This window comes from Bacteroides sp. 3_1_13, assembly GCF_001185845.1.
GTDB lineage: Bacteria > Bacteroidota > Bacteroidia > Bacteroidales > Bacteroidaceae > Bacteroides > Bacteroides xylanisolvens.
On record NZ_KQ236956.1, the window covers coordinates 1,283,835 to 1,341,505 of the forward strand.

Here is a 57,671-nt window from a genome sequence, read left to right on the forward strand (position 1 = left end):
GTGTTTGGAATATATTCAGAAAATGAATTTATTGGTTGTTGTAGCTTGAATCCTCAAAGCGATGTATATAGAATTAATGCAGAGGTCGGATACTGGATTGGCGAGCCATATTGGAGAAATGGATATGCAACAGCGACTGTTAAACTGTTAGTTGAAATGGCTTTTAATCAATTAGGAATACAAAGAGTATATGCAAATATTTTTGAATATAATATGGCATCAATGAAGGTATTAGAAAAAGTTGGTTTTGAGAAAGAGGCTATTATTAAATCGTCTGTGATAAAAAAAGGACAAATATTTGATGAACATATATATAGTATAAGGAAAACATGAAAGATGAAGCAATAAAACATATAATCGACAAATACAACTTAAATGAAATTGTTGATATACTGTCTAATAAATTGAGTGGTTCAGAGTTAAATTCTTTGCTTTTAGAGGTGTTTGAAAGACGAGTTATGCAAGAAACTCCCTCTTCACTATTAGGCAAATATACTAAAAACAAACTCGTTAAACCTGCACAATTAGACTTTCTAAAATTTAAAGAAGAAGAGTTAGAGTGTTGTAAAATAGTAGCAAATAGCAGTTTTGAATTAATCGAGTTATCTCCTGTTGCTCAATTAGGTACAAGTAGTATAATGGCAACTGTAAACCAAAAGAAAGTTCTTACAGCACTCCGAAATACAGAAGTTCAATCAGACCCAACAAATTCAATAGCTTTACATTACGCTTCATTGAAGAAAAACAACGAGTTGTCGGAGAAAACATATAATTTCAGCAATGTGTCGAGAGTTATACGGACTCAGGTTTTCTCTAATCCCAACTTTACACCCCATTTCCCTATTCTGTGTCTAATTTCCTGCGGTATGGATACGGGTAGTTTTGAGTTTGAGAAAACAGAGATACATAAACACTTTGTTATAACTCAAGATGTATGCAAAAGTGTTTTTGGGGTTAATAATCTGTTTTTTGAGATTATTCCTTGTAAAGAATATGACAGCAACAGTCCATTAATATCTAATAGCTTATCACATATTAAAAATAGTGGTTTTGATGTTCGTATTGCCGAATCAGATTCACAAAATAACTATTACTACGGTATGAGAATTAAAGTCAAAATTATAGCTGATGGTGTAGAATATGAAATTGGCGATGGAGGATTACTTGATTGGACTCAAAAATTATTAGCAAATAAAAAAGAACGTATGCTAACTATGGGGTTAGGAATACAGTTGTTACACTTATTCAGAAAATAATATGTTGATATCTAAAGTTATATACGAAGATGAAGTAAACGACCATGTAAGGATTAAATATCCCTGTTTTGAGTTGAGGGATATTGTTGAGTATTACTTTGAAATTACAACGGAAAACAATTTAATAACTCCATTCTCAATAGTTGCTCTTCCCAATGTAAATATTGTCGCCTCTGTGAATCTTACAGATAAAAGTCAGACGTTAAAAGTGGATAGAAAACTCGGTATCAAAGATACTACGGGAGATAAATTATGTGGTAGTCTTACAGATGCAATAACCATAATACATGCACCGGGAACACATGAATTTGCAATTAAATTCAAACCGGGTGTGTTATATCTGTTTTTGAAGGATGATATTCCTTGCTTATTGGACAGCTACAAACCATTGAGTAATTATATAGATAACACAATTATTGAAGAGCTAAAATCTAAAAAGACCTTTGATGAACGTGTTAGCTATGCAGAAAACTATCTTCTATCAAATATAGATATCTTCAAGTCTGATTATAAATTAGAGACCGTAATTAAAGCAGTTTATTACATTACTCATTGTGGTGACTTCAAATCGAATATGGTTAGTAAGATAGTAGGGGTATCAACACCTACACTAAATAGATACTTTAAAGAGGTATTAGGTATGTCACCCAAACAATGCTTTAGAGCCCTGAGGTTTAAAATTGCTTTGATGAATTACCGCTCTAAAGGCTGTAGCAATTCGTATGATGAGTTGGGATATACAGACTTCTCTCATTTTGCAAAAGAGTCTCAATGTCTAACAAATAAAAAACCATCTGAGTTATAGCAGATAAATAGAATCATTCAATAGCAAAGCAAATGCTTCAATAAATATGTAACCATTCTATTTTCCGCCTTGACATAAGTTGTTAGCCGCCATATCTTTGCGCCGTAACCTTTAACAAGAATGATTATGGCAAAAGAAAAAGTAAACTATCAGGAGGTATATGACCTCTACCAGTTATGCAGCGAGACCAAAGATCTTCGAGAGTTCTGTGCTGATTATGGTGTAAATTACGACAAGTTCATGAACTGGCAGCGTCACCAGTTGTGGAGTGAGAAGTTAGGCAAGACAGTCCAGGTTGAGCAGCCCAAGGTTGCCAAAGTCCAGATAACCGGGAAACCATGCAATAGTCCAACTGTGAAGTTGGACGTGAAACATCCTGAAGGTGAACCACCAATAAAATGGATCAAGTTACAGCTGGCGTCTGGCGCAACACTGTTCCTGAGAAACACCACCGTTCTTGATTTGAGCCTGTTGCTTAATAAAATGATAGGATGATATGCTTGGACTGAGTGCTAACCTTAACTATTACCTGTTTAACGGTAATGTTGATTTGCGGAAAGGCATTTTCCGTCTGTGTGAGAGTATAAGGGAAGAAATGTCCCTTGACCCGAGCGATGCGTCCAATGTATATATGTTCATGTCCCGGAACCGAAAGGTTGTGAAGATACTTCATTACGAACGCGGTTTTTATGTGCTTTACGAAAAACGTCCTGTTATGGGCAAATTCAAGAAACCTGTATTTGATGAAGTCTCCAGGTGCTACCGGATACAGTGGTCGGACATGGCTTATCTTACGGAAAGCATTGTAGTTGACAAGATGTACGTTAGTCCGAAAGGCTAATATTAACATACTGATTATCAACAGGATAGTATAAAAAATAAACGGTAAAAAGTTTGCGTAAGTGCCTGATTTTTCGTACCTTTATATCATGATTGATGAAAGAGCATACGAGTTACTTTGCTGCCAGCTGGGTCTGGCGAATGAGGAAAAGGCAGGTCTTCGCAAACAGAATAAAGAATTGATTGCGAGGCTTGAGTCTATTGAAGAATCCAACAGGGAGAACTCTAAAAATCTGATAGATACCATCAATGATCTCAAAGATACCATCGAAAAGCAGTCAACCACGGTTGAACATTACAGGAAAGAAATGGAACTTATGAGAAAGCAGCTTGAAGCAAAGGATGAGGTGAACAGGATGCTGGCAAACGAGATCTCCAATCTCAGACTTCAGCTTGAGGACAGCAGGAAACACCGTTTCGGCCGTACTTCCGAGCAAAGAAGGCTGTTGAACAACCGTAATCTCGACAAGTCCGCTCTGGAACAATCCGAGTATGACGGTTCTGACAGGAAGGATGATAATAATAAGACCGATGATAACGAAACCGGCAGCAATACCTCTTCCGGCAACATACCTGCCCAGAACAGCAAACCTTCAAGGAGAAAGGAAACCGCACCACGTGCCGGGAAAACAAAATTGAAAGTTGACAAGGTGGTAGTACATGAAGTGGACGAGTATTACACGCTTCCAGAAGGGGGACGGTTTATGAACCGCAACGGTATGCCTGATGTGTGGGAATACAGGGTCATAGAACATGTAAGGGCTTATAACGTGGAGCATGTTTACAAGGTGGCAAGGGTAAAGCTTGCGGACGGCACTTTCACAAGCACCATGGAACATCCGCTGAAAAACCTTGGAGGTATCTTCTCTCCTGAACTGCTTGCCCGTCTGCTTTGTCTGAAATATGACTTCAGCATGCCTGAGAACAGACAGATAAGACTGCTTGCAAGAGAGGGTATCCACATAAGCAATACCACGCTGAACAGCTATATCCATAACGGAATCGCCAAACTAAGGGAGTTCATGGAAGATGTCTTCAAGGAGTTTGTACAGAGAGCTAATTACCTTATGGTTGATGAGACTACTGAGCTTGTTGGAGTGGAAACAAAGGAAGGTAAGGCTTACAGGAGAAAGTACTTATGGGCTTTCTTTGCCAAGCATATTAAGATGGTCTATTATCACTATAATAACGGCAGCAGGTCGTCCGATGCGGCAAAATCATTCCTGGAATATTTTATGGGAACCATATCCACTGACGGATATACGGTTTACAGGATGTTTGACGGAGACGACTCAAAGGTGCTTCATATAGGATGCTGGACGCATTGTAGAAGGTTGTGGGTTGATGCCCTGCCTTCAGACAGAACAGCGATGGACATAATAGATCCTATCGGTGAGATGTTCAGAAATGAAGACCTGTTCCGTATGATGAAACTCAGCGGTGAGCAGATTAAGGAAAGAAGGCTTAAGCTAACAGGACCGATTCTTGAACGTATCCATCATAAGGTGGTCATTATGATGCAGGATGCGAAGATTATGGCTAACGAACTGATGAGAAAGGCCGTGAACTATACGATAAACCAGTGGAAATCCTTGAGAAATATCCTCAAGGACGGTTCAGCAGAAATCTCGAACAACCTCTGTGAGCAAAGGATGAAACCTGTAAAGCTGCTGCTCAAGAACTGTATGAACGTTGGCAGTGAGGATGCGGCAGAAAACTCTGCATTCACCTTCTCTCTGATAGAAAGCTGTAAGTTGAACGGCATAGACCCTCAGAATTACCTGAAACACTTGTTTGAATGTATTCTTCATGGTAAGGACTGCGACAAGAAGGCTCTTCTGCCATGTTTCTATAAACCGGAATGTTAAAACAAAAATATTTTCTTACGGGCATTTTTATTTTATCGGCTGAAAGACAGCCGATAAAATTGGCGTGGCGGAAAATAGTATGGTTACAATAAATATATTAACCTAAAAAGTTATAGTTATGAATGATTTAATGAAAATGAGGATATTCGGGCTATTGTCTGGAACCTCACAACAAGTAAGTAACGAAGAAATGCAAGAAGCCTATGGCGAATTTATCGAACAGATTAAAACCGTGAGTAATGGAAATGATTACTCTACTACTTACCGGATTCTTGTAGCTACCCGTATTGAGATAGCTTCACTTGAAACATCACCACTTTACGGGCAGGGGGAAAATGCGCTTAAAAAGCTGTTCTTACAAAAGACATTGGGTACTTTTGGAAAAAGTACCTATATTTGCAACTGAAAGAGTTATTTGACAGCATTTCAACGCAAAGCGCTGAAATGCGTAGGTTGCTAACTCGTTACCGCCACTTCTCAAATAATTCGCTAAAAATTTATTTATCAATCGGTTAAATCAAACTGACAAAAATCTAAAATAGTAATATCAAAAGAATTCTTACCTTTACAGCAATAAACAATTCAAAATAAAATTATGGCACTTTACAAATATAATACTTCAGGCGTCTTTTCTGAAATAAAGGAAAAACCTTTTAAATTGGAAAGAGATATTCAACGTATGTTTGAAACTAATATGTCCGAAATCATGGGACTTGAAATGATAAAGTCCGAATTTACGATTAAAGACCGCCGTATTGATACGCTTGCCTTTGATCCTCAATCGAAGGCTTTTGTTATCATTGAATATAAAAGGGAAAGAAACTCTAGTGTCATAGATCAAGGGTTTACTTACCTAAGCCTAATGCTGCAAAATCAGGCTGATTTTATTCTGGAATATAATGAAACACAAGCAGGGAACTTGAAACGGAATGATGTGGACTGGTCGCAGACAAAAGTCGTTTTTGTTTCACAAGGATTCACGCCTAACCAACGAGAGGCCGTCAACTTCAAAGATTTATCCATTGAGTTATGGGAAGTGAAGCGCTATGAAAATGATAGTGTATCCATCACCCCTATTCGTAAAAGTCACGCATCGGCAAGTATTAAAACAGTGATGCAGAATAGTCCGGAATTTAAAGAAGTAACAGAGAAAATTAAAGAGTATTCGGAGGAAAATTTATTAAAAGGAAAATCTGACGATGTAGTAGAATTATACGAGAGTTATAAGAATGCAATTCTTAATTTGAATACAGAAATTGAAGTTAAACCACAAAAGTGGTATATTTCATTCAAAAAGGCCAACAGCCATATTTGTGCACTTGAAATCCAGAAAAATGGAATAAAGCTTACTATAAATGTAGCCAAAGGACATTTAGAAGATAGTAAGCAATTAACAAGGGATATTTCAACTGTCGGACATTTTGGTAATGGAGATTATGAACTCAAAATCTCGGATACTAAATATTTAGAATATATCATGAGCCTTGTGAAGCAAGCGATTAAATAAATATGGCTAATTATTGTAACACAAAAGATTGTATTGATAAATTCAATCTTCACAAAAAGAATGAGATTTCCAGCCCATATACACGGGAATTAGAGTTTAAAGAACTTACCAATTCTCAAGAAAAGGTCGTTTTGGAAACAAAAAATTTGCAAGATTTATTTTCTTCCAATTTGGTTATTCCCGATTATCAGCGAACCTATTGCTGGGAAGATAAAAATGTTACAGACCTTTGGGATAATTTACTTGAAATGCCTCACAACAGTGACTATCATTTAGGTTCTATCATCTTACAAAGAAGAACTGTGAATGATTGCACTCTTTACAACATAATTGATGGACAACAACGCCTTGTCACTTTAACGCTTATTATGCGCGAATTAGGATATACAGGGCAGATGCCTTTGCTTAAACAAAAATTCATATCAAAAGATGCGCGTCTCCATGTAGCCAATAACAAAGCACTGATTAGAATTCTCAATCAGAGGAATACAGACATAGCCATGTTGGAACGTCTGTCCCATCACTTGATTTTCTCTGTACTTATTCTTAATGACAGCAATCTTGATCTGGCATATACATTCTTCTCAAATCAGAATTCAAAGGGTGTATCGCTTTCAGACTATGATTTGCTAAAAGCGCACCATCTACGCTATCTAAACATTGAAGATCAGGCAGAACATCTTGCTATGCGGTGGAATGATCTCTCATTAGAATATGACAACAATGGAGATTCTTATCTTACCCATACTTTGGGAGTACATCTTTTCAGATTAAGAAAATGGATGCGGAAGCATAATGTGGAGGAATTTCAGCCACGAAAGGTAAAAGAAGAGTTTTCGGCTGCCCGCATTATGTCCAGTATTCCTGCTTTTGGAGAGAAATTCTATTTCTATGAGAAAATCCAAGGTGGTTCGCATTTCTTCGCATACACTTCTATTTTTGTAGATAAATACAAGGAGTTTATCCGTACCAGGCAAATACAGCTACTAAGAAATCATCTTCAATGGGAGTCTCATTGGAAATATGCCGATATTATAGAAAGCCTCATGTTCGGTTATTTTATAAAATTCGGGCATCAATATTTATCTGAAGCATTGTTCTGTATTGCTGGAATCATGGCGCAGCATAGATATAGCGCCACACGCGCTATCTTTTATAAGATTCGTGAATTCGCAAAAGATTCAGAAATTATAATGATGATAGATCAGGCATCTTCGCCTACATTTTTTCTTGCCGAGGCCATTCCTTATATCAGGATTAGTGGATTGGAGCAAGAAGGTGACATCAAAGAGCGATTCTATAGGTGTTTAAGACGTATCTTCTGTGAGCTGAATGATTTTTCGGATAAAACAATAATCGAAAAGAAAAACAATGAATATGGAGAATAAATATACGCCGGAACTTATTGCTACAAGCCAGTTTAAGTTTTCGATCCCGCTTTACCAACGTTTATTTGCGTGGAAAAAGAAAGAAGTTACCAAACTTCTTTTTGATCTTAAGGAGCATTTTGCAAAGATGCCTGCCGATGAGCCATATTATCTCGGTATGCTAACTTGCATTGACATGAAAAATCATTATGACCTAATTGACGGTCAGCAACGATTTACTGTCATGACTCTTTTTGCCATCATTTTTAAGGAATATGATGATAAATGGTCCGGTTTCTTAATGGATGGTAATCGCCTTAATTTCATAGCGAGAAGCGATGATAAGGCATATATAAAGAGCAAGATCAATGGTTATCCGACTAAAACGTATGTCAATAAGAATATGGAAGAGGGACTCGCCGCTATAACTGGTTTCTTAGAATCCAATTTTAATACTCAGGAGGAACGGATTGAGTTTGTGCAACAGGTTTTCACACGATTGACATTTTTCTTTTCTTACTTGCCATCAAGCTATCTTGCAGATACCACTTCGCTGAATAAATATTTTGAAGCAATGAATGCACAAGGAAAAGGACTAGAACAGCATGAGATTCTCAAAGTGCAACTGATGCGGGGAGAAAAAGAACAGGATTACTTGACGCATATTTGGAATCTGACCTCCATGATGGATCATCCTATCATTGCGAAGGAAGAAGACCAGGACGAGGCTTGTTACCGTCAATTTTATGAAGAAGCTATAAGTCTCTGCCGTCAGAAACGGTTTCATGAAGCTTTAGAAAAGTGCAGATATACGTCTCTCGATGACGAGGAGGAGTATTCTATAGATGTGATCCAACCTGAAAAAATAGAGTTTAAACAGAATAGCTATGAAGATGGCGAAAACAGTATTATATCATTTCCGGAGTTTCTTCTTTTGGTACTTGATGTATGTACTGGCGGTGAGCAACCAGCCAGTCATTATCAGCCGGATAAACTGATAGAGAAGTTTGATGCTCTGAAAACGTACTTCACTGCAGGGGAATTTTACGAGAAAATGCTTTATTACCGGCTACTGCTTGATTATTATACGATTAGAAAAGATATCAAGGATGGGCAAGGTAATTACAGTTTAATCCTGAAAGGTCCAAAGGATGATAGTGATAAATTAAAGCAATACCAATCGATGCTTTACGTTTCAACGGAGGCTTTCTACAATTGGCTCAAACCTTATTTGAGAAAATTAGAGCAAGATGAACTCCACTCCTGTGCAGAGATGCTCGCATTCCTTAAAAAAGAAGATAATGAACGTCACAGCATATTACCTGCCAGAAAAGATCTTTCATATAAAGCATCCGGTAACATTAGGTACTGGTTTTGGCGTTTAGACTATTACCTTTGGGAACAACGCAGCACTTTCTTCAATGAAGAAGAACAGAAGATTGTAGAGCACTATGTGTTTCGGAGAAATCGTTCTATTGAACATCTGCATCCTCAAGACGAATCACACAATGAAGAATGGGAGGAAGAAGCTGTACATTCATTTGGCAATCTTGCCATGATTTCTCAAAGTTTCAATTCACAACAAAGTAATGACCATATACAAATAAAGTTTGCCCGAATCCATGAGCAAATCAGCAACAAATCACTGCAAAGCATTAAGATGTTTTTAATGTGTAAACTCGCTGACTTTAACTATCAAAATTGGACAATGAAATTGGCTAAAGAACACGAAAATGAAATGATTGAATTTTTAGAACGGTCTTTCTATATATCAGATTGAATCGTATATTGTTATATAACACATTATTTCAGTCTAAGTTCAAATACTTGATAGGTTTCCTTTAATTAGCAAAGCTATATGTTCTTCTCTATCTAATATTTACAATGAATATAGTACATATTTTAGTTTATATCAGTTAAACTGAAAATATGTACTATATATTCTTTTACCCTATAATACTTTTAATGTAATCCGTAGGACATACATGATAGAAGTCTTTGAACTTCTTTCCAAAATATTTAGCATCACAATATCCCAGCATTCCTGCAATTTCCGAAACAGTGTACTGTTGGGAGGCTAGCAGTTTAAGTGCCCTGTCCATTTTGAACGAATAGATATAATTTTCCGGAGGATTCCCGGTTATCTCTCGTATCCTGCTATAAAAAGCAGTACGGCTCATTCCTATATCGATACTTAATTTATCTATTGTATATTTATCAGTAGAGAGGTTCTTTTCCAGGATTTTATTGACTTTATCCATAAATATCTGATCCGTATTTTCTGTTTCCATTTCTTCTTTGGTGGGGACCATTGGAAAAACAGCATCTGACAAAAACAATTTGACCCGTTCACGCAAAACCATGCGGTTTTCTACAAGCATACGTATGTTTGCCCTTAGCCTGCAAATGCTTTCTGTTCGTAATTCCAGACGATCCGCCCCACTTCCTAAATGGGACAAATAACTTTCGTTATCAAAGGCCCTTATCAAAAGGACAACCGGTATATACCCTATCATTTTATCTGTTTTGATCCGGAAACTAAGTGCATCTCCATTTGTTCCGTTTACATTATCGTCAATAATGATAGCATCAGGATTTTGGCGGACTACTGTATCCTTCAGCAAATCAGGATCTTTCAAAACTGAAATCTGAAAATACCGCGATAAAGCTTTCCTTAAATAATTCCTGAATGCCCCGTCCGCCATTACCAATAAGATATGGGATGTATCTTTTGTTTTAGCATTCGGGGTATCATCTTTATCACTTTCAGAAGATTTTTTAGCCTTATTCTTCGTATTTGTTGAAGAATGTTTGATAACCGAACATTCCTGATTCCGGCAATGACAATCTGTTGGAATGACAATTTGGAAAGCAAATGATTTGCCATGTCTATATCCGTTTATTTTTCCACCATGCAGGCGAATGATTTTTCTTACAGTCCACAAATCACTATACCCATATATAGGAAATATGACCGGAATAAAAGGAAACATTTTCCCTACTCTTTTGTCTGCTATCTCACAATTAGTAATCTGCAACTGCCAGGAATCTGTTGTATGTGTTATATTGATTGATATGCAACAACCTAAATCGGAACCCAAAATTAGTTTGCTTATAAGATGCTGAAGCGCTGCCGTCATAATGTTTTCATTGATTCTGCAACTGACGCAATCCGAACATTCGCTGACAGTCAGTTGTATACGGCGCGAATCAGCATAAGGTCGACATTGATTGACAATAGAAGTAATATAAGAAGAGAGTTCCAAATTTGCCGTTGATGTCTTAGGAAGTATTTTTTTGTTTACCTTATTGAGGGTTACAATATTCTGATTGCAATATATGATGTATTCGGTATATCTCAATGCCTCTTCTACTTGTTGGGAAAGCGATTCGGGAAGATTACCGGTTTTAAGTTCTTCCAATTGATTTCGTAACAATATCAACGGGGTATACGTAGTATGGAGCATGTTCATAGCTATCTTAAGTTTTTCATGTGACAACAACTGAACATTATACTCTACCGCAAGATACGCAAACAAAACAATAAATAGCCCAATGCCGAAACTCTCTACAGGAACTGCATAACCAAGCAATGACAAATCAGGCAAAATTACGCCAATAGCTTGTTTACTGTTTACTAAATTGGCTCCACTATCTATAGAAAGTAAAGCGCGAAAGTTTAATAATAAACTCAGGTAACAATCATTCATACTTATATAGGATTTGATTAATACTTACATTTTCAGCAAAACACGTTTGATGACCTTTTAACGTGTCTAAATCCGGAACAAGTATAAACTTTTCAACGTCCACATATGAGGTGGATTCTAACAAAAACAATGGGTGTTTTCTATCAAAAGTGGTAACAATATCGTTTGTTACCGAAATATCAAAGAATAGATTCTAAAATCATCATTTTATTTGGCGAAACGTAGTGATTGTCAAATATTATGCCATACAATAACACAACCATACGATCATATAGTTCCACTTAATCATTAAAATAATGAAATAAGTAGAATTATAAAGCCGCGTATATAATTTGAAAATAATAGACTTTAGATAAGTATTGTCAGATCATGATTTACAGGAATACCTCATCATAAGACGGAATAATCTTCGCATCGTAAACGTGAGTGACCGCAAATACATCGTCTTTCTTTATTAACAGCCAGTCTTTATCCTGATCATCCATATTGGTATGTATAAGGACAAATAGCCCTTTGAGTTTATGCCCGTGTAACTTGAATTCAAGTATTCCATTTTTAATGGCAGCGGAAATGTTACGATTATTACCAACGTAAGCATAGGTTCCACTATCCCATATTTCCACCGTACCTGCTCCATAGTTACCTTCCGGTATAACTCCTTCAAAGTGCGCATAACTCAAGGGGTGGTCTTCTACTTCTATGGCCAACCTCTTATCTTTTGGATTCATGGAAGGTCCTTTAGGCACCACCCAACTTTTTAATACTCCATCTACTTCCAAACGAAAATCGAAATGAAAATGACTGGCATCATGCTTTTGAACAACAAAAACAGGCATTCGATTGGGAGTTTCCACCGTCTCCGCCATCGGTTCCGGTGTTTTACCGAATAGCCTTTTTGCCCGGTACTCTTTGAGGTTGATCATAGAGGCTTCAGCCGCCTGCTTTTCTACCATTTTGATATTTTTTCCTTCATCGGGAGAATTCTTTGCCATAATCTGTATTTTTTAGGTGAATAAAAAAACGAATGATTCAATGTACAACAATCAGTATATCTGTTTGTTTGTCGAAATTCATCTATTTTAATGGCTTTATAACTGCATTTAAGTTTGCTAACTTATTTTTATTCTTCTCCCTTTCTTACTGCCTGCATAGTGGGTACAAAAATCCCTTTCAATCGTCCTTTTATAAAAGTATAAAAGCAATTGGAAGGAAATGAATAAAAAGAGATTAATCGGATATCTGTTCGTCACGATGTCTGTTGGTTGTATTCAGGCGCAGGAACAGAAGTCTTCTGTACCCGAATACAAGCTATGGTACGACTGTCCCGCACAGGTATGGACCGAAGCATTACCCCTTGGGAATGGCCGTTTGGGGGCCATGGTATATGGAACACCAGGCACAGAACAAATACAACTAAACGAAGAAAGCATTTGGGCGGGACGTCCCAATAATAACGCCAATCCGGATGCACTGGAATATATTCCGAAAGTGCGTGAGCTGGTCTTTGCCGGAAAATATCTTGAAGCTCAGACACTGGCCACAGAAAAGGTAATGGCAAAGACTAATTCAGGAATGCCATATCAAAGTTTTGGTGACCTGCGAATCGCTTTTCCCGGTCATACACGTTATTCCAATTATTACAGGGAATTAAGTCTGGATTCCGCACGTGCAATCGTACGTTATGAAGTAGACGGAGTGCAGTATCAACGCGAAACGATCACCTCATTCACCGATCAGGTAGTAATGGTACGACTGACCGCCAATCGTCCCGGACAAATTACTTTCAATGCACAACTCACTTCGCCTCACCAGGATGTTATGATCGCTTCTGAAGAGGGAAACTGTGTGACACTCTCGGGAGTCTCTTCCTTGCATGAGGGGCTCAAAGGGAAAGTAGAATTTCAAGGCAGATTGACTGCTAAAAATAAAGGTGGGAAAATAGCTTGTGCCGATGGTGTCCTTTCCGTTGAAGGAGCTGATGAAGCTACGGTCTATGTATCTATTGCCACCAACTTCAACAATTATCAAGACATCACCGGTAATCAGACAGAGCGGGCTAAGAATTATTTGGCGAAAGCAATGGTTCATCCGTTCATTGAATCGAAGAAGAATCATGTTGATTTTTACCGACAATATCTGACACGCGTTTCTCTTGATTTGGGACGAGACCAATATGCGAATGTAACCACCGATAAGCGTGTGGAGAATTTCAAAAACACCAATGACACACATCTGGTTGCCACCTATTTTCAATTCGGACGTTATTTGTTGATCTGTTCTTCCCAACCGGGAGGACAACCCGCCAATTTACAAGGAATTTGGAATGACAAATTATTCCCTTCCTGGGATAGCAAATATACTTGTAACATCAATTTGGAAATGAATTACTGGCCTTCGGAAGTAACGAATCTAAGTGAACTGAATGAACCGTTATTCCGTCTGATAAAAGAAGTGAGTAACACAGGAAAAGAGACGGCTAAGATTATGTATGGAGCCAACGGATGGGTGTTGCATCATAACACGGATATATGGCGTATTACAGGAGCAGTTGACAAAGCTCCTTCGGGTATGTGGCCCAGTGGTGGCGCATGGCTTTGCCGACATCTTTGGGAGCGTTATCTATACACCGGAGATGTGGAATTCCTGCGTTCTGTCTATCCGATACTGAAAGAGTCCGGACGTTTCTTTGATGAAATTATGGTGAAAGAACCCGTACACAACTGGCTGGTAGTCTGCCCCAGTAATTCACCGGAGAATGTACATTCGGGAAGTAATGGAAAAGCCACCACAGCTGCCGGATGCACCATGGACAACCAATTGATTTTCGATCTTTGGACAGCAATTATATCTGCTTCTCAAATACTGGATACAGATCAGGAGTTTGCCTCTCATCTGACACAACGTCTCAAAGAAATGGCTCCCATGCAGGTGGGACATTGGGGGCAATTACAAGAGTGGATGTTCGACTGGGATGATCCGAAGGACGTACATCGTCACATTTCTCATTTGTACGGACTCTTCCCCAGCAATCAGATTTCCCCTTACCGTACTCCTGAACTATTTGATGCAGCACGTACTTCTCTGATTCATCGTGGCGACCCGTCGACCGGGTGGAGCATGGGATGGAAAGTTTGCCTTTGGGCACGCCTGCTTGATGGCGACCACGCCTACAAGCTGATAACTGACCAGCTGACTCTCGTACGCAATGAAAAGAAAAAAGGAGGCACCTACCCTAACCTGTTCGATGCGCATCCGCCATTTCAGATTGATGGAAACTTTGGTTGTGCCGCAGGCATTGCAGAGATGTTGATGCAAAGCTACGACGGTTTTATATATTTGCTTCCCGCACTGCCTACCGTTTGGAAAGAAGGTTCTATCAAAGGAATCATTGCCCGTGGAGGTTTCGAACTTGATTTGAGTTGGAAAAACGGGAAAGTCAGCCGACTGGTTGTCAAATCTCATAAGGGAGGAAATTGTCGTTTACGTTCGCTCAACCCATTAACCGGGAATGGCTTGAAGCGTGCCAAAGGTGAAAATCCGAACCCTCTTTATGCAGTCCCCACCATTCCGGAGCCATTGATTAACGAAAAGGCCAACTTGAACAAAGTGGAAATTGCAGAGACATACCTCTATGACCTACCTACCAAAGCAGGAAAAGAATATGTATTGATTGGAAAATAATAACTCGACCGATATGAACAAAAACTTATTGAAACTGATTGTCGCCTGTGGAACTGCTTGTTTCCTGGCTTGCGCAGCACCTCAAAAAACAGAAACGGAAAAATGGAGTGAACGCATGGCACGCTCCGAAATGAAACGTTTCCCCGAACCCTGGATGATTGAAAAAGCTAAAAAACCACGCTGGGGATATACCCACGGATTAGTAGTGAAATCCATGTTGGAAGAATGGAAACATACCGGGGACAGCGTATATTATGAGTATGCCAAAATATATGCAGATAGTCTGATCGATGCTGACGGACATATCAAAACCATGAAATATCTTTCATTCAATATTGATAATGTCAACGGCGGAAAGATTCTTTTCGATCTTTACGCACAGACCGGAGACGAACGTTACAAAATAGCTATGGATACTTTGCGCAAGCAAATGGCAGAGCAACCTCGTACCAGTGAGGGAGGATTCTGGCATAAATTGAGATATCCTCATCAAATGTGGCTGGACGGAATTTTTATGGCTTCTCCTTATCTGGTTCAATATGGTGCTACTTTTAATGAGCCCGCTTTATTTGACGAAGCAACAAAACAGATTCTTTTGATAAATAGCAAGACTTATGATCCTGCAACAGGACTTTATTATCACGGATGGGATGAAAGTCGCGAACAGAAATGGTCAAATCCTGAAACGGGTTGTTCTCCTAATTTTTGGAGTCGCAGTATCGGATGGTATGGAGCTGCTATTGTAGATGTACTGGACTTCCTGCCACAGGAAACAGCCGGACGCGATAGCATTATACAAATTCTGCAGGGATTGGCAAAAGCGATTGTGAAATATCAAGATCTTCAATCCGGAACCTGGTATCAGGTAACCGATCAGGGAGCACGTGAAGGTAATTATTTGGAATCATCTGCCACTGCCCTGTTTATCTATACGCTTGCCAAAGCTATCAATAAAGGATATATTGGCAACGAATATATCGAACCGACACAAAAAGCCTTTGACGGAATGGTAAAGACATTTACCCGTTTGGAAGAGGATGGCAGCTATACAATTACCAATTGCTGTGCTGTTGCAGGATTGGGCGGAGATTCAAAAAGATATCGTGACGGCTCATTTGAATATTATATCAGCGAACCGATCATAGAAAATGATCCGAAATCGGTAGGTTCATTCATCTTGGCTGCTATTGAGTATGAGAAAATGACAAAGAAATAAACTAAAAACGATAAAATACAATGAGAAAATTCAAGATTCTTCCCCTTTTGTTGCTGCTATTGACAATGGCAACTTCGGCTGCAGCACAGAAGAAAACACAAAAGACGTATATCCCCTGGGACAACGGCAAACTCGTAGTTTCCGAAGAGGGACGTTACCTGAAACACGAAAACGGTGCTCCTTTCTTTTGGTTAGGAGAAACCGGTTGGCTATTGCCTGAACGCTTGAACCGGGATGAAGCCGAATATTACCTGGAACAATGCAAACGTCGTGGATACAACGTGATTCAGGTTCAAACGTTGAATAATGTTCCGTCTATGAATATCTACGGACAATATTCGATGATTGACGGATACAACTTCAAAAACATCAATCAAAAAGGCGTATACGGTTATTGGGATCACATGGATTACATTATCCGTACAGCAGCCAAGAAAGGTCAGTATATCGGCATGGTCTGCATTTGGGGAAGCCCGGTGAACCGGGGCGAGATGACTGTAGAACAGGCAAAAGCATACGGCAAGTTTTTGGCAGAGCGTTATAAGGACGAACCGAATATTATCTGGTTTATCGGTGGAGATATCCGTGGCGACGTGAAAACTGCTGAATGGGAAGCTTTGGCAACCTCTATCAAAGCTATCGACAAAAATCACCTGATGACATTCCATCCACGTGGAAGAACAACTTCCGCAACTTGGTTCAATAACGCTCCCTGGTTGGATTTCAACATGTTTCAAAGCGGACATCGTCGCTATGGACAACGTTTCGGAGATGGTGACTACCCTATCGAAGAAAATACGGAAGAGGATAACTGGCGTTTTGTAGAACGCAGCCTGGCCATGAAACCCATGAAGCCTGTGATTGACGGTGAACCGATCTATGAAGAAATACCTCATGGTCTGCACGATGAAAACGAACTGTTGTGGAAGGATTATGACGTACGTCGTTATGCTTATTGGTCTGTATTTGCAGGTTCTTTCGGACATACTTACGGTCATAATTCCATCATGCAATTTATCAAACCGGGTGTAGGTGGTGCTTATGGTGCAAAGAAGCCTTGGTATGATGCGTTGAATGATCCGGGCTACAATCAGATGAAGTATCTGAAAAACCTGATGTTGACTTTCCCGTTCTTTGAACGCATACCCGATCAGTCTATCATCACAGGACAGAATGGAGAACGTTATGACCGCGCTATCGCTACACGTGGAAATGATTATCTGATGGTATACAACTATACCGGACGTCCGATGGAAGTTGATTTCAGCAAGATTAGCGGCGCGAAAAAGAATGCTTGGTGGTTCACCACGAAAGATGGTAAACTGGAATACATCGGAGAATTTGATAACGGAGTGCACAAATTCCAGCACGACAGTGGTTATTGCAGTGGAAACGATCATATTCTGATTGTAGTGGATAGTAGTAAGAACTATGTGGAGAAGGACTGGACAGAATTACCAAATGCACAACAAAAATGGGCTAAATAATTTTGTATTATTAGGCGCGGATTACACGGATTTCACGGCTTTCAGAATGACAGATAAGTAAAACGACAGCGTTAATCCATGCAATCCGTGCCTAAATTTATTATATAAACGAATTATGAGAACATACTTATGAATAAAAGAATAGTATCATTTTTCTTTCTTCTGCTCTTTGCAGGTTCACTATACGCAGCCATAGGTATAACTGACCTGCGAACGGAGCAGTTGAAAAATCCGGCAGGTATCGATGTGCGCCAACCCCGATTGAGTTGGCGCATCGAATCGGATGAACAGAATGTGATACAAACTGCGTATCACATTCTTGTCGCATCTTCCCCGGAGCTATTGGAACAAGGAAAAGGAGATATTTGGGATTCAGGAAAGATTGAATCTGACGCTTCCCAATGGATCACTTATCAGGGAAAAACATTAAAATGTAATGCCTCCTACTATTGGAAAGTAAAAATAGAAACCAACAAAGGCGCAACGAATTGGAGTGCTCCGGCTTTCTGGACCACCGGACTATTTAATGAAGCAGATTGGCAAGGACAATGGATCGGCTTGGACAGGGCCGCTCCCGGAGACAGCGAAACACAATGGAGCCGTTTGGCAGCCCGTTATCTCCGTAAAGAGTTTGCAGTAAAGAAAAGTGTGAAACGTGCCACAGTACATATCGCCGGAATGGGATTGTACGAGTTGTTTATCAACGGACAACGCATCGGCAATCAAGTACTGGCACCTGCTCCTACCGACTACCGGAAAACAATTCTGTACAACACATACGATGTTACTTCACTGCTTCAAACAGAAAATGCTATTGGAGTAACTCTTGGAAATGGTCGCTTCTATACGATGCGTCAGAACTATAAACCGTATAAGATACCGACTTTCGGTTATCCTAAACTCCGGTTGAATCTGATTGTGGAATATGCAGACGGCAGCAAAGAAACGATTGCTACAAACACTTCATGGAAATTGACTACTGAAGGTCCTATCCGTAGCAATAATGAATATGATGGCGAAGAATATGATGCCCGTAAAGAGCTAGGAGCCTGGACTCAAACCGGATATGATGACAAAAACTGGATGCCGGCCCAACGTGTCAGTATTCCTTCAGGAACATTGCGCGCACAAATGATGCCAGGCATGAAAGTTACAGAAACCCTGAAGCCCGTTTCTATTAAAAAGCTTGGTAACAAATATATCCTGGATATCGGTCAGAATATGGCGGGCTGGGTACGTTTCCGGATAAAAGGACAGGCTGGCGATAGCATCCGTCTCCGTTTTGCAGAAAGTCTGCAAGACAATGGCGAACTTTATACAAAAAACTTCAGGGATGCCCGTTCTACAGATGTATATGTTGTCAGTGGACGCGAAACAAAAGATGCTACCTGGGCACCTCGCTTTATTTATCATGGGTTCCGTTATGTAGAAGTCAGCGATTATCCGAATGCGAAGGCAGAAGATTTCGTTGCCGAAGTAGTAGAAGATGAAATGGAGCATATCGGTACTTTCAACTGTTCTGACGAAACTCTGAATAAGATTATCCGCAATGCATTTTGGGGAATCCGGAGCAACTATAAAGGGATGCCGGTTGACTGTCCGCAACGGAATGAACGCCAACCATGGTTGGGTGACCGTATTATGGGCTGTTGGGGAGAAAGCATGCTTTTCGATAATTACGCCATGTATACCAAATGGACGCGTGACATCCGCGAAGCACAACGGGAAGACGGCTGTATTCCTGATGTAGCCCCGGCATACTGGAACTACTACTCGGACAATGTGACCTGGCCTGCCGCTTTACCAATGGCCTGCGACATGCTTTTCACAAACTTTGGAGATAAACGTCCGATCGAAGAGAATTATCCGGCTATCAAGAAGTGGGTATCTCATATCCGGGAATACTACATGACAGAAGATTTTATCATCACCAAAGATAAATATGGTGACTGGTGCGTTCCGCCCGAATCACTGGAGTTAATTCATAGTAAGGACCCTTCCCGCAAGACTGACGGAGCTTTGATCGCAACGGCTTATTATCTAAAGGTATTACAACTGATGCACCGCTTTGCAAGCCTGCAAGGGCTGAAAGCTGACGCAGAAGAATGGGAAGATTTGGAACATCGCATGAAAGACGCATTCAATGCCCGTTTTCTACACATAAAAGAAGGTACTTCTCCCGTACCGGGACATACCTTATATCCGGACAGTATTTTCTATGGTAACAACACAGTTACTGCCAATATCTTGCCACTTGCTTTTGGTCTAGTGCCAAAGAACTACATCAATGAAGTAGCTAAAAATGCCGTAACTTCCATTATTACAACCAACAAGGGACATATAAGTACCGGAGTAATCGGTGTACAATGGCTATTGCGTGAATTGAGCCGTCGCGGTCATGCCAATGTAGCTTATCTACTGGCTACCAATAAAACATATCCTTCCTGGGGATATATGGTTGAAAAAGGTGCTACCACTATTTGGGAGTTATGGAACGGTGATACGGCAAATCCTGAAATGAATAGCGGTAATCACGTGATGCTTTTAGGTGACTTATTGCCTTGGTGCTTCAATAACTTGGCAGGTATCCGTGCGGACCGCTGGAAGTCCGGTTACAAGCATATCGTCTTCCAGCCGGCTTTTGAAATTCAGGAGTTGAGTAACGTGGATGCATCGTACATGAGTATCTACGGAAAAATAACCAGCCGATGGACAAAGACTCCCACACATTTGGAATGGGATATCGAACTTCCCGCCAATACGACGGGGGAAGTACATCTTCCGGATGGACGGAAAGAAAAAATCGGATCAGGAAAATATCATTTCAGTGTAGACATTCCCACCCGGAATGCGGCTATTCTAAGTGATGAGTTCCTATACGAAAACGCTTCTTTCCCCGAATGTCACGGAGCTACGATAGTAGAACTGAAAAATGGTGATCTTGTAGCCTCTTTCTTTGGAGGAACCAAAGAGCGCAATCCGGATTGTTGCATCTGGGTATGTCGTAAACCTAAAGGCTCTAAAGAATGGACTGCCCCCAAAGTTGCTGCCGACGGTGTGTTTTCACTTAAAGACTCACAAGCAGTATTAGCCGGAATCGATTCAACCTGTACCCCGGTGAAAGATGCAAAAGGAACACTTATTGCCCGCAGAAAAGCTTGCTGGAACCCGGTTCTTTTCCAGATTCCCGGAGGTGACCTGATTCTGTTTTATAAAATAGGTTTGAAAGTGAGCGACTGGACAGGATGGCTTGTCCGTTCACGCGACGGAGGAAAAACCTGGAGCAAACGCGAAGCGCTTCCGAAAGGTTTTCTTGGACCTATTAAGAATAAACCGGAATATATCAATGGGCGTATCATCTGTCCTTCCAGTACGGAAGGAAGTAACGGATGGCGTGTCCATTTCGAGATTTCCGATGATAAAGGCAAGACCTGGAAGATGGTCGGACCACTGGATGCCGAGTTATCTGTCCCCACCCAAAATCGTAAAAAGGGAGGTGTGAATGTGGATGACCAGGAAGGCGGAGAAGCGATCGAAGGAGAAGGAGCCAAACCTGTTTATGCAATACAACCCAGTATTTTGAAGCATAAGGATGGAAGATTACAGATACTCTGCCGTACACGTAACGCACAGGTAGCAACTGCGTGGAGCAGTGATAATGGTGACACATGGAGTAAAGTAACGCTGCTGAATGTCCCGAATAATAATTCCGGTACGGATGCCGTGACAATGAAAGACGGTAGACATATCCTTATCTACAATAATTTCTCTACATTGCCCGGAACTCCGAAAGGTCCGCGTACTCCGCTCTGTGTGGCCGTTTCAGAAGATGGTATCAATTGGCAGCCTGTTCTTACATTAGAAGATAGTCCGATCAGCCAATACTCTTACCCTAGCATTATTCAGGGGAAAGACGGGAAGCTGCATGCCATTTATACATGGCGCCGTCAACGAATTAAATATGCAGAGATAGATCCGACGAAGTTTTAAATATTGAACGATCATCTGAATGAAATCGACCGCTCCTTTGCCCGCAAAAGAGCGGTCGATTCTTGTATTTATCCATTTTATACTTTACATTTGCCAATAAATAAAAAATAACGATGGCAGATAATTACATAGAAAGACAACAGGAACAATACGAAGCCCGAAAAGCTGCTTGGAAACAAGCACAAAAATATGGTAAGAAGAAACTAACAGCAGTACGTCCGGCTGAATCGAAGTCTCACACTTCAACGGTTTCAAAACCGGAGGATTCAAAAAGAAGAGTATTTATAACAGGCGGAGCGGAAGGAATAGGCAAAGCAATAGTAGAAGCTTTTCGCCTGGCTGGAAATCAAGTTGCCTTTTGTGATATAAACGAAACATCGGGACAGGAGACTGCGAAGGCAACCGGGGCTATGTTCCATAAGGTCGACGTAAGTGATAAAAACGCACTTGAAAGTTGTATGCAAACCATTCTTGCCGAATGGAACGATATTGATATTATTGTCAACAACGTCGGTATCAGCAAATTTTCTTCTATCACAGAAACAAGTGTAGAGGATTTCGACAAAATTCTTTCTATTAACCTGCGTCCTGTATTCATCACTTCCCGGCTGCTTGCCATCCATCGTAAAAAGCAGCCCTCTCCCAACCCATACGGCCGAATTATAAATATCTGCTCTACACGTTATCTGATGAGTGAACCGGGAAGTGAAGGTTATGCAGCTTCGAAAGGTGGTATCTATTCTTTGACTCATGCATTGGCTTTGTCTTTATCCGAATGGAATATCACCGTAAATTCCATTGCTCCGGGATGGATACAGACCCATGATTATAATCAACTCCAACCGGAAGACCATTCACAGCATCCTTCACGCCGGGTAGGTAAACCGGAAGATATTGCCCGCATGTGTCTGTTTCTCTGCGAGGAAAACAATGATTTCATCAATGGAGAAAACATCACTATTGACGGGGGAATGACGAAAAAGATGATTTATATATCTTCGGACGCAACATAAACATCATTACGAATTCATGTTATATACTTCTGGATACAAAACAGATAAGGCTTTGTAAATAGCTGAATTTATTTCTATTTTTTCAGAGCCCTTTTCTAATTTTATCCCGGGTTCTTTTTGAGAAAGATAACTTCTCATACTCTGCCCATCTGTAAAATGATAAGCATCGAAAGCCATATCAATATATCCCCAATATTGATTTAATGGATGTTGTAAAGTTGCACCACGTACTCCATTTATATATGATTTCCAATTAGGATTACTAGTGCAGAACAAATCATTGGTTTTAATGGCTTCTACCATACAAATTGCTCTAAGAGCAATACTATTCATTATCTCTTTCAAATCAATATCTAAACTCATATCATAGAACTTGTCTAAACAATAAAGTTTCATTTGTTTAGTACTTGTTATATTTCCGTGCACCTGCCATTCTTGGTGGGTATGATATCTATATCCTAATTCCCATAATGAAAAAAGAAAATCCAAATTACCCACTGTTCCGGCTTCTAATCCTATTTGCAATTTGGGATGTATCTCCGAGCTGTATAAAATATCCAGAACATCAGTCCTTGCATATTCTTTTAATTGCTCAAGGATAATATGTGAATCTCCAGAATTGAGACAAAGTAGTGCCATCAAAAAAGTATCATGTGGAAGAGTATTCCATAATGACAAAACCTTTTCTTCAGCTGTTCTACCTTCTATATCGTTGCATCCCCATGCCGGACGCTGTTTTCTTATAGCATAACCTAAAGAACTAAAAGTGTCTGATAGTTCCGATTTCTTAAAAATAGAATCAGCCTGTTCTAAAAGACTAACTGTTTTTCCTTTTATACGAATATCAGGCACTTCCAACTGTGGATATAGTAACCTCAGAATCTCATATTGTTTTTGATTTTCCCACTCTAATAGTGCATCTTTATCTATTGCATTGTATATTGCCTTGAATGAACTAATTTTATATATTTCCTCCCATTTTCCGCATTTTTTCAATGCAGCCTCACAAAATATCCAATAATCTCTATAATTAGTAATTGCGTTATTAGCAATACAAAGCCATACATTGGTTTTATATTCAAAATATACCGAAGTATTAGATAACAAAGACTCAATAGTATAAATTGACTTTATAAAAGAATCAACAGAATTAAATAATTCCGCTATCAAATCAGGACGTCCTTGTTCATATAAAGTAAAAGATAGCCTTGAGAGAGTGGCTAATTTTTTATATACTACATATTCACACTTGTCTCTTATAGTTTCTCTATCCTTACGAGTTATCTGATATCCGTGTTGTAAGAACAGAACTAAAAAGCTATGTGGGCTACTTTTTCTGCTATTTTTATTGAATAAGTCAAAGTGAAACACTATCTTTGTAACAGATATAATAATATCTATTATAATCATATTTGTTACTTATCAGATACAATGATATGTCTTTATTATACAACTTTGATATAGATACGCCCGAAGATATTCTGCAGTTACTTGCCTGCAATTTACAAAAGAGGCGATTGGAGAAAGGACTTTCAAGAGATGCTTTATCCAAGTTAAGTGGCGTTCCTTCTCCCACTATAGCTAAGTTTGAACAGAAGTTTTCTATTTCATTGAGCTCTTATGTGGCATTAACAAAAGCATTAGGATATTCCAAAGACGTAAAGGCACTTCTTGCAGAACCACTTTACAGTACAATGGAAGAATTGGACGTTATCAATAAAAATAAAAACAGGAAGCGAGGAAGAAATGAAATTAGTAAATAAGTTATCGGTACTTTATCGTGATCAAAAGATAGGAGAACTTACCATGACACACGATAACCGATGTTGCGCTTTCCAATACGATAAGAAATGGCTGATATCAGGCTTTTCTATCTCTCCATTAGACTTACCATTAGAATCTAGTTTATTCATCGCCAAACCAGAACCTTTCTGGGGAAATTTTGGAATATTTGAGGATAGTCTCCCTGATGGATATGGTCGTTATTTGTTGAATCGTTTACTCAAAAAACAAGGTATAAATGATGCTTTGCTTACACCTATTCAGCGATTAAGTATAGTGGGAATTTCGGGAATGGGAGCACTTAGTTACGTGCCGGAATCTTATATTGGAGAAGAAAAATCTCTACCTGACTTGGACAACTTACAACAAATGGCTCTGGAAGTACTTTCAGAAAAATCTGAAGAAGGCGAAGATATTTTATATTTCAATAGTGGTAATTCCGGTGGCTGCCGTCCTAAATGCTTGTGGCATGATCGTGAAGGTGCATGGTTAGTGAAATTCCGCCATACATATGATCCGAAAGATATAGGGAGAATGGAATATAAATATAATGAAGTAGCTCGTAAATGTGGAATAAATGTTCCTGATTACAAGTTATTAGATGGCAAATATTTTGCCAGCAAACGTTTTGATATAGAGAATGGAAAACGACTACACATTGCTACTGCTGGTGCGTTACTCAATGAATCAATATCAAATCCAAAACTAGATTACAAGGTATTGTTACACTTAACAGGATATTTGACACAAGATTCACAACAAGTTGATGAAATGTTCCAACGCATGGTGTTTAATGTACTTACAGATAACAAAGACGACCATGTCAAAAATTTCAGTTTTATTTGTCGTGAAGGAAAATGGTCATTAGCACCTGCTTATGATTTAACTCTCTGCAAAGAGGGGTATCACGGTGAACATGCTACTTCAGCAAATAACAAAGGAAATCCGGATATTGAAGATATGTTGGCGGTCGGTGAAAGTATCCGTATACCCCGAAGAAAAGGAATGGAGATCATCAACCACATGATTAATCATTGCCAAGAGATTCTTTCAACACGTTTCGAGTAACTTCCGCTCCTGTCTTCACAATCGAAGCTGCGTGATGGAACTCCAACATATCATACGTATCGCCGGAAATTTGAATTAAGATATCCGGCTGACAACGTTCTATCTGGTAACGAGTGATTTGTTGCATCATCATTCTCGAAGATTCTGTCAACAGATTATAAGGAGACATTTTCTTTTTCTTTCCGATTTCAATGGGTGCATTCACATCGACAGCTATCAGAATGTCTCCTTCAGTACGTTGCGCATGACTCAATGGAAGAGGATTCAGAATACCTCCATCAATCAATACCATACCGTCTTTTCTTAATGGGCGGAAAAGCATAGGGATAGAAATAGACGCACGAATAGCTTCATGTAAGCTCCCTCTGTCAAACCTGACTTCCTGATCGCGGACAATATCCGTAGCCATCGCTACATAAGGGACAGGCAGGTCTTCAATATTCATGTCCGGAATAATTTGTTTCAGTTCTTTAATAAAACGGTCACCTTTCACTAATCCATCCCGGCTTAAGGTAAGATCCGCCAATTCCCACATCTTGCGTTTGTCCCAACTATACAGCCATTCTTTACATTCTTCCATTTTTCCTGAAGCATACATTGCTCCCACCATTGCTCCCATGGAACTTCCTGCAATGGAAGTAATCTCAAAGTTGTGACGAAGTAATTCTTCAATTACTCCTATATGTGCTATTCCACGTGCTCCACCCATGGAAAGGACTAATGCTACTTTTTGCTTATCCATATCATATACATTTCTGTTAGCCATCTACAAAATAACACATTTTCTGCGAAAAAGATGTTTAGTAATCGTGAAGAAATAAATTATAGCAGTGTTTTAGGGGAACTAAAGCATAGCTTTAGATATGATAAAGCTATGCTTTGTCAGTTGCAAAGCATAGCTCTATTATATTCTTCTATTATCCCGGAGATTTTCCGGTTATGTAGGAGGTTAAGGGTTTACCCTCATTTATTTCTTTCCTTGAGCCTTCTTTTCTGCGTTTCGCTTATTCACGTAATCTTTGAACATCTGCCGCCAGTTGCGACCATGCTCATTGAAATACTGTTCGCATTTGGTTTTATAAATTTCGAAGATAGCAGAAATCTGCTTCATATTCTTGTAGTCAATAGCCTGTTCGCGAGCCAGTTTCAACTGTTCCAGAACAAAAGCCGTTTCCTCCTCCGTCATATTGGGCACGATGGCCTGATAACCTTTCAAGGTAAAAGCAACTTTACCTACCGTGTATTTATCCAGGATTTGTTCAATCTGTTCTTCCGTCAATACTCTGTGTAAATCTTTCATTAGCCTTTCATGCACTTCTTTCGGCATAGCAGAATCTGCAATCATTTCACGGTCGAGCTTGGAAAGCGGTTTGCCTGTCAGAGGATTGATACCCTCGGGAATTGTTGTATAAGGGTGCTCATTGTGCCAGTCACGCACTTTACGAAGATGATTATAAATGGCAGTTACTGCAAAACCTGCCTTTTTATCATCGTTCAACTCTAAAGAAGCTACCCAGTCGATGGCTTTCTTTTCGAGAGAAGCATCTGATTTTAAATTAGCATAAGCCTTCTTGTCAAAATAAGCAGCTACCTTGTCAAAAGAACGGATGGCACCTTCAGGAAGCAAAGCTCCTTTTTCACCAAAACTATACATAGCGGATTCCGGTTCAGTGGTGACCTTGCTTTCATCCAACATCTTTTTATCCAATTTGAATACTTCTGCGAAGAAGTCATAAACAGCATTCCGCTTATTCGGACCAAAGTCATGTTTCTCTTTGGGAAGATGTACATTCGTTACTTTATCTTTTGCCTGGTAGAATCCGTAGATTCGTTGCAGATAAGGAAATTCAAGAGTAGGAACACTGGCCGTCCAGTCGCCGCCATCCGATACGATCAGTTGTGGACGAGGAGCAAAAGTAGCGGCTAATTCCGCATTGCAGGTTCCTCCTGCAGATAGTTGAATGGACATTCCGCTTTCGCAGGGACAGCCACCGTCGAAGTGAGAAGCCAGGCTCACTACCGGAGCTGAAGCGGTGAAACGATCATCCAATACGCTCAATAATACAGTATGGGTACCTCCACCCGAACCGCCATTCGTACCAATACGGCTGGTATCAATGTCCTTACGGGAAGCAAGCATGTAGTCAAGAATCAGTAAGCCGTTCATTGCCTGTATAGTGTGCGCCGCACTGCTACGGTGTGCCGCACTGCCCACTTGCAAAGCCGACTCTCCCCATCCGAACAAATCATAGTCTACACAAACAGCTCCCATACGTGCTAAAGTTCCCATACGTTGTTGTTGGTCTTCCCGATAACGTCCGCCACCAAAATGTCCGTTAGGGCAGATTATCAACGCATGTTTTCCTTTCGATTGGGGCGTATAGATAGAACCGCAAACGTATAACCCGGGAAGTGTTTCAAGCGCGAAATTCTGCACGGTATAGCCATCAAACTTACGTATCTTTGAAAGAATAGGTTTGGATTTGACACATTGAGCCAACAAAGGATCGATACCTAAACGCTGACGTACCTCTTTTTTCAGAGAATCGGCACGAAGTTGAAAGGACTGTTGGCCTGTATAGAGTGTATTCAGATAAGCCAGCATCTTCTCTCCGTCTGCATCTGTACGACGTGGATACTCGTATGCTTTCAGCTTATACATATTTCCTTTCTGCTTAACAAATTTATAATCGAAAGGTGCCAATACATTCGTCAAGGATTCTTCCACGGAATAAGGACGAATACGGAAATCGGCATAAGGCAGCACTTTTCCCACCGTATCAATGTCATATTTCAAACGGACTCCGAAACGGTTCTGTATATCCGTCAGTACTTCATTCAAGGGACGGGCAAATTCTGTCTCGTATGTTTGCGTCTGGGCTTCGGCCGAAAGAGATGCGGCAAGAAGCATAGTAAAAAGGATTCGTTTCATTTATTTTTAATTTATGTAAGTTGTTTTTTCACCACAGATTACACAGATTTTCACAGATTTATTATTCTTATAATTTAGTCGAATTAAAAATCTGTGTTAATCTGTAGTATCTGTTGTGTGCTTTTAATTACTTCACCATTGACGATTACGTCATCCATCGTGATACGTTCACAATTTTCGAAGATACATTTCTGTTTCCCTCCCTGAATATGAATATCACGCAAAACGATGTCAGATATCGGCGCTTCTTCCAAGCCCACTATTTTGATCGGAGTCTTTACGTTTGTCACAGTCATTCCGCTGATATGTACGTTACGGAATATCGGAGTGCGTTCACTCTTAGGTTCGGCAGGCATTTTACTGTATTTCAAATTCAATACGACAGCTTCCTGTTTAATGTTGCTCATTACGACGTTGCTGACACGAATATCTTCAACGACTCCTCCCCTTCCACGGGTTGACTTAATACGAATTCCACGATCTGTTCCGTCAAACACGCAATTGGAAATAGTAACTTTACGCACACTCCCACTCATCTCGCTGCCGATAACAACACCTCCATGACCGGAAAGCATGGTACAGTTGGTGATAGTGATATTCTCGCAAGGTACTCCCAAACGACGGGCCTGCGCATCTCTTCCCGACTTGATTGTGATGCAATCGTCTCCTACTGATATATGGCAGTCGCTGATATGTACGTTGCGGCAGGATTCCGGATTCACTCCGTCCGTATTTGGTGAGGGCGCATTATCTATGGTGATCCCCTTTATGGTTACATTGTCGCAAAACTCCGGATTGACCGTCCAGAAGGGAGAATTTATGATTTTCACTCCTTCAATCTTTACTTTCTTACAACGAACGGGCTGAATGAACGGAGGACGGAAAAAGCGACGTTGCAATGTATTTACATAATCCTTGTTCGTTTCAGCATAAATTGCTGTCGTATCATTTGCTGCATCCCACATTGGCTGATATTTATTCACATCACGCATGCCATTGTCTTTCAAATCAATCATGACACGAAAGAACTCCATCCACCATTTCTTTCCTTGTCCGTCCAAAGTTCCTTCTCCTTTGATCGTAATATTCTCGGCATCTACCGCATAAATCAAAGGCTGGAAACTTTTCATCATCACTCCTTCATGACGAACCTCGACAAAAGGAAGATAGTCATCAAAGTTATCGGAAAAGAGCAAGGTAGCTCCGGCTTCCAACTCCAGTGTAATATTACTTTTCAGATGGATACTCCCCGTCAGGTAAGTTCCGGCAGGAAAGAAAAGAGTACCTCCGCCACCACGGTTCAGACGGTCAATCGTTGAATTGATTAGCTTTGTATTAAGAGTCTTGCCATTTGCTTTTGCACCGGCCTTCAGCATATCTACACGCTCGGCACGAAGAACTGTGGTTGCACAGAAGCAAAGAAAGACAAAAAGAGTTGTTCGTAAATTCATAATCGATATTATTAAAGTATATTTCATCGTTTCCTTCTAAAAAATCATGCTAATAGAATCTTTTTTTCTTCCCAATGTTTGAAGACAATCATTGAGATGTTTTTTTCAAACATGCTACATGATTAAAATAAAGATGCTGCATGATTTTTTATACGAATACATTGTTTTTTAATTCTACAAATATATACAAAAAGGTTCTTTTATTTTGCACAAACCAATTGATATGTTCCGCTCTGTATTTCTTTCGGTTCTTTTCCGCCCGGGAGATAAACAACAGCGGTAGTATTCACCGGAACAGACACGTTTAAAGTGAAAGTCCCATTCTCACAAGTCCAGTCCACATTAATGGTACCGTATAAAGTTTCATACGACGCTTTGACATATTTCAAATCTCCCACAGGTTGGGGAGCGATGATGAACTTCTGATAACCTTGTTTTGGAGTGGTAGAAGGACGAATACCGACCAGTGAATTAAAGAACCATTCATCAATCTGTCCCATCATAAAGTGATTCCAGGAAGAACCTTGACGGGGGTCCCATTGCTCGGTCAAAGTTGTAGCGCCGAATTTTAACTGGAAACCATATCCGGGAGCTTCTTCATGATTGAACATTTTATAAATAAGTTCATGTTCTCCATTACGCGCCAATGTCTGAATCAGATAACGGTTTCCCACATCACCGGTAGTCAAACGGTTGCCATGTGCTTCCACATCTTTTATCAGATTCGCGAATACTTTCTCATTCAAATCTGCATCCGGTCGGTAGTTACCTTGTTCATCTGCATCCTGCGTCATTTGGAGGAACAGCGGAAGCGCATTACTGCATTGGCTTCCTGTACCATATTGTGCCATATCTTTATGAAGAAAACATTTATTAAATGCAACCATTATATCCTGTGCCAACGAAGTATAATAACGAATGTCAAAGTCATTACCTACCATTTTCGCAGCTTGTACCAAATACATGACTGTCATGTAATAATGCGCAGTAGCTACCAAAGGAACGGGCGTATTCCGTGAGAATCCCGCACGAAAATCTCCGTAATCATACCAGTCTCCCAATCCGAAAGAAAGAACACCTTTATCTGCACGAGTCTTGAGATAATCCACGTAACGACGCATATTCGGATAATATTTCTTAATCAATGAATCGTCTCCATAAGTCTCATAGTACATAAAAGGGAAAATAACCAAAGAACCACCCCACTCCGGAGATTCGGCAAAAGCATCCATACCCGGACCTTCAAAAATCACGTATTCCGGAGCAGTTGTCGGCATGGCCCCGTTGGAATGTTGTGCATCTGCCATATTCTGCATAATCTGCGGAGCGTATGCTGTCAAATCATAGTTATACAACAAACCCGTACCATTCAGATGTACCTGTTCCAGCCACCCAAGTTTCTCACGATGCGGACAATCCGTAAACACAGACTGCATATTGCTGCGAACCGCTTTCTCGATCAATCGATGGGCAGCATTAAATATCCGGTTGGATGATTCGAAAGTGGAAACTTTCTTGGCTGAATTATATACGAAACAAGATTGAATATTCTTTAATACAGGCAATTTCTGCGGATTCTTCTGTCCTTTTAAGACAGCCCCCTCTACCTGAACATATCTAAAACCATAATAAGAGAAACGAGGGTGCCAGGTTTCATCGCCTTCCCCTTTCAGAGTGTATTCGTAATAGTGTTGACGCCCTGTCTGACGCTGATTGCAAGCACCTTCCTCTGTCAATGCTTCGGCTACAATCAAAGTCACTTTCTGACCACGTTTGCCACGTACTGTTATTTCCGGAAAGCCAGCCAGATTCTGTCCCATATCCAACACAAAAGCAGAAAGATCGACTGTTCTCTTAGTTGATACAGAAGCTGATGCAACTTGGTCCGCATTTAGTTTGGTTACCTTTTGAATATCATACCGTTCCATGATTTTCACCGGAGCCGCCATCTGTGGACGAAGTATTCCTTTAGGAGCTTCCTGTATGACTACCGGACGCCAATGACTGTCATCAAAGCCAATCTGATTCCATCCTTTCTGTTCACGACGCGCATCATAATCTTCTCCTCCATATATGCAATTGAAGGTTACCGGACTAAAATCATATTTCCAATTATTATCGGAATGAACCGTCGTACATGTTCCATCTTCGTAGTTAATAACCAGCTCAAATAAAAGTGTGGGAGGACCAAAGCTGATCTGTAATTTGCGATAACGCCCCCCCTGCACATTATAGAATCCATTCCCCAATAAGATTCCTACGACATTTTCACCACGCCGCAATTGTTCCGTCACATCGTATGTGTTATAGTAAACAGTTTTATCATAATCACTCCACAATGGAGCAAACTCACTGTTACCTACCTTTTTGCCATTCAAAGAAAATTCATAGAATCCCAGACCACAAACGTATGCCGTTGCCTCCACTATTTTCTTGCCCGGTTTACGGTTTGCACCCCCTTCTTTCGCATCTCCTACCTGGAATGTTCTTCTCAAACAAATACTTTTCTTTGCCAAAGTGTCCACTGCTTCCCAAGCAGCTTTCACTTCCGGTTTCTTCAGCTCTCCACCGTGGAACTTACGCCCTTCCGGTAAATGAGCATTTTGTCGGGTAATAGCTCCAATCCACTGCCCCGAAGATAATCTTTCGGGTACTGCCCGGAATTTCGCTTCACTGCTCCACTCGGAAGGTGTATCTGTTTCATCCCAAACACGAACGCGCCAACTATAATTAAATGAGTTATCAGGACGTATATCTGCCCCCTTTGTAGAAACTAACTGGCTCTGCGAAGAATAAACCTTCCCACTATTCCAAACGGAACGCCCTGTAAAAGCTTCCCGAATATCAATCTCATAGGCAGATTGTCGTGTCCCATTTTCCGGCGATTCCATCACCCAGCCCAAACGGGGTGAACCTTCGACCACTACCAGTCCCTCCTGCATCTCACAGGTAAGACGACTGATGGTTATATTCTTCGCCTGTACAAAACAAGACAAACAAATTAGCAATGAAAGAAGAATCTTTTTGAATTTCATTTTTCAAGTATCTTTTATTTGTTCGATAAATGAGAATTTATCGGTTAAATGGGAATTTTGCAGTTAGGCTGAAAGCCTTACAATTATATATTTATTGGGGTGCCCTGAAAGGGCTTAATTATATAGCGTAGGGCAACGCCCTACGAAAAAAACACACCAGCCACAAGCCCTGAAAGGGCGGAACCATATACAATTATGCCCTTTCAGGGCGCAAATTCAGATTGTCGCTTTTACGTAGGGCGTTGCCCTACGCTATATAATTAAACCCTTTCAGGGCACTCCGCAAAATTATCATTTAAGTGCATTTTCACAAACGATTTTTGTCAATGTATTCGCCTGCCCTACTTCCTTACCATCTACAAAAATGCGCAATCCTTTTCCGCAATGATAGCGATCACCATTCTTATCCCAAAGAATCGTCAGATTATGACCATGATATAATACATTATCCAGGCAGAACCAATCCCACTTGTCGGCAGGAATTAAGGGGTTCACTTCAATCGTATTATCCAAACGCGGACGAAGCCCGATCAATCCTGTAATTATCAGGTCGTTGAAAGTGGAATGGTTATAATAACGGCTACGTTCCTGATCTCCTTTCAGCCAATAACCGGTCACCTCATCCAAATATTCACCAATATAGGGACGACCACGATGATACTGTGATTCCACATACAATTCCATCTGACGGAAATATACACTGTCAGACAATACAGTCTGCGGATAATTATTCATAAAGTTAGCCATTGCTGTCAATGTCTGTGCGGAAGCAAACGGCCAGATAGCACCGTCCCATTCACATTTGCCTACTCCACGTGTACGGAATTCCGGATGACGACGTTCTGCGGTTGTCAGTCCATAAGGAGCAGAAAAGCCTTTTTCATCCATAATTTCTTTCCAGGCAATTTCATACTTTTGGGTGGTATCCGGCAGGTTGAAATACCAGGGAATATATCCGATTGCTTCACGCACATTTGCAGAAGAGTCCGTACGCATCGTTTCAAAAAACTGATGACGTGTATTCCACAATTCATTTTCTACCAGATTTTTCAAAGTATCTGCTCTCATGCCATATTTCATAGCCATCCCCTCATCACCGGAAAGAATTCCTATACATGAAAGTGCTTTAGCATTGCCATACATATAACTATTGATTGTCGGCCGGGCATATTTCTTCCTCCGTCCGCCACTGATTGATTCTTCCATACCATCCTGTACGTCACCCTGCCAATACAATCCGTTCTTCAAACGGTTCGTACGTTCCCAACGCTGGTATTCGGTTTCCAGATCTTTCTTCATATCCAGCAGATAGTCCTTATCACCATCTACCATGTAACGAGCCAAAACAGCATCTGCGTTCCATGAGCTGAACTTATCCATTTTCTTCATCGGACCGCCATCATTGCCACGATACCATGTATGAATAATCTGATCCAAATATTTCGGATCACGCAACCAACGGCTTTCATAAATATGATGTCCAATTGCACAAGCAATCAAATTATATTTATCTGAATAAGAACGCTGAACGAGAAACTCGGTCATGCCATAGCCAACAGGAGTCTCCTTGATATGCTTACGCAATGACCACCAACGATAATAATACATTTCTTCAAAGTTATGTTGCGGACACTCGAACAAAGGAATATTTTCCTCCATCCATTCTGAAGCCTTTTCATTGGGAATTGCCTGAACAATATTTTCGTCTTCCATACCGTTGAAATAGTCTGCATAATGACTGAAGTCAGCATACTTTAAAAAAGCAGAAGACGCATCCTTATCTGTAGAAGATGTTTTTACATTGGCAATGCCATATTCAGCCAATGGATCTTGCGCACCTGCATTCGGCAGATCATAAGTCTGGTCGGCAGGAGTATCTACGGTTGGGAATGTACGAGGTACGCCAGTACGGAATACAATTCGTTCCACAGCAGCCACGGGCGCATAGAACATACGCAACCCTACTCTCTTGCCATCTACATACACTTGAATATTACGATCAACAGTAGAAAGGACTGCTTCTACATGATAAATCTTTCCTGCTTCATATTTCATCATATTTGCAAACCGGGAGCCGCCTTTCAATCGAAAAATGCCATCATCAGTAAGTTCTATACGGGAACAGGCTATTCCATTCTCATCCAGAAATTCAATGTGGAGTGTACCTTTATTATTCTGGCCGGCTTTCAAATCAAATGATACTCTCAATTCTTTAGAAGCCGGAATTTTACGTTCCACTTTGGCATAATCAAACGGATCTTTATCCTGCAACTTCAACCATTGATCCTCCAAAGAAACAGGGGCCCAAACCGGAGAATAAATATTCCAGTCAGTCAGTTCCGCAATTGATTTATTTTTAGAGAAATCATCATCCGCATGTGCTGAAGCATTTATTTCCACCGGGACAGGAATACGGGAAATCCACATATCTTCCTTGTTCACACTGTAAGAAACCCACAAATCACCATCGGCAGGTACTCCATTACCTTCTTGAATACCACGCGGATATTGAGGACCGTATGATTTATAATTTCCTCCATAACGCATAGGAGTGATTTCACCATGCACCAAATTCAATGTTGTATATTCCAATCCATCTTTACTCAAAGATATAGCCAGCGGCCAACGAAATTCCGACGGATTATATACAGTAGCGTATGTACCATCACTTAAACGCTGTCCCCAAATTTTCGCGTTGCTATTGACGAAACCTTTTGCACGAAGCACAGGCTCTGCCCAAGTATGTCCGCCATCCTTACTGATAGAGGTAAGCGCATGTTTCCAAAGACTGGCAATACGTCCATCCGGCAATGTATAACAATTGAATGCTTTGTATCCTTTCTTCAGCGGGAGAATAGGATCTTCACGGTCGGCTTCTTCCACCCACTGCATCATATACAGCGGATTGTCAAGAATTTCCTGGCAAGCCTTCACAAACTCCCGATCCTTGCTTTTCTTAAAATACGGATAATCAGTATTCTTTTCATTAAATCCATGATTATAATAAATGAAATAGATCGGTCCGTAAGAACCGTCTTTCTTTATTTCACGAACCACCCGGCCAATACCGTTTCCATCATTGGGATCATCTTTTTTATCCAAAGCAACTCCATAATTTCCCATTGTAATCAGCTTGCCGGATTTAGAAACATAGAATCCGACACGCTGGTGCATAATGGCAATCAGATCTTTGGCCTGCACACCCGGACGAGACTCTTTGGTGTATCCATCGGGAACTTGATAAGGAGGAAACACAATTTCCGGATTTGTCCAGCGATATCCATCCTTCGATGTCATCAGAAAAGTCTGTGAAGGCGGTACGTGTTCGTCAGAAGGATCTGCCAGGTATTGATAGAAAAACTGTCCATTCCAATAAGCCAGCATCGGCTGATGATTATACGTCCATCCATTGCCGTTCGAAGCATCGGGATGTTCACGATTGGCACGTACCAACTGAATGTTATGTACTCCGACTACCGGAGACAGTTGTCCGTCGTGACAAGCAGGGTTCGATAATTCTTTTCCTGTATAATGAATTCTATCTTGTGCAAAGGCTGTAGTAGTCAACCAACCGGCAGCCAGTACAAAAAGAATTTTAGCAGAGTTGTTCATGATTTATTCTGATTTAAAATTGTTTCCGGGTTTATTTCTTTTCTTCCAGCAATGTTTTTACGACTGATTCCGGAGCCGTAAATATGGTTCCATGCTTATGCCCTACAGGGATGCTTACCTCTTCTGTTACATCTGTAAAGTTCCGGAAATCCTTCGTACGCATAGCGCCATATATTTTTTTCTTATATACATCAAAATAGATTAGATAATCGTCTCCCACTTTCTCTACAGACGGTCCTTCTACAAAGGATTCAGTGAAAGGTTGGGATGCGGGCGAATAAGGACCGGTCATAGAATCGGAAAAAGCGATTTTCAGATTACGTTCCGGTCGGGTGTTATCCTTGAGTACCATTACATAGTCATTCTTTGCCCGTTTCACGATAACGGCATCAATGGTACTGAATCCCGGATCATACAAAAGTTTTGCTTTCGAGACGGTTTTAAAATCTTTTGTAGTGATATAGTATAAACGATGATTATTATTCTCTTCTTCTATCCCCTTTTCGAAACGCCCGGGAACACAGGAAGCCCATACGACCATAAACTGATCGTTCTCGTCGTCATAGAAAATTTCCGGAGCCCATACATTAATAGTAGTCGGTTCGTCTGCCATTACAGGAATCATCTGTTGTTCCGACCAATGGATCAGATCTTTGGAATGTGCGTAGCCAAATCCTAAATCACCTTTCCAACTTGTAGTCCAGACCAAATGGTAGGTTCCATCCGGAGTACGTACCATCGAGGGATCCCGCATGAGCTGGTGCTGTCCCAGTTCCGGCTTTAGCCAAACTCCCGGAATACTGTCCCAATGCATTCCGTCCTCACTATATAAGTATCTCAACCCCTCATCAGCCGGTTCATGAAACGAAGTGAACATGTAGTAGTCTTTGTTCCCCCCACAAGAAGCCAGAAACAGAAGACTTATTGCGGCTAATGTATTTCTTAACTTTTTCATTTCTATATTCTATATTTGTATCTTTTATACAGAGGAGACGATAGAAAGCGTCATTTGTACTCAAATATACTAGAAGAATCAGTAGATTCAAAATTTATATACGATAAAAGGGCGACCCTCCGAGCCACCCTTTCCACCATCAAACAAACTAACCATTTACAATGGGAAAGAATTTCACTTCTTTTTATAGTATCTTATTTTTTAATTATATAGAACCTCCACGGGCTTTTATACGTTTATACCATTCCTCTCGTTCTTTCTTCAGATCATATCCACGTTTAGCCAGATAGTTGTTGATACGTCCTTTGTATTTTCCGAAAGCAGCGTGTTTCTTATTCGAATTTTCTGCATCCAACGCAAATTCACGTGCCTCTATCAACCAAGCATAGATTTGAGCTTTTTCTTCTTCTTTCAAAGTAGGAATCATGTCCAGATGTGAGTCATAAGTCACTTTTACTACTCCATAAGTCATGCCATCTTTAACAGTTTCCATTTGCTTTTCATCAAGAAAGAGAGATAAATTGGCAGGAAAAGCGAAATGTGAACGATATAGCGCCGCATCTTTTTCATTTTCCGCAGCTTTCAAAGCTTCATTTTTAGCCTCACCAGTCAACCCGGATTCTTTTACTTTCTTGACTTTCGCATCCCGTACCTCATAAATATCATTTAATTCGAAGTAACGATTGGCTATGACATTGCGAACATCTTCGGCTATTTTCGCATCTGTAAGTCCGAGTTTATCAACGATCTTTTGTGATCGGCCGACAATAGACTTTACATATTCAGGATCACGGTTCTCTTTATTTAAGTCGACTGCTTGCGCAGACATCCAACCGGAAATAAAAAGCAATGATAGTATCAGTATCTTTTTCATAATTACATTAATTTTCCTTTTTCAGCCAATGTATCGTAGTTGTTCTTCATATCTCTCCAATCTACTTTATGCTTTGTGCTGATACCGTTGATATATTTTTCAATATTCGTATATCCGTCACCAGTACAGTCTTTATTGGCATCACTCGGATCGTTCGGATTTAATCCGTTAGCAATTTCCCATTCGTCCGGCATACCATCTTTGTCTGTATCAACATAAGGAGTACCTTTGTATTCAGGATAACCACCCATCTGGCGAACATCAGTAATAATACCCTGCTTATAAGAATCTTTCGGCAAACGACGATACTTGAACTGTCCGTCTTCCCCCATTGACTTAGGAGACAAACCTGTCAAGTCACCATAAGCGTCTTTAGGAAGTTTCTTTTCATAATAAGGAATACCTGTTCTTACTTCTTCAATCACGCGTTCGTCAACAATATCACGACAAGGAATATTCGCACCTACATGTTTCAATACATAGTCATAAGCATCTTTAGCTCCCATGATATTGATATACGGCATTTCGAACGGCTGGTAGCTACGCATGTATTCAGTATATCCGTCAGTGTTTGGTTGAGTTTCAATCTGAATACCGCCATTCCAGTTATCTTTAGTTATTTCAGGATAGCCTTCCATTATATTTCCGTCGGCATATACTCGCCCATATTCTTTATGATCCAGCTTACTACGTCCTGCTTCCGGTTTCAAGATACGATGTCCTACATTGGAATCCTTAGGAGTAGCAGGTCCCGGTTTGTAGTAGTTGTTAATCATATTGAACATCGCGGTATAATCACCACCATCGGAAGAACGGTGCACCCAATTGAATACTACATTATTAACGAAATTGAATATACCATTCCAGCCGATAGAAGGATTACGTCCGGAGTTACTAGCCCAAAGGTTACGGGCAAATGCACAGTTCTCACCACCTAACGTGCTACCAAACGCATGATTGTATGTATCCAACGCTTTTGCCGAGATAGTATTTTGAATAGTTACGTTTACAGTAGGAAGTTTCAAGTCTTTGCTTTCATATTGTCCTTCACTCGGGTCGTACATGTGGCGATAGAAAGAAATGTTTTCATCCAATCCCCACGTACAGGAGCAGTGGTCGATCATTATATTACCAACAGGGTTACCTCCGAAAGAGTCATCACGATGCCATACTTTCGTTTCTCCACGACGGAAACGCATGTGACGTACCACCACATCATGTGTATCTACCCAAAATGATTCTCCAGCAATACAAACACCGTCTCCCGGAGCTGTTTGTCCGGCAATAGTTACGTAAGGAGCACGGACGATAATCGGAGATTCCAGACGGATGATACCAGCAACATTAAAAACGATAATACGTGCACCACCAGTTTCACATGCTTCACGGAAAGAACCCGGTCCACGATCATTCAGATTTGTGACAGTTATCACTTTACCTCCACGACCACCGAAACTGTACATACCACCACCTTCAGCACCTGGGAATGAAGGGATATCAGCCTGTGGCAAATCGTACGGACGACCAGCCCAAGGAATATATGGACGTCCTTCTCTAGCTTCTTTTTGTACTATCGGCAACGCTTTTGCCCATGCTTCATCAGAGCGTTTCCGCTCTTCAGTCATCATTTTTGTATAGTTTTCTTTGGCTTCGCCAGATATTTGTGGGTATTGCGCCCATGCAACGGTCGGAGTCAACATTGTTGCAGCAAAAACTGCTAAAAGTACCTGTTTCTTCTTCATTTTTATTTGGTTTTGTGAAGTTGTTAATTCAAAAATACAATAATAAGACGAAAGAAGAAAAGATTTGTAATCAGTAAACATATACTTTTTAATATCCGCATCATATGCTAGCTTCTACACCTATAGAGGAATAGAAATATATACTATACAAAAAATAGTGAGTGTACCGGAAAGTATAATAAACTTCCGACACACCCACTTAATTTACTGTTTCAAATATTTTCGTTATTCTGCCAATGGATCAAATGTTCCATTTGCACCACCATTGTTGTAATCTCCCCAACCAATTGTTTGCTGTACTGCCGAATTTGCGCCTTGAGCACCTTGGTTCAAACCAAGAAAATAATATCTAGGGTAGAAAGTTATTTTATATTCACCTTTATTGGAATCATAAGAATCACCTTTCTTTTTCTTACGAATCAAATATGTATCATAAAACTCTTTCAATGTTTCCTGCGATGTAGAAATATCCTCGTTCAGATCTAAAGCTTTCGGACGTTTTATGTCCTTCAATGGATCTGGATTCTTACTTGCATCTCCCACCGGCCATGAATTACCTCCCAAGCCATTATTATAATCGTTTCTTACACGATATTCGATATTGTCACGTCGTTGTCCGTTAAGTGGAACAACCCCCAACCAATTGCATGTATTCCCATTCCAACCAGTCAGTTTCCATGAAGCAGGCAAATCATCTGTGTAAAGTCCTCCGCCCATTCCGTCACCATCATACAACAACCAACGACGGCAATCGTCAAAACGCTTTCCTTCATAAGCCAGTTCAATCTGACGTTCGTATAATATGGCAGACATACATGCAGCAGGATCACTCTCAAGATTGGCCTGCAAACCACAATCACCTGTATATCCAACACGCTGGCGAATCAACTTTAACCGGTCTACCGCTTCTTTCAGCAAAGCATTGTCTCCACCTTTCGCATATGCCAATCCGCATGCCGCTTCCGCATAGTTGAGCAATACTTCCGCATAGCGGATTTCAATATACGGGTTTGCATTATATGTAAATCCATTCTCTTGTGAATACTGATATCTCGGATTTGAACTTACTTGAAGATCATCCGAACGTTTGCGTATATAAAGTCCTTTTACATTATCCAGCAGATTATCTGCTCCATAAGTATTTCCACTTTCAATGTCATCCCTGTCTTTTTCTGAGGTATACCATACATAATTCCACAACTCATAAGACGAACCATCATACGGATTGTTGTTCTTATCATTTCTCGGATCGCCCTTAAAATGCCAATGTACACCGGGGAAGGCGAAAGTGCGGTAAAAACGGGGATCACGATTCATAAAAACAGGGGTACATGTCGGAGACTCCGGATTAGTATCGTATGTATATTCAGAGGTTTCCAGTTTTGTATAACTTCCGTAAGTTGCAGGACGTTTGCCATCAGCCATCGGAAACAAATCCACCATCATTCCTGATGGATTCTTCCCACCGTTTCCTAAAGTATTTTTCGGACGAATACCACGTTCCCAAGGATTGTTCTTGCTATAATCCGCGGCACTCGTTGAAGCTGTCGTATTATAAAGAGTTATCATAACTGCTTCCTTGTTACCTTCTACTTCTGAGAAAAGTTTTGCCCATCCGGCTGCATTATTTCCCGGAGCTTCAAAATTCTGCAACCCGTTTCCACATTTTTCCAACACTGCTATAGACGCTTTAATATCATCATAAGCCTGCTGCCAGCGGTTCACATCATTAGAACGATTGAAAAGCGGACTGGCATAAAGCAGACGGACACGCCCGAGCAAGGCTTCAGCCGTACCGGAAGTCACACGTCCCAGGTCCTTACCGGTCCATCCTCCGTTCTGCGTGAAAGGAGCCAACAGTTCGGATGACTTTTTCAAATCATTACATATAAAATCAATACACGCTTTTGTAGTAGAACGAGGAGTTACTGATTCCGCTGTCACTTCCTGTACTTTATCCACAATAGGAACACCACCATACCATTTGAGCAGATTATAATAACGCCATGCACGCAGGAAATACAATTGCCCTAATAATTCATTTTTCTGTTCTTGTGATAATGTACTTCCTTCAATTCCTTCTATCGCATCATTACAGTTTCGAATAATACCATAAGTCATTGTCTGAATATTACCGCTTGAACCATGAAAATAATCCGGTACAGGATTATTACCCGTTTGATAAGTCAATGGCGTACGAGGATCAACGAAAGCCCCAAAACCACTGTATTCTTCCGTCGACTGAGACTGCGCATCCGAGTCACCCGTACTGTTGTATTGGAAGCTGGGTGCTCCTTTCACATCCGGCATTATAAACTTATAAATATCATTCACACGAGCCAAAGCCCCGCTATAGTTGTTATAGGCATCCTGCGGACTGGCATAATCATAATTTTTCTTATCTTGCAGAAACTCATCACTACACGATTCAAGAAAGGATGTTGCCATGAGAGCAACACTTGCTATCAATATATGTTTTCTTTTCATTGTTTTTTCTTTTAGAATGTTACATTCACACCAATCGTAAACTTACGTAATGTAGGATATGTACCGTAAGAAATCATCGGATCCATGAAATTGTCCGGATAAGGATTGTTGAAACTCAACAGATTTTGTCCTGTCACATTAAAACGGCAACTCTCAATACCTATCATTTTGGTGTACTTAGATGGAATTTTATAGGCCAACGTCAAACGGTTCAGTCGGATACGCGTACCGCTAACTCTCCAAAAAGTAGATTCCGCACTATTTACGGAAGCATATTGTAGATTAGGATACTTAGCATCATGATTGGCTTTTACTACCACATTTCCTGCAGCGTCCAACACATCTTGATAAACATACATATTGTCTACATTCCAGAATGAAGGCATATTAGCATATTCCAAATCGCGATAACCGCCGGCAGCATCTCCTTTATTTCCTAACTTAATCGCATTTGTCGGCACAAAGCTATATCCTCCCCAACTTGCATTCAATTGCGCACTAATAGAGAACCCTTTATATTCAGCACTCAAATTGGTAGTGAATCCATACGGATTACTGCGGTTTGCCATTCTTACTTGATCGTTTTCTTTGTCTACCACTCCGTCAGGTCCTGCATACGTCCCGTCAGGTTGCAATTCCCCGCGCACGTCTTTATAAATCAACATACCCGGTCTAACCTGATCTTTGGTCATATCCATATATTTAGTAATGTTATATTTAGCAAAATATTCATCAATATCCTGATAACTGCGGAACATGCCGATGCATTGCAATCCCCATGTGCCGATATCCGAACGTTCTCCCTTATGTAAACTCTTAAATGTCATCGGACTATCCCAATCAGTTACCAGCACTTTATTATCAGTATAACCTGTGTTTACTTGTACTTTATATTTAAAATCTTTTCCAATCTTATCTCTCCATGTCACTGAAAGTTCTACTCCATAAGCATCCATCTCTCCATAATTCACATAGGCAGATTGTGTTCCAACCGTACCGGGTATAGAAGATTTATATGGAAGTAACATTTCACGATTCCAGTCATAGTAACCGTCGATAGCAAAAACAAGACGATTATTCAAGACATTAAAATCCAATCCAAAATTAGCTTTGTAAGATTTATCCCAGTGTGCATTGCGATTAACGGCAGATATATTTTTGTTAATCGTAATATGGCTACCTGCATTCAGATCTGTACCTGTGCCAAAGATAAAACCTTTATCTTTATCCATCGCATAATTTTGTGCCCACTGCCATGGAAGCGTATTGTCGCGACCAGTCAAACCGAAAGAAGCTCTTAGTTTCAAATAATCTATCCCTTTTACATTGTTCTTAAACCAGTCTTCTTGAGAAATCACCCAACCAGCAGAAACTGACGGGAAGAAGCCCCAATAGTTTTCCGGCGCAAATTTGGTAGAAGCATCCGAACGAAGCAAAAACTCTAACAAATACTTATCTGCATATGCATAATTAATGCGACCAATATAAGATAATGTACCAGATTCGGAACGAGAGAATGAAGTATTACCTTTACCTTCCGCACTCATCGTATTGGATTGACCATTAGTGAATTCATAAGGATAAGTGATACTACCCTCAACATACTCACTTTCAGCTTCCGAACGTTCGATAGAGAACAATCCCCCCAAAGTATGATCGCCAAAAGTTCTATTGTAAGTTACCGTAAAGTTCATCTGATAGTTATCCGTACGATTCATGTTTCTGCTCAAGAAAGAAGTATCACCGTTCACAACAGGTTTACCATTATTGGCATACAGGAAATTATCAGCAGTAAGCAAAAAGTCATAAGCATCCTCTTGTCCTGGTATCGGTGTGTACAAATGCTTTCCGCTACCGGCACGGTCAGCCATATAATAAAGATCATAAGAAGAACCGTATTGGTTTATTTTAGCGGAATTGATACTTTTTGAATAAGTAAATCTCACTTTCAGTCCCTTCAACCACTTGCTCCATCCAAAATCATATTCCAAATTAGCATTGATATTCATATTGGAAGTCATATTCCTACTATAATCTCCATTATTTTGAATCGCTGAAAAGTTATACTTCTGCACATTGCTCACTTGTGAATTGCTAATACCAAAAGCTGCAATCGGCAAACCATTGATTTCTTCCGGAATATAATATGGATGCGTCAACAATGTATTGTAATCTTCGGTTTTAGAACCTCCCACTTTATTCAAAGGAGTATTTTTCTTTCCATAATCACCGGATACTTGCACACCTGCATTCAGCCACTTACTCACTTTTACATTTACACCTGCACGGTAAGTCCATCTGTCATAATCCAAGTTGCCTAAATTTCCATCCTGATTGAAATAAGAGATACCGGCAAAATAATTTGCTTTTTCCGTTGCACCACTTAAATTCACACTATGCTGTTGTGTCAATGCAGATTTCCAATATTTATCCAACAAGTCATAATTCAGCCCCTTCATTGCATTCAATTCGTCTGCTTGAAACAAATCTTCCAGCAAATTAATAGAAGTATCCGTCGGGTCTGCTGCCCGTACTGCATTCCACAATCTACCATATTCATAAGCATTCAGCATCTTAGGACGAGACACTTCGTCTGCAATACCGAAAGTTCCGCTATAGGAAATTTGTGGTGTACCAAGCTTACCTTTTTTGGTTGTAACCAAAATAACACCATTTGCAGCACGTGCTCCATATACAGCAGCAGCGGCATCTTTCAACACAGAGATGCCTTCAATCATAGAAGGATCTAAGTTATTAAAAGCTGTAGCTCCCAGATTTTCAATAGAAGAGCCAACCTTAACTTCCGTTGGATATATATATCCATCAATCACATACAAAGGCTCTAAATTATTATTACCCATACTTGCTAATACATCATTCTGACGAATCGTAATTCGAGCATTTTCCCCTGGACGAGAGTTACCTCCACTAACGGAAACCCCATTTACAAGACCACTTAACGTATTAGCCAAGCTACCACTCGAGATATCTTGTATATCATCCATCGGAACAGTAGCAATGGCACCGGTCAGATGCGCCTTCTTTTGTGTTCCGTAACCAACAACTACCACTTCGTCCAACTGCTGTGTATCCTCTTTCAATACTACTTTAGTCAACTTAAAATCTGAGATTCTTTGCGAAATATATCCGATATATGATATTTCCACCAATTTGCCAGCAGGAACATTTATTACAAATTTTCCATTCAAATCTGTAATAGTTCCAATAGTAGTATCTACCACTTTTACAGCAGCACCGATTATAGGTTCTCCGGTTTCGTCTACCACAACTCCTTTAAAGGATTTGGTATTCTGTGCCAATGTCGGCAATAGCATCATAAACGAAAGAAGTATACCTAAACATAGTTTAAATGTATTCTTATGTATCATCTCTATTGTATTAATGTTTCTTTACTTAATTTATTTTAACCAACGCGGGTCACCGCTGCCATGACTGATAACTTCTGAGTGTCTCACTGTAAAATCTCCGTTAGCAGGATCTTTAAAACCGGGATCTACGCCATAAGCTGAAGTACTTTTATCACCATAATTACCATTAGCTTCTTTTTCAAGACCACTTCCACCTTTATACCAATAGCAATTATTGTCACATGTTTTGGCATTATCAGTACGTCCTCCGACAATTCTACGGTTAAATTCACCTTTACAAGAATCGTAGAATATATTCTTACTCAAATTCACAGTATTCTTCTGTCTATTCCAGACATTAGAGTTAAACGCCTCCTGGTCGCAAGATATATTATAAAAAGTATTACTCGTAAAATTCATTGAGCAATCAGCCCAACCGACATCAGCACCTTTTCCTCCAGCAACACGCATAAAACGTCCATTACTAGCTTCTGAAAGATTATATAGAGTCGAACTACTAAGTTCAAAGTCTTTTACAAAAGAATTATTGCTATTAAAATTAAAAATTTCAGCATCTTGATAAAATTTAATGAGACAATCTCTAACTATAAAATTCTGAATAGCATATTTCTTACCATTTATATTAACAAGATAATGACGTACATTTCGAATCTCACACGATTGAATAATCATCGGATTCGTAACTATCCCATAACTATTCATACCTTTTATTTCTTCCGGCACATCTCCAAACTTCACAAAAGAACCTTTTGACACCACATCACAATCGAAATCTATAAATTTCAATGCCATACCACCTCCACTCGAAACGATAGCACCAGAGCCTGTGAATGTCACTTTCGCATGATTCACTTTATTTCCACGCAATTGAACGTTGTTAACTCCCAAGTTTAGATCACCGGAAATAGTATATGAGCCACCAGCTTCTAACTCGTACGCAACTTCTACATCTTTTCCGGAAGTAATGGGATTATTCTCAAAATAAGTATTTAAATCTGTTCCAGCCGGAATAGTCGTAGCTGGAACTAATGTTGACCAAGTTACCTCAGACACAGAAGCGGCATCCTTATTATTATATTTATCATTGCCTAATGTCTTAATTTCTACCTTATAGTTAGTATCATCCAAATATGTACAAGCAACCGAACAACCATCTATAATAGAGTCTTTCACTACCGCTACAGGATTTGTAGGGTCATCTACAATATACATAGAAAACAAATAACCACCAGCACCCATTATCACCGGCCATTCAACTTTCACACTAGGCTTTCCTGCAAGTTTTTCAAAAGACACTTTGGAAGCGTCCGGTGACTCCAACTGGGTATTCGTCACACCTCCAGAAAAGGTTTCTTCATCAAAACCATCTCCTGCACAAGAGCCAACTGAAAGAATCATCGATAAGCAAACCGCACTTACGACAATTGGTTTCTCAAACTTTAATTTACCCTTCATAGATTAAATTTTTAATAAACAAAAATAATATATTATATATCTAAATCCTAAAATGTACTTCATTAGGAAAGACGTATGACTACAAAATATGTAATCACTTAAATAAAAAAACGTTCTTAATTTTTTCGTTTGGTTTATCTTAGAAAAAATATTCGATCATATATTCCACCATAGTCAATCATAGGTTGAGGAGTAATTAATCATGGATTTTGATACAAACCACCACTTGATTATGACTCTCGAAAATTACTGTTGAAACACTTCTTTCAAATACTTAATATTCGTACCATAATTCTTTTTCACGTTCCGCACGTCATTCTTGTCACGCGAACGTTCTACCACCAGCCATCCACTCCATCCCATCTTATCCAGTGTCTTTTTCACCTTATTCATATCCAATCGTTCATTATAAGGTAAAGTCACTCCATCTGTGTCCGTACAGTGAATCTGGCAAATCCTCTTTTTCCCCAGAATCTTCAACTCCTTGCACAAATCCCTTCCATTCTCCAATGCATTTTGAAATTTAAAATAGATCTTGATTCCGGGAGAATTAATTTCTTTCAGTAGTTTCACATCTCCTTTTGCATCCAGTTGAGTTTCAATACCAATCACCACTCCTTCAGAAGCTGCCATATCTCCTACCTCCTTCAAGCGTTTTACAACTTCTGTCCGTAGTGCCGGAATCTTTTCCCATCCGGCTTTGATTCCTCCCAAAGGAAGAAAGGCTACTTTGGCATTCATCACTTTCATGGCATGAAGGCAATCCTGAACTAAATCTTTATAATTAACCCGCTCCAGAAAAGACTGTCCATAGAAACCGGACATAGCAATAGAAGAAACTTCTAATTGATATTTTTGAGCAGTTTCACGAAATAACTGCTGGAAATGGGGCTCGCGCAATTTATTATCAAACATTTCCCTCTTGCCAAGACCACCCATATCCAATTCTACACCGTCACCATTCAATTCATGTACCAATTGGAATGAACCGATTTTCTGACGTTTCAGAATCATCCAGTCACATACGGCTATTTTATAACGTTGTTCCTTTTGCTGCGATCCGGCAATTGCCAATAGAGGAAAACACTCTGCAAGTATCAATATCCAAAGGATATGTTTAAATAAATTTCTTCTCATTTTTTATTTTATTGCATACGATTTACATAGTAGACGTACGGAATAGATTTTTGTAATCACCTATAAAACAGAGAATAACTAAAAATACTACGGAGTATAATTTAATAAAAGTAAGATAGTGACGGTATCCAAGACAAATAGTGACGCTATCTTGGTCCGATACCGTCACTATCCCAAGCATATACCGTCACTATTTCCGATGAAGTAATAACAGAAATAAATGTAAAAAAATAGGCTGCCGAACTATAAGAAGTCCGACAGCCCTGTCAACCCAAAAACGATACCTATGAAACACTGTGTGTTATTTCAAATCAAACTTTAAATATTTGCCGTGAACAAGTTCATCATGTGTGATATGATATTTATTGAACTTCTTGCCATTCAATAGTACCTTATCAATATATAAAGCTCCTGGTTGAGTCCGATTGGTTTCAATCACCAGTTCGTTCTCTTTATACCATTTCGGATCTAACCGGATCGTTACCTTATTAAAGACCGGAGTCGTCAATGTATATTCGGGCAGTCCGGGACAATCCGGATAAAAACCGATCATATTGAAAATAGCCCAGGAAGACATCGTTCCCGTATCATCGTTTCCTGGAATACCATCAGGTTTGGAAGTAAAGTACTTGTCTATTAAACGTTGCGTCTCTTTCTGTGTGCGCCATTCTTCACCTTTAAAATATGAGAATAAATGGGCATAAGCAATATCCGGTTCATTTGCCGGGTCATAAAGCCCTTCGTCAAAAACCATTTGTAGCTTATCAATAAAAGGTTTCTTCCCACCCATTAGTTTTGCCAAGCCATATACATCATGTGGCACATAGAATGTATAATTCCAGGAATTACCTTCATGGAAACCGGGATTCGGTTCAAAGTTTTCTCCTTGTCTCGGATTAAACGGACTGTAAAAAGTTCCATCCGGAAGAATCGGACGGAAAGTACCAAATTCTTTGCTATAATAATGTTTGTATCCCAGAGAACGCTTGTAGAATATCTCTGCATCTTTCTTTTTACCCAAAGCCTCTGCAAAGCGAGATAACGCAAAATCAGCAATATAATATTCCAATGCATGAGATACGGAATTGTCATACTGTTCGCGAAGAGGCACATATCCCTTGGACATATAATCATCATTATCAGGACGCATCAAGTTTTCCGCTCCGGGTAATGTAGCAGATTTATACATTGCTTCATAAGCCAAATCAACATCAAAATCACGCAAACCTTTCATCCAGGTATCTACAATTACCGGAATACTCGGATCACCTTCCATTGTCAATGTTTCCCTGCCATATAATTCCCATTTAGGCAACCATCCATGTTCGCGATACATATCGAGCATTGTACGTACCATTTCCATCTGACGTTCCGGATAAACCAAAGTCAACAATTGATGAACATTGCGGTAAGTATCCCAAAGAGAAAAGACAGTATAGCGATCTCCTTTTGTTGTCAAAATCTTATCACTTTCCATTGCCGGATATTCTCCGTTTACATCCTGCAAAATATTAGGATGAATCAGCAAATGGTAAAGTGCTGTGTAAAATACAGTTTTTTGAGCATCCGTACCACCTTCTACAGTTATACGTGATAAGTCATCATTCCATTTGGAGCGTGCTTCAGCATGAATCTGCTCGAAATTCTTTCTAGCCTGTTCACGATCCAGATTCAACCGGGCATTTTCTATACTTACAAAAGAAACTCCCATTTGTACTTCTACCTGCTCACCTTCTTCTGTGTCGAAGGAGAAATAAGTACCGATGTCATCTCCTGCTATTTCTTTTCCGTAGCGAGTATAAAGTTTATACTTTCCCTGGTCCGGATCCCATTCAGCCTCAACACCCGTCATCGCACGTTGTTTCTTCCAATACCCTGTTGCAGAAGGGTTCTTTTTAACCCGTAATACAAAGTAAATAGGAAACACAGCTTGAGGGTTATAACAGAATGTACCAAGTAGTTTGACTCCTTCCACTTCGCTATCGCTTACACGACGAAGCATAGCGCCACTCTCATTCGTTAACCCCTCACCCAAATTCAGCAGGATGTGGCTTTTCCCTTTTGGGAAAGTAAACCGGGCAATACCGCTACGCGGAGTAGCCGAAACTTCTGTTTTTACATTATATTTAGTCAGATAATTAGAATAATAGCCCGGTGAGGCCTGTTCATCCTTATACTTACTACCATATTCTTTATAATCCACATTCAGTTCTCCGGTAGTAGGCATCAATAATAAAGAACCTAATTCCGGACAACCGACTCCACTCAAATTCACATGAGCATATCCGGTAAAGAAACAATTTGTATATTCATAAGGCGTAGACCACCATCGGGCATCTTTATCGTATGTGTTTTCGGAAGATCCCATCACATTGAAAGGAACCACAGACATCATACCATTGGGGCAAATCGCTCCCGGATTGGTCGTTCCGAAATTTGTAGTTCCGATAAAAGGATCCACATAATCTATCAAAAGACTTTTATCCGTATTTTTAAGGGGAGGGCTCCCCCCTTCCCCCGCATAGGCGGAAAGAAGGGAAAAAGCAAGTGTGTAAGTTAATATAATACGTTTCATATCTTTATTAAATGATACTCGTTCGTTTCGTAAAATCGATAATCTCTTTTATATATCCGAAGGCCATACCTACCACAGTATCTGCCGCACCATAATAAACAGCAACACGTTCACCATCTTGCAAAGCAGCACAGGGGAATACGACATTAGGAACGTCACCTTGAAGTTCGTAAGGAGCAGCCGGACCAAGCAGATATTCACGTGTACGGTAAAGAACTTTTTCCGGATGATCTTTATCCAATATGGCAGCTCCCATAGCGTAACGGAAACCATTACAAGTAGTGATTACACCGTGATAGAACAGCAACCAGCCTTCATCTGTAAGGAAAGGAACTGAACCTGCACCAATCTTCGTACACTGCCAAGCGCTTTCCGGGAAAGGAGTCACTTTCATTACACAGCGGTGTTCACCCCAATATTTCATATCCGGGCTATAGCTGATGTATATGTCGCCAAACGGAGTATGTCCATTATCACTGGGACGACTCAACATCGCATACTTGCCATCGATCTTCTGCGGGAAAAGTACACCATTACGATTGAAAGGCAAGAAAGCATTTTCGCACTGGAAAAACTCCTTAAAGTCAAAAGTATAGGCAATACCAATCGTAGGGCCATGATAACCATTACACCAAGTCACCCAATAACGGTCTTCAATCCATGTAACACGAGGGTCGTATTTATATTCCGACTCAATCATTTCCGTGTTACCTGCTTTAAACTGAATAGGTTCATGATTGATATCCCAATGAATTCCGTCCTTACTAAAACCTGCAAAGATATTCATCTGTACAGCTTTGTTATCACAACGGAATACGCCTGCAAAACCATCCTCAAAAGGAACAACAGCACTATTGAAAATACTATTAGATGAAGGAATATGATAACGTCCGATAACTGGATTTTGTGAGTAACGCCACATAACGTCCGTACATCCGACAGGACGATCTTCCCAAGGAATTTGAATTTTATTCATAATCGTTGATTTTATATTATTTATTTTTTGAGTCATCATACGTGAAAGGTATGAAATAAGTAATCAGAAAAGCTGGAATAGTTGCGATTAACACATAGATAAAGAAATTACGATATCCTAATAAGTCACTAAGATAACCACTAACCATTCCCGGAAGCATCACTCCCAGATTCATGATTCCTGAAGCAAATGCGTAATGTGACATTTGATGTTTGCCTGGAGCAATCTGTTGCATCATAAACAACGTCAGTCCGACAAAACCAAAGCCATAACCAAAATATTCCATTGTTATACAAGTTCCGATCAGATATACATTAGTAGGCTGTGCAACTGCCAAAAAGGTATAGGCTACAAACGGAAGATTAAAAATACAGCAGAGAGTAAATAGTGTCTTTTTCAATCCGAACTTAGAGACATAAATACCTGCTAACAATGAGCCTAAAACGAAAGCAGCGGAACCAAAGATACCATTTAGCGTGCCGATCTCTGTCAACGACAGTCCTAAGCCGCCTACATCCCTTGAAGCACGTAAAAACAGCGGAGCTATTTTCATGATAAAGCCTTCTGCCAAACGATATAAAATAATAAAACAGATATAGTAGAGAATATGCTTTTTAGTAAAGAAGTTAGCAATGACTGCTACCAGTTCGTGCCCAACTTCTGATGCTGTTTTCTTCGTTGTTGACGGAACCTGTGTAGAAGGTAACATTTTTATATGATAAATACCGATCAGTACCATTATTGCCGCAATTACGCCGAAAATAATCATCCATGCAGATGAATACGCTCCTTTGTTAGCATCTATCGAAGCACCTTCTATTGCTCCGAAATGCTCTGCCAATGCTCCTGCCATAGCAACTAATCCTCCATTAGCAACCAATTTGGCTACATTATAAAAAGCACCTTGAACTCCGATATATTTTGCCTGATCTTCCTTGTTCAATTCAGCCATATATACACCATCACAAGCAATATCGTGCGTTGCTCCACTAAAGGCAATCACTGCCATCGTAGAGATACTTATGGCGAAAAAGTAATCGAAAAACAAAGAAAAGGCTACTACTCCAAACAATACACCACTCAATAATTCTGTAATCAATACGAAAAATTTTTTCGTCCGATACATTTCAAGAAAAGGACTCCACAAAAATTTCAGTGTCCAAGGCATCATAATCAGAGAAGTCCAGAATGCAATTTGCGTATCCGAAATTCCAAGATCCTTAAACATGAAAACAGAAACCAGATTAATAGCAATAAAGGGAAGTCCCATTGCAAAATAAGCAGTAGGTACCCAGCAAGCCGGGTTAATAGTTTTTCGTTGAGAAGCAGTTTTATTCTGTTGCATAAATCATAGTATATAGATGAAAAAATTCATTTTTCTGACCCATCTATATATAATACAACTAAAAGGGGGAAACTACTAACGTCTCCCCCCTACTTTTTTTATTTTATTATCACTTCGTCTATAAAAAACCACGAAGGATGGCCTACACCATAATGCCAGGTCGGACATTCTTTCGTTCCGGTGACTTCTACTTTCACATAACGAGTTTTTATCGGTTCGGCTGATTCAGCCTTGACTCCACGGAATTTTACCTCACCCGTACGTTCTTCCGGTAAATCAATCGTTCTCCAATGCGTATAATGTTCACCGTCTTCAGCGTATGAATAAACCACCTTTAGAGGAAAAAGAATCCAGGCCCCTATTTGATGAAGAAAATCTGTTTCCACACTATGTATCTCTTTCGCTTCGCCCAAATCTATAACGAATGCACCATCGGTTCCTTCCCAACCAATCCAGCTATCAACAAAGGTTGCTCCACCAAACAAACCGTCAACCAATGCGTTTTTTCCTAATGCCGCATATTTTCCCGTAGGAGGAATTAGATAAGTAACTTTTGCGCCCAAAGCCAAACTTTTTTCTTTTTGCGGCATGTAACGTTCCCTATACAATTTGCAATAGTCTACCGGTGAATTGGAACGTTCATTCAATGTAGGAACTTGAAACTCTTTCACGCGTTCCTCAAAAAGGTCTAACTTTTTATTGATATCTACCAAATCTTTTTCTGTCTCCGTTCGTGCTATTTCCAGTTCTGAATACTGAATTGGCAGGCGTGCCCGTTGAACTCGTTTTAAGAAATCTGGTTCTGCTGCAACAGCCTTTTCAGCCAAATCAAATAAATGATTATAACGACGCATCAAAGCAGGCTTTAGCATGCCATATTTATGTGATACGGGTGAATCATATATCCACAACCTCTGTCCACTACCGATTAATGCGCCTTCCATTATCTTTATGTACTGATAAAGATATGGCGCTGCTTCCCCATAATATCCATGCAGAAAATGTTGCATCAATGAGTCTACATTAACTTCTGGATTCCACATTAACTTTGACACTAAATAAGCGCGAAGTTCTGCAAAATCTCCTCCCCTGCTCCCTGCTATTTGAGAGAAATGCATGGTGGCATGATTCTTTTCGAAAAGACGGATATTGTCCTGTAAAATATGGAAATTAGGAAATGGAGCCAGATAATTATCAAAGTTAATACCGTAATCCCACACGAAAATATTATTGGTAATCTTAGACCATCCTTCCATGGCTTTCACAAACTCTTTTCCCGAAGCATTCTCCGTCAAAGTTACTTCACGGTCACAGTCAATATCACATAGCATAATATTCACATTCGGCAAAGGTTTCACATGTTTCGGAGGATTCATAGTATATAGATAAGCCAATGTGGAAAATTCTTTATCCGGGAAACGGGCAGCCAACTTATTCAGAAAAGTGATTATGCTTCCTGATAATGCTCCTTCATAATCATCAATTGCCTTACAAGCATCACACGTACAATTTGTATAATTACCATCATTCTGACTTACAGACATGATATGCTTATCTGGATTTGCTTTGAAAATAGAATCAACACGTTGAGCTACAATCTCAAAAACCTCCGGATTACTCAAACACCACTGACTGGCCTTTCCCGGGTGGCGTTTTCCTTTGAAGTAAGAATAATATTCCGGATGTTCTTTCCCATAAATGGATGAAGGCAGAAGCTTATCAAAAGTATGCACCCAATAACCGGCAGCAAACACTTCATTCGGTTCCTCTAAACGATTCCACCACTTATAAATAGAGTCTGTATGGATAGCATAACATTGTGTCTGACGGTAACGAAAGCCCGGATTCTCGACTTTATTAATGAAGGGTAAGTTCACCGTTTTTGAAGGGGTAAGAGAATATTCATTCTCTCCCCAATAATCGATACCCAAATATTGCTCCAATAAAGTAACAACCCCATATACAACACCGTTTTCTTTACCAGATATTTTTAGAATACCATCTTGAGTAGAAATAGAGAATCCGTCCTCTGTTACTTCCGCCGAAGATTGACCACCAATGAGAATATCTCCTTTTCGAGGAGTTTTATCATTTTCAATAGGAAGTGCAACTCCCGAAATTTCAGTAAGAAAACGTTGTAAGAATTGCGCTGACGTCTTACTATTTGGCATCTTGTCCTGCACAATGATGCGAGCACTACTTTTGCTATCTTTTACGAGTGTTATTTGTGCTGAAACAGTACCACATACCACCAGCAAAACAGATAATAACCAATGTTTCATGTTTGTTAGAATTTAAGTTTATATGAGCATTTACTAGAAGTACAATTCAGGAGAATAAAGTTCTAATAAATTATGGATACTTTAACACATAAAAAAGAGGATATGCCTCTGCGACATATCCTCCTCTTTCAATGATTTATTAGCCTAAAACATTTTATTTATCAAATCGGATATTATGTTCCCACCTTTGAAGTGCACCATTAGATGTTGCATTGTGTCCGTTTCCTGTAGCATCTCTAAAGGAAGTGCCATCTCCTTCATCCATTGGCCAAAGGGCAATCAAATTAGGATTCTTAGGATTAACTTCAAAATACATATTGTTTGCGATCTCCGATTCTGTACGAGCTACTTTCCATAGGCGAACCTGACTCATAGCACAATTATTACGGAAATAGCTACCACTATCCACTATTTTCATAAAATCAAAGCGTACGCTTCCACCTTTCGGTGCAGGAGGATCAAAGAAGGTATCTTGTTTTCCATTCCTATAAATGGTAAGTGTTGTTCCATTATAAACGAAAGCCCAATGATACCAAGTGTTTGCTTCCAAATCACTGGCTGTTTGTTTTTGACCTCCCAAAGACTTTATCTGTAGATAATTGTAAGGCCTATTGGCATCTCCAAAACGGATATAGATTTCATGATCATTACTTCCGGAAGTGAAAATAGCCTGATTATTTATACTATAACCATCCATACGTACCCATGCTTCCAATGTCCATGCATCTACTGTAATTCCCCAATCCGTTTCAGGAAGTGTTGTTACATTTCCGGCATTACCACGTAATACAGGAACAGAAACATTCAAAGGCTTAGCTAATACATAAATAAATTTACTTTGAGCTTTTGATTTTACAATATTACCTTTTATAACATTTCCTAATGTAAGAGGAATGGCATAAGTAATACCATTAGTCACAAAATCATCCACATGAAGTCGATAATTAGCACTAATTTCACCTGCCGGAATTATCACTGTCGCATTCTTTGGAAGCATATCGGCTGGCAAGACTTCATATTCCGTACCGCTAGTTGCATTGTATTCAGCCAGTAATTCAGGAGAGAACTGGATTTCCACTTCCACATCTTCCATAACTTTTTGAGCTAAACGCACAACAACGTTAATGTCTGCACCATCATCCATGGTAACAGTAGTAGCATTGTTTGTACCAGCCGCATCTGTTATGTAAAGGCTGTTTGACTGTGCCTTGTATTCTGCATTCTCACATCCTATAAGAAAGAATGCTGACAATGCAATCATAAGACTTGATAAATAGATATATTTCATAATTTTCATTCTTATAAAATTCGTTTAATCATTATTCTTCGTTGGCAGCATTCATGCGTTCATAGAAATTCCTATATATGTTTGTAATTCCCTGACGCAAGAAATAATATTCCGGTGAACCATCATAATCGCCCTTACCTTGTGCATAGTCAAAGCCTACACGATAAAGACCACATCCACCAATTAACTGGTCTATTTCATAAGGTTTTCCATTAACAGTATAAGTATTTTTATATACGTAGTTTGACATACCCAGGAATCCTCCTCCAGTATTAGCATACGATTCAAAATTCTCGGTAGCTATGGTTCTACGGACAATTTCATCCGGAGTAATAATCCCCTGTTGTATCCAATCATCCATATCACGCAACACGCCTGTCATTCTATAATCTGCCATTCCACCATAAGCTTGCAATACAAAATAGTCTACATAGTATGAAAGCCATTCTTTATCCATACCTGTTCGGATTCCAACCTCACCGTCAATCAAGAAAAGAAGGCGTTTCTCTGGCATAGGGCGATCTCCACGATCGCGGTTAGGATCCA

37 protein-coding genes and 1 pseudogene (2 of these 38 cut by a window edge) are annotated in these 57,671 nt (G+C 39.9%); 17 read left to right on the forward strand and 21 right to left on the reverse strand.

Annotated features, from left to right (window positions below):
- The 10 genes and pseudogenes from HMPREF9009_RS17790 to HMPREF9009_RS17835 all read left to right on the forward strand — a co-directional run.
- Window positions 1-333 carry the 3' portion of a GNAT family N-acetyltransferase gene (locus HMPREF9009_RS17790; protein WP_049702895.1) on the forward strand. It extends 165 nt beyond the left edge of the window, so only the last 333 of its 498 coding nucleotides appear in the window; its start codon lies beyond the left edge, outside the window; the stop codon is at window positions 331-333.
- On the forward strand, window positions 330-1,256 hold the full coding sequence (locus tag HMPREF9009_RS17795; RefSeq protein WP_049702896.1) for a hypothetical protein: 927 nt from the start codon (window positions 330-332) through the stop codon (window positions 1,254-1,256). Before HMPREF9009_RS17790 ends, HMPREF9009_RS17795 begins: the two co-directional genes overlap by 4 nt.
- Window position 1,257: 1 nt before the next feature.
- Window positions 1,258-2,061: a helix-turn-helix domain-containing protein gene (locus HMPREF9009_RS17800; RefSeq protein ID WP_049702897.1), complete on the forward strand. Its 804-nt coding sequence runs from the start codon at window positions 1,258-1,260 to the stop codon at window positions 2,059-2,061.
- A gap of 126 nt (window positions 2,062-2,187) precedes the next feature.
- The gene (locus HMPREF9009_RS17805) at window positions 2,188-2,556 is read left to right on the forward strand and encodes a hypothetical protein (RefSeq protein WP_170834904.1); all 369 of its coding nucleotides are present in this window, start codon (window positions 2,188-2,190) and stop codon (window positions 2,554-2,556) included.
- A 1-nt stretch (window position 2,557) separates the two neighbouring features.
- Window positions 2,558-2,902 carry an IS66 family insertion sequence element accessory protein TnpB gene (tnpB, locus tag HMPREF9009_RS17810; protein ID WP_004297053.1) on the forward strand — a complete coding sequence of 115 codons (345 nt, stop codon included), beginning with the start codon at window positions 2,558-2,560 and terminating at the stop codon, window positions 2,900-2,902.
- 88 nt (window positions 2,903-2,990) lie between these two features.
- Window positions 2,991-4,769, forward strand: coding sequence for an IS66 family transposase (tnpC, locus tag HMPREF9009_RS17815; protein ID WP_004300191.1), 1,779 nt, complete (start codon window positions 2,991-2,993; stop codon window positions 4,767-4,769).
- Between the two features lie 118 nt (window positions 4,770-4,887).
- A pseudogene (locus HMPREF9009_RS17820) lies at window positions 4,888-5,103 on the forward strand (hypothetical protein); the annotation flags it as partial.
- 261 nt (window positions 5,104-5,364) lie between these two features.
- A complete protein-coding gene (locus HMPREF9009_RS17825) occupies window positions 5,365-6,276 on the forward strand; it encodes a DUF5655 domain-containing protein (protein ID WP_049702898.1) in 912 nt (303 codons plus the stop codon).
- Window positions 6,277-6,278: 2 nt separating this feature from the next.
- Window positions 6,279-7,664, forward strand: coding sequence for a DUF262 domain-containing protein (locus HMPREF9009_RS17830; RefSeq protein WP_049702899.1), 1,386 nt, complete (start codon window positions 6,279-6,281; stop codon window positions 7,662-7,664).
- Window positions 7,648-9,423 (forward strand): DUF262 domain-containing protein, encoded by a 1,776-nt coding sequence (locus HMPREF9009_RS17835; protein ID WP_049702900.1) that lies wholly within the window; start codon window positions 7,648-7,650, stop codon window positions 9,421-9,423. Before HMPREF9009_RS17830 ends, HMPREF9009_RS17835 begins: the two co-directional genes overlap by 17 nt.
- 166 nt (window positions 9,424-9,589) lie before the next feature.
- On the opposite strand, the gene HMPREF9009_RS17840 is transcribed toward HMPREF9009_RS17835, so the two are convergent.
- Both HMPREF9009_RS17840 and HMPREF9009_RS17845 read right to left on the reverse strand, forming a co-directional pair.
- Window positions 9,590-11,353: a response regulator transcription factor gene (locus HMPREF9009_RS17840; RefSeq protein WP_022199602.1), complete on the reverse strand. Its 1,764-nt coding sequence runs from the start codon at window positions 11,351-11,353 to the stop codon at window positions 9,590-9,592.
- A 374-nt stretch (window positions 11,354-11,727) separates the two neighbouring features.
- Window positions 11,728-12,345 carry a DNA polymerase ligase N-terminal domain-containing protein gene (locus HMPREF9009_RS17845; RefSeq protein WP_049702901.1) on the reverse strand — a complete coding sequence of 206 codons (618 nt, stop codon included), beginning with the start codon at window positions 12,343-12,345 and terminating at the stop codon, window positions 11,728-11,730.
- 220 nt (window positions 12,346-12,565) lie between these two features.
- On the opposite strand from HMPREF9009_RS17845, the gene HMPREF9009_RS17850 reads away from it, so the two are divergent.
- The 5 genes from HMPREF9009_RS17850 to HMPREF9009_RS17870 all read left to right on the forward strand — a co-directional run bounded on the left by HMPREF9009_RS17850 (window position 12,566) and on the right by HMPREF9009_RS17870 (window position 22,740).
- Window positions 12,566-15,034 (forward strand): glycoside hydrolase family 95 protein, encoded by a 2,469-nt coding sequence (locus HMPREF9009_RS17850; RefSeq protein ID WP_008022233.1) that lies wholly within the window; start codon window positions 12,566-12,568, stop codon window positions 15,032-15,034.
- Between the two features lie 13 nt (window positions 15,035-15,047).
- A complete protein-coding gene (locus tag HMPREF9009_RS17855; protein ID WP_049703373.1) occupies window positions 15,048-16,250 on the forward strand; it encodes a glycoside hydrolase family 88/105 protein in 1,203 nt (400 codons plus the stop codon).
- 20 nt (window positions 16,251-16,270) lie between these two features.
- Window positions 16,271-17,737: a glycoside hydrolase family 140 protein gene (locus HMPREF9009_RS17860; protein ID WP_049702902.1), complete on the forward strand. Its 1,467-nt coding sequence runs from the start codon at window positions 16,271-16,273 to the stop codon at window positions 17,735-17,737.
- A gap of 129 nt (window positions 17,738-17,866) precedes the next feature.
- Window positions 17,867-21,727, forward strand: coding sequence for a family 78 glycoside hydrolase catalytic domain (locus HMPREF9009_RS17865; RefSeq protein WP_049702903.1), 3,861 nt, complete (start codon window positions 17,867-17,869; stop codon window positions 21,725-21,727).
- Between the two features lie 113 nt (window positions 21,728-21,840).
- Entirely contained in the window at window positions 21,841-22,740 is a 900-nt protein-coding gene (locus HMPREF9009_RS17870) for an SDR family NAD(P)-dependent oxidoreductase (protein WP_049702904.1), read from the forward strand.
- Between the two features lie 6 nt (window positions 22,741-22,746).
- Here HMPREF9009_RS17870 and HMPREF9009_RS17875 read toward each other — a convergent pair whose 3' ends face one another.
- On the reverse strand, window positions 22,747-24,150 hold the full coding sequence (locus HMPREF9009_RS17875; protein ID WP_009039630.1) for a DUF7829 domain-containing protein: 1,404 nt from the start codon (window positions 24,148-24,150) through the stop codon (window positions 22,747-22,749).
- A gap of 26 nt (window positions 24,151-24,176) precedes the next feature.
- Here HMPREF9009_RS17875 and HMPREF9009_RS17880 point away from each other — a divergent pair, with 26 nt between their 5' ends.
- The gene (locus HMPREF9009_RS17880; RefSeq protein WP_008022225.1) at window positions 24,177-24,503 is read left to right on the forward strand and encodes a helix-turn-helix domain-containing protein; all 327 of its coding nucleotides are present in this window, start codon (window positions 24,177-24,179) and stop codon (window positions 24,501-24,503) included.
- Window positions 24,487-25,590, forward strand: coding sequence for a type II toxin-antitoxin system HipA family toxin (locus HMPREF9009_RS17885; protein WP_009039631.1), 1,104 nt, complete (start codon window positions 24,487-24,489; stop codon window positions 25,588-25,590). The genes HMPREF9009_RS17880 and HMPREF9009_RS17885 overlap by 17 nt, the downstream gene beginning before the upstream one ends.
- Here HMPREF9009_RS17885 and HMPREF9009_RS17890 read toward each other — a convergent pair.
- The 18 genes from HMPREF9009_RS17890 to HMPREF9009_RS17975 form a co-directional block, all read right to left on the reverse strand.
- Entirely contained in the window at window positions 25,550-26,356 is an 807-nt protein-coding gene (locus HMPREF9009_RS17890) for a patatin-like phospholipase family protein (RefSeq protein ID WP_008640511.1), read from the reverse strand. The genes HMPREF9009_RS17885 and HMPREF9009_RS17890 overlap by 41 nt on opposite strands.
- Window positions 26,357-26,557: 201 nt before the next feature.
- Window positions 26,558-28,522, reverse strand: a complete 1,965-nt coding sequence (locus HMPREF9009_RS17895) for a 6-O-methylesterase (RefSeq protein WP_049702905.1) — start codon at window positions 28,520-28,522, stop codon at window positions 26,558-26,560.
- 83 nt (window positions 28,523-28,605) lie between these two features.
- Window positions 28,606-29,973, reverse strand: a complete 1,368-nt coding sequence (locus tag HMPREF9009_RS17900) for a glycoside hydrolase family 28 protein (protein WP_008775768.1) — start codon at window positions 29,971-29,973, stop codon at window positions 28,606-28,608.
- 200 nt (window positions 29,974-30,173) lie between these two features.
- A complete protein-coding gene (locus HMPREF9009_RS17905; RefSeq protein WP_049702906.1) occupies window positions 30,174-33,008 on the reverse strand; it encodes a glycoside hydrolase family 78 protein in 2,835 nt (944 codons plus the stop codon).
- Between the two features lie 291 nt (window positions 33,009-33,299).
- Entirely contained in the window at window positions 33,300-36,620 is a 3,321-nt protein-coding gene (locus HMPREF9009_RS17910) for an MGH1-like glycoside hydrolase domain-containing protein (protein ID WP_049702907.1), read from the reverse strand.
- 31 nt (window positions 36,621-36,651) lie between these two features.
- Complete coding sequence (locus HMPREF9009_RS17915; protein WP_049702908.1) at window positions 36,652-37,575, reverse strand: glycoside hydrolase family 43 protein; 924 nt, start codon at window positions 37,573-37,575, stop codon at window positions 36,652-36,654.
- A 205-nt stretch (window positions 37,576-37,780) separates the two neighbouring features.
- Entirely contained in the window at window positions 37,781-38,449 is a 669-nt protein-coding gene (locus tag HMPREF9009_RS17920) for a DUF3826 domain-containing protein (protein ID WP_049702909.1), read from the reverse strand.
- Between the two features lie 2 nt (window positions 38,450-38,451).
- Window positions 38,452-40,191, reverse strand: a complete 1,740-nt coding sequence (locus HMPREF9009_RS17925; RefSeq protein ID WP_008770997.1) for a thrombospondin type 3 repeat-containing protein — start codon at window positions 40,189-40,191, stop codon at window positions 38,452-38,454.
- A 225-nt stretch (window positions 40,192-40,416) separates the two neighbouring features.
- Window positions 40,417-42,678 carry a RagB/SusD family nutrient uptake outer membrane protein gene (locus HMPREF9009_RS17930; protein ID WP_004313668.1) on the reverse strand — a complete coding sequence of 754 codons (2,262 nt, stop codon included), beginning with the start codon at window positions 42,676-42,678 and terminating at the stop codon, window positions 40,417-40,419.
- Window positions 42,679-42,689: 11 nt separating this feature from the next.
- A complete protein-coding gene (locus tag HMPREF9009_RS17935) occupies window positions 42,690-46,067 on the reverse strand; it encodes a SusC/RagA family TonB-linked outer membrane protein (protein WP_004313669.1) in 3,378 nt (1,125 codons plus the stop codon).
- Window positions 46,068-46,097: 30 nt separating this feature from the next.
- Complete coding sequence (locus HMPREF9009_RS17940) at window positions 46,098-47,522, reverse strand: DUF4992 family lipoprotein (protein ID WP_004313670.1); 1,425 nt, start codon at window positions 47,520-47,522, stop codon at window positions 46,098-46,100.
- Between the two features lie 246 nt (window positions 47,523-47,768).
- The gene (locus HMPREF9009_RS17945) at window positions 47,769-48,659 is read right to left on the reverse strand and encodes a sugar phosphate isomerase/epimerase family protein (protein ID WP_049702910.1); all 891 of its coding nucleotides are present in this window, start codon (window positions 48,657-48,659) and stop codon (window positions 47,769-47,771) included.
- A 301-nt stretch (window positions 48,660-48,960) separates the two neighbouring features.
- Entirely contained in the window at window positions 48,961-51,234 is a 2,274-nt protein-coding gene (locus tag HMPREF9009_RS17950) for a GH92 family glycosyl hydrolase (protein ID WP_049702911.1), read from the reverse strand.
- A gap of 7 nt (window positions 51,235-51,241) precedes the next feature.
- The gene (locus HMPREF9009_RS17955) at window positions 51,242-52,210 is read right to left on the reverse strand and encodes a 1,4-beta-mannosyl-N-acetylglucosamine phosphorylase (protein ID WP_004306232.1); all 969 of its coding nucleotides are present in this window, start codon (window positions 52,208-52,210) and stop codon (window positions 51,242-51,244) included.
- Window positions 52,211-52,226: 16 nt separating this feature from the next.
- Entirely contained in the window at window positions 52,227-53,555 is a 1,329-nt protein-coding gene (locus HMPREF9009_RS17960; RefSeq protein ID WP_004306233.1) for an MFS transporter, read from the reverse strand.
- 98 nt (window positions 53,556-53,653) lie between these two features.
- Window positions 53,654-55,837 (reverse strand): DUF4838 domain-containing protein, encoded by a 2,184-nt coding sequence (locus HMPREF9009_RS17965; protein ID WP_049702912.1) that lies wholly within the window; start codon window positions 55,835-55,837, stop codon window positions 53,654-53,656.
- Window positions 55,838-55,991: 154 nt separating this feature from the next.
- Window positions 55,992-57,125: a DUF1735 and LamG domain-containing protein gene (locus HMPREF9009_RS17970; protein ID WP_008022210.1), complete on the reverse strand. Its 1,134-nt coding sequence runs from the start codon at window positions 57,123-57,125 to the stop codon at window positions 55,992-55,994.
- Window positions 57,126-57,156: 31 nt separating this feature from the next.
- Window positions 57,157-57,671, reverse strand: partial view of a glycoside hydrolase family 18 gene (locus tag HMPREF9009_RS17975; protein WP_049702913.1) — the 3' end only. The gene runs 622 nt beyond the window's last position; only the last 515 of its 1,137 coding nucleotides appear in the window; its start codon lies off the right edge, out of view — the gene reads right to left on this strand; its stop codon occupies window positions 57,157-57,159.

Coding starts and splice junctions, on each gene's coding strand:
- HMPREF9009_RS17795 (WP_049702896.1), top strand. CDS start 330: ATGAAAGATGAAGCAATAAAACATATAATCGACAAATACAACTTAAAT.
- HMPREF9009_RS17800 (WP_049702897.1), top strand. CDS start 1,258: ATGTTGATATCTAAAGTTATATACGAAGATGAAGTAAACGACCATGTA.
- HMPREF9009_RS17805 (WP_170834904.1), top strand. CDS start 2,188: ATGGCAAAAGAAAAAGTAAACTATCAGGAGGTATATGACCTCTACCAG.
- tnpB (WP_004297053.1), top strand. CDS start 2,558: ATGCTTGGACTGAGTGCTAACCTTAACTATTACCTGTTTAACGGTAAT.
- tnpC (WP_004300191.1), top strand. CDS start 2,991: ATGATTGATGAAAGAGCATACGAGTTACTTTGCTGCCAGCTGGGTCTG.
- HMPREF9009_RS17825 (WP_049702898.1), top strand. CDS start 5,365: ATGGCACTTTACAAATATAATACTTCAGGCGTCTTTTCTGAAATAAAG.
- HMPREF9009_RS17830 (WP_049702899.1), top strand. CDS start 6,279: ATGGCTAATTATTGTAACACAAAAGATTGTATTGATAAATTCAATCTT.
- HMPREF9009_RS17835 (WP_049702900.1), top strand. CDS start 7,648: ATGAATATGGAGAATAAATATACGCCGGAACTTATTGCTACAAGCCAG.
- HMPREF9009_RS17840 (WP_022199602.1), bottom strand. CDS start 11,353: ATGAATGATTGTTACCTGAGTTTATTATTAAACTTTCGCGCTTTACTT.
- HMPREF9009_RS17845 (WP_049702901.1), bottom strand. CDS start 12,345: ATGGCAAAGAATTCTCCCGATGAAGGAAAAAATATCAAAATGGTAGAA.
- HMPREF9009_RS17850 (WP_008022233.1), top strand. CDS start 12,566: ATGAATAAAAAGAGATTAATCGGATATCTGTTCGTCACGATGTCTGTT.
- HMPREF9009_RS17855 (WP_049703373.1), top strand. CDS start 15,048: ATGAACAAAAACTTATTGAAACTGATTGTCGCCTGTGGAACTGCTTGT.
- HMPREF9009_RS17860 (WP_049702902.1), top strand. CDS start 16,271: ATGAGAAAATTCAAGATTCTTCCCCTTTTGTTGCTGCTATTGACAATG.
- HMPREF9009_RS17865 (WP_049702903.1), top strand. CDS start 17,867: ATGAATAAAAGAATAGTATCATTTTTCTTTCTTCTGCTCTTTGCAGGT.
- HMPREF9009_RS17870 (WP_049702904.1), top strand. CDS start 21,841: ATGGCAGATAATTACATAGAAAGACAACAGGAACAATACGAAGCCCGA.
- HMPREF9009_RS17875 (WP_009039630.1), bottom strand. CDS start 24,150: ATGATTATAATAGATATTATTATATCTGTTACAAAGATAGTGTTTCAC.
- HMPREF9009_RS17880 (WP_008022225.1), top strand. CDS start 24,177: ATGTCTTTATTATACAACTTTGATATAGATACGCCCGAAGATATTCTG.
- HMPREF9009_RS17885 (WP_009039631.1), top strand. CDS start 24,487: ATGAAATTAGTAAATAAGTTATCGGTACTTTATCGTGATCAAAAGATA.
- HMPREF9009_RS17890 (WP_008640511.1), bottom strand. CDS start 26,356: ATGGCTAACAGAAATGTATATGATATGGATAAGCAAAAAGTAGCATTA.
- HMPREF9009_RS17895 (WP_049702905.1), bottom strand. CDS start 28,522: ATGAAACGAATCCTTTTTACTATGCTTCTTGCCGCATCTCTTTCGGCC.
- HMPREF9009_RS17900 (WP_008775768.1), bottom strand. CDS start 29,973: ATGAATTTACGAACAACTCTTTTTGTCTTTCTTTGCTTCTGTGCAACC.
- HMPREF9009_RS17905 (WP_049702906.1), bottom strand. CDS start 33,008: ATGAAATTCAAAAAGATTCTTCTTTCATTGCTAATTTGTTTGTCTTGT.
- HMPREF9009_RS17910 (WP_049702907.1), bottom strand. CDS start 36,620: ATGAACAACTCTGCTAAAATTCTTTTTGTACTGGCTGCCGGTTGGTTG.
- HMPREF9009_RS17915 (WP_049702908.1), bottom strand. CDS start 37,575: ATGAAAAAGTTAAGAAATACATTAGCCGCAATAAGTCTTCTGTTTCTG.
- HMPREF9009_RS17920 (WP_049702909.1), bottom strand. CDS start 38,449: ATGAAAAAGATACTGATACTATCATTGCTTTTTATTTCCGGTTGGATG.
- HMPREF9009_RS17925 (WP_008770997.1), bottom strand. CDS start 40,191: ATGAAGAAGAAACAGGTACTTTTAGCAGTTTTTGCTGCAACAATGTTG.
- HMPREF9009_RS17930 (WP_004313668.1), bottom strand. CDS start 42,678: ATGAAAAGAAAACATATATTGATAGCAAGTGTTGCTCTCATGGCAACA.
- HMPREF9009_RS17935 (WP_004313669.1), bottom strand. CDS start 46,067: ATGATACATAAGAATACATTTAAACTATGTTTAGGTATACTTCTTTCG.
- HMPREF9009_RS17940 (WP_004313670.1), bottom strand. CDS start 47,522: ATGAAGGGTAAATTAAAGTTTGAGAAACCAATTGTCGTAAGTGCGGTT.
- HMPREF9009_RS17945 (WP_049702910.1), bottom strand. CDS start 48,659: ATGAGAAGAAATTTATTTAAACATATCCTTTGGATATTGATACTTGCA.
- HMPREF9009_RS17950 (WP_049702911.1), bottom strand. CDS start 51,234: ATGAAACGTATTATATTAACTTACACACTTGCTTTTTCCCTTCTTTCC.
- HMPREF9009_RS17955 (WP_004306232.1), bottom strand. CDS start 52,210: ATGAATAAAATTCAAATTCCTTGGGAAGATCGTCCTGTCGGATGTACG.
- HMPREF9009_RS17960 (WP_004306233.1), bottom strand. CDS start 53,555: ATGCAACAGAATAAAACTGCTTCTCAACGAAAAACTATTAACCCGGCT.
- HMPREF9009_RS17965 (WP_049702912.1), bottom strand. CDS start 55,837: ATGAAACATTGGTTATTATCTGTTTTGCTGGTGGTATGTGGTACTGTT.
- HMPREF9009_RS17970 (WP_008022210.1), bottom strand. CDS start 57,125: ATGAAATATATCTATTTATCAAGTCTTATGATTGCATTGTCAGCATTC.